49 protein-coding genes and 1 tRNA gene (2 of these 50 running past the window's edge) are annotated in these 55,856 nt (G+C 71.2%); 26 read left to right on the top strand and 24 right to left on the bottom strand.

The annotated features are described in order from the left end of the window. On the bottom strand, positions 1-1,064 hold the 5' portion of the coding sequence (gene prfA, locus HNQ09_RS12455; RefSeq protein ID WP_184029765.1) for a peptide chain release factor 1. It extends 64 nt beyond the left edge of the window; 1,064 of the gene's 1,128 nt are visible here — the first part of the coding sequence; the start codon lies at positions 1,062-1,064; its stop codon lies off the left edge, out of view. 170 nt (positions 1,065-1,234) lie between these two features. On the opposite strand from prfA, the gene HNQ09_RS12450 reads away from it, so the two are divergent. From HNQ09_RS12450 to HNQ09_RS12435, 4 genes are all read left to right on the top strand, one after another. Next, positions 1,235-2,197, top strand: a complete 963-nt coding sequence (locus tag HNQ09_RS12450; protein WP_184029763.1) for a homoserine dehydrogenase — start codon at positions 1,235-1,237, stop codon at positions 2,195-2,197. A 159-nt stretch (positions 2,198-2,356) separates the two neighbouring features. Further along, positions 2,357-3,799 carry an ABC transporter substrate-binding protein gene (locus HNQ09_RS12445; protein ID WP_184029761.1) on the top strand — a complete coding sequence of 481 codons (1,443 nt, stop codon included), beginning with the start codon at positions 2,357-2,359 and terminating at the stop codon, positions 3,797-3,799. Positions 3,800-4,002: 203 nt separating this feature from the next. Next, on the top strand, positions 4,003-4,926 hold the full coding sequence (locus HNQ09_RS12440) for a carbohydrate ABC transporter permease (protein ID WP_184029759.1): 924 nt from the start codon (positions 4,003-4,005) through the stop codon (positions 4,924-4,926). Continuing rightward, positions 4,923-5,762, top strand: coding sequence for an ABC transporter permease subunit (locus tag HNQ09_RS12435; protein WP_184029757.1), 840 nt, complete (start codon positions 4,923-4,925; stop codon positions 5,760-5,762). Before HNQ09_RS12440 ends, HNQ09_RS12435 begins: the two co-directional genes overlap by 4 nt. Positions 5,763-5,818: 56 nt before the next feature. Here the strand turns inward: HNQ09_RS12435 and HNQ09_RS12430 are convergent, their stop codons facing one another. Continuing rightward, the gene (locus HNQ09_RS12430) at positions 5,819-7,267 is read right to left on the bottom strand and encodes a glycoside hydrolase family 13 protein (RefSeq protein ID WP_184029755.1); all 1,449 of its coding nucleotides are present in this window, start codon (positions 7,265-7,267) and stop codon (positions 5,819-5,821) included. Positions 7,268-7,413: 146 nt separating this feature from the next. Here HNQ09_RS12430 and HNQ09_RS12425 point away from each other — a divergent pair, with 146 nt between their 5' ends. After that, complete coding sequence (locus tag HNQ09_RS12425) at positions 7,414-7,812, top strand: ArsR/SmtB family transcription factor (RefSeq protein ID WP_246363335.1); 399 nt, start codon at positions 7,414-7,416, stop codon at positions 7,810-7,812. A gap of 65 nt (positions 7,813-7,877) precedes the next feature. Continuing rightward, positions 7,878-8,339: an SRPBCC domain-containing protein gene (locus tag HNQ09_RS12420; RefSeq protein ID WP_343057783.1), complete on the top strand. Its 462-nt coding sequence runs from the start codon at positions 7,878-7,880 to the stop codon at positions 8,337-8,339. Positions 8,340-8,404: 65 nt separating this feature from the next. Here the strand turns inward: HNQ09_RS12420 and HNQ09_RS12415 are convergent, their stop codons facing one another. Then, on the bottom strand, positions 8,405-9,706 hold the full coding sequence (locus tag HNQ09_RS12415) for a tRNA nucleotidyltransferase/poly(A) polymerase-related protein (RefSeq protein ID WP_184029751.1): 1,302 nt from the start codon (positions 9,704-9,706) through the stop codon (positions 8,405-8,407). 142 nt (positions 9,707-9,848) lie between these two features. Between HNQ09_RS12415 and HNQ09_RS12410 the strand changes: the two genes are divergently transcribed. After that, positions 9,849-9,923: transfer RNA gene (locus HNQ09_RS12410), tRNA-Ala, on the top strand. A 128-nt stretch (positions 9,924-10,051) separates the two neighbouring features. Further along, complete coding sequence (locus tag HNQ09_RS12405) at positions 10,052-10,354, top strand: hypothetical protein (RefSeq protein WP_184029749.1); 303 nt, start codon at positions 10,052-10,054, stop codon at positions 10,352-10,354. 243 nt (positions 10,355-10,597) lie between these two features. On the opposite strand, the gene HNQ09_RS12400 is transcribed toward HNQ09_RS12405, so the two are convergent. Next, positions 10,598-11,191 (bottom strand): FmdE family protein, encoded by a 594-nt coding sequence (locus HNQ09_RS12400; protein ID WP_184029747.1) that lies wholly within the window; start codon positions 11,189-11,191, stop codon positions 10,598-10,600. Between the two features lie 342 nt (positions 11,192-11,533). Then, positions 11,534-12,094: a DUF2231 domain-containing protein gene (locus HNQ09_RS12395; protein WP_184029745.1), complete on the bottom strand. Its 561-nt coding sequence runs from the start codon at positions 12,092-12,094 to the stop codon at positions 11,534-11,536. Positions 12,095-12,248: 154 nt separating this feature from the next. Between HNQ09_RS12395 and HNQ09_RS12390 the strand changes: the two genes are divergently transcribed. The 4 genes from HNQ09_RS12390 to HNQ09_RS12375 all read left to right on the top strand — a co-directional run bounded on the left by HNQ09_RS12390 (position 12,249) and on the right by HNQ09_RS12375 (position 15,735). Beyond that, on the top strand, positions 12,249-12,923 hold the full coding sequence (locus HNQ09_RS12390) for a YczE/YyaS/YitT family protein (RefSeq protein ID WP_343057782.1): 675 nt from the start codon (positions 12,249-12,251) through the stop codon (positions 12,921-12,923). Between the two features lie 94 nt (positions 12,924-13,017). Beyond that, on the top strand, positions 13,018-14,043 hold the full coding sequence (locus HNQ09_RS12385; RefSeq protein WP_184029743.1) for an MBL fold metallo-hydrolase: 1,026 nt from the start codon (positions 13,018-13,020) through the stop codon (positions 14,041-14,043). 102 nt (positions 14,044-14,145) lie between these two features. Then, entirely contained in the window at positions 14,146-14,544 is a 399-nt protein-coding gene (locus HNQ09_RS12380; protein WP_184029741.1) for a globin domain-containing protein, read from the top strand. A gap of 96 nt (positions 14,545-14,640) precedes the next feature. After that, complete coding sequence (locus HNQ09_RS12375) at positions 14,641-15,735, top strand: bifunctional 3-deoxy-7-phosphoheptulonate synthase/chorismate mutase (protein WP_184029738.1); 1,095 nt, start codon at positions 14,641-14,643, stop codon at positions 15,733-15,735. 27 nt (positions 15,736-15,762) lie between these two features. Here the strand turns inward: HNQ09_RS12375 and HNQ09_RS12370 are convergent, their stop codons facing one another. The 4 genes from HNQ09_RS12370 to HNQ09_RS12355 are packed head-to-tail and all read right to left on the bottom strand — an operon-like array spanning position 15,763 to position 19,773. Further along, positions 15,763-16,386 (bottom strand): 2'-5' RNA ligase family protein, encoded by a 624-nt coding sequence (locus tag HNQ09_RS12370; RefSeq protein WP_246363334.1) that lies wholly within the window; start codon positions 16,384-16,386, stop codon positions 15,763-15,765. Further along, positions 16,383-17,060, bottom strand: coding sequence for a helix-turn-helix transcriptional regulator (locus HNQ09_RS12365; protein ID WP_184029735.1), 678 nt, complete (start codon positions 17,058-17,060; stop codon positions 16,383-16,385). Before HNQ09_RS12365 ends, HNQ09_RS12370 begins: the two co-directional genes overlap by 4 nt. Before the next feature lies 1 nt (position 17,061). Further along, positions 17,062-18,111, bottom strand: coding sequence for an Mrp/NBP35 family ATP-binding protein (locus HNQ09_RS12360; protein WP_184029732.1), 1,050 nt, complete (start codon positions 18,109-18,111; stop codon positions 17,062-17,064). Positions 18,112-18,159: 48 nt separating this feature from the next. Further along, the gene (locus HNQ09_RS12355; protein ID WP_184029729.1) at positions 18,160-19,773 is read right to left on the bottom strand and encodes an FAD-dependent monooxygenase; all 1,614 of its coding nucleotides are present in this window, start codon (positions 19,771-19,773) and stop codon (positions 18,160-18,162) included. A gap of 205 nt (positions 19,774-19,978) precedes the next feature. Between HNQ09_RS12355 and rpmH the strand changes: the two genes are divergently transcribed. The 4 genes from rpmH to yidC all read left to right on the top strand — a co-directional run bounded on the left by rpmH (position 19,979) and on the right by yidC (position 22,494). After that, on the top strand, positions 19,979-20,122 hold the full coding sequence (gene rpmH, locus HNQ09_RS12350; RefSeq protein ID WP_019585335.1) for a 50S ribosomal protein L34: 144 nt from the start codon (positions 19,979-19,981) through the stop codon (positions 20,120-20,122). A gap of 91 nt (positions 20,123-20,213) precedes the next feature. Beyond that, a complete protein-coding gene (rnpA, locus tag HNQ09_RS12345) occupies positions 20,214-20,657 on the top strand; it encodes a ribonuclease P protein component (RefSeq protein ID WP_184029727.1) in 444 nt (147 codons plus the stop codon). After that, on the top strand, positions 20,654-20,917 hold the full coding sequence (gene yidD, locus HNQ09_RS12340) for a membrane protein insertion efficiency factor YidD (RefSeq protein WP_184029724.1): 264 nt from the start codon (positions 20,654-20,656) through the stop codon (positions 20,915-20,917). Before rnpA ends, yidD begins: the two co-directional genes overlap by 4 nt. Next, on the top strand, positions 20,917-22,494 hold the full coding sequence (gene yidC, locus HNQ09_RS12335; protein ID WP_184029721.1) for a YidC/Oxa1 family membrane protein insertase: 1,578 nt from the start codon (positions 20,917-20,919) through the stop codon (positions 22,492-22,494). The genes yidD and yidC overlap by 1 nt, the downstream gene beginning before the upstream one ends. A gap of 106 nt (positions 22,495-22,600) precedes the next feature. Here yidC and HNQ09_RS12330 read toward each other — a convergent pair whose 3' ends face one another. The 4 genes from HNQ09_RS12330 to pdhA all read right to left on the bottom strand — a co-directional run bounded on the left by HNQ09_RS12330 (position 22,601) and on the right by pdhA (position 27,274). Next, a complete protein-coding gene (locus HNQ09_RS12330; protein ID WP_184029717.1) occupies positions 22,601-23,554 on the bottom strand; it encodes a hypothetical protein in 954 nt (317 codons plus the stop codon). 56 nt (positions 23,555-23,610) lie between these two features. Beyond that, a complete protein-coding gene (locus HNQ09_RS12325) occupies positions 23,611-24,831 on the bottom strand; it encodes a C39 family peptidase (RefSeq protein ID WP_184029715.1) in 1,221 nt (406 codons plus the stop codon). Between the two features lie 126 nt (positions 24,832-24,957). Next, positions 24,958-25,959, bottom strand: a complete 1,002-nt coding sequence (locus tag HNQ09_RS12320) for an alpha-ketoacid dehydrogenase subunit beta (protein WP_184029712.1) — start codon at positions 25,957-25,959, stop codon at positions 24,958-24,960. A gap of 151 nt (positions 25,960-26,110) precedes the next feature. After that, positions 26,111-27,274 carry a pyruvate dehydrogenase (acetyl-transferring) E1 component subunit alpha gene (gene pdhA, locus HNQ09_RS12315; protein ID WP_184029709.1) on the bottom strand — a complete coding sequence of 388 codons (1,164 nt, stop codon included), beginning with the start codon at positions 27,272-27,274 and terminating at the stop codon, positions 26,111-26,113. Between the two features lie 379 nt (positions 27,275-27,653). Here pdhA and HNQ09_RS12310 point away from each other — a divergent pair, with 379 nt between their 5' ends. Next, a complete protein-coding gene (locus HNQ09_RS12310; RefSeq protein ID WP_184029706.1) occupies positions 27,654-28,151 on the top strand; it encodes a hypothetical protein in 498 nt (165 codons plus the stop codon). A 37-nt stretch (positions 28,152-28,188) separates the two neighbouring features. Here the strand turns inward: HNQ09_RS12310 and HNQ09_RS12305 are convergent, their stop codons facing one another. Both HNQ09_RS12305 and HNQ09_RS12300 read right to left on the bottom strand, forming a co-directional pair. Continuing rightward, positions 28,189-28,917 (bottom strand): ZIP family metal transporter, encoded by a 729-nt coding sequence (locus HNQ09_RS12305; RefSeq protein ID WP_184029703.1) that lies wholly within the window; start codon positions 28,915-28,917, stop codon positions 28,189-28,191. A 140-nt stretch (positions 28,918-29,057) separates the two neighbouring features. Continuing rightward, the gene (locus HNQ09_RS12300) at positions 29,058-30,074 is read right to left on the bottom strand and encodes a DUF4384 domain-containing protein (RefSeq protein WP_380003057.1); all 1,017 of its coding nucleotides are present in this window, start codon (positions 30,072-30,074) and stop codon (positions 29,058-29,060) included. Between the two features lie 101 nt (positions 30,075-30,175). Between HNQ09_RS12300 and HNQ09_RS12295 the strand changes: the two genes are divergently transcribed. Beyond that, complete coding sequence (locus HNQ09_RS12295; protein ID WP_343057780.1) at positions 30,176-30,766, top strand: hypothetical protein; 591 nt, start codon at positions 30,176-30,178, stop codon at positions 30,764-30,766. Continuing rightward, positions 30,763-32,028, top strand: a complete 1,266-nt coding sequence (locus HNQ09_RS12290; RefSeq protein WP_343057779.1) for a sensor histidine kinase — start codon at positions 30,763-30,765, stop codon at positions 32,026-32,028. Before HNQ09_RS12295 ends, HNQ09_RS12290 begins: the two co-directional genes overlap by 4 nt. 64 nt (positions 32,029-32,092) lie before the next feature. On the opposite strand, the gene ppsA is transcribed toward HNQ09_RS12290, so the two are convergent. Beyond that, the gene (ppsA, locus tag HNQ09_RS12285) at positions 32,093-34,462 is read right to left on the bottom strand and encodes a phosphoenolpyruvate synthase (RefSeq protein ID WP_184029700.1); all 2,370 of its coding nucleotides are present in this window, start codon (positions 34,460-34,462) and stop codon (positions 32,093-32,095) included. 179 nt (positions 34,463-34,641) lie between these two features. On the opposite strand from ppsA, the gene HNQ09_RS12280 reads away from it, so the two are divergent. From HNQ09_RS12280 to HNQ09_RS12265, 4 genes are all read left to right on the top strand, one after another. After that, on the top strand, positions 34,642-35,454 hold the full coding sequence (locus HNQ09_RS12280; protein WP_184029697.1) for a pyruvate, water dikinase regulatory protein: 813 nt from the start codon (positions 34,642-34,644) through the stop codon (positions 35,452-35,454). A gap of 88 nt (positions 35,455-35,542) precedes the next feature. Then, positions 35,543-36,820, top strand: a complete 1,278-nt coding sequence (gene glcF, locus HNQ09_RS12275; RefSeq protein WP_343057777.1) for a glycolate oxidase subunit GlcF — start codon at positions 35,543-35,545, stop codon at positions 36,818-36,820. Beyond that, on the top strand, positions 36,817-38,268 hold the full coding sequence (locus HNQ09_RS12270) for an FAD-linked oxidase C-terminal domain-containing protein (RefSeq protein WP_184029694.1): 1,452 nt from the start codon (positions 36,817-36,819) through the stop codon (positions 38,266-38,268). The genes glcF and HNQ09_RS12270 overlap by 4 nt, the downstream gene beginning before the upstream one ends. Beyond that, the gene (locus HNQ09_RS12265) at positions 38,255-38,914 is read left to right on the top strand and encodes a DUF5639 domain-containing protein (protein WP_184029692.1); all 660 of its coding nucleotides are present in this window, start codon (positions 38,255-38,257) and stop codon (positions 38,912-38,914) included. The genes HNQ09_RS12270 and HNQ09_RS12265 overlap by 14 nt, the downstream gene beginning before the upstream one ends. Here the strand turns inward: HNQ09_RS12265 and HNQ09_RS12260 are convergent, their stop codons facing one another. Then, positions 38,915-40,327, bottom strand: a complete 1,413-nt coding sequence (locus HNQ09_RS12260) for an SAM-dependent methyltransferase (RefSeq protein ID WP_246363333.1) — start codon at positions 40,325-40,327, stop codon at positions 38,915-38,917. It lies immediately after the preceding gene. A 120-nt stretch (positions 40,328-40,447) separates the two neighbouring features. Between HNQ09_RS12260 and HNQ09_RS12255 the strand changes: the two genes are divergently transcribed. Both HNQ09_RS12255 and cpdB read left to right on the top strand, forming a co-directional pair. Continuing rightward, on the top strand, positions 40,448-41,752 hold the full coding sequence (locus tag HNQ09_RS12255; RefSeq protein ID WP_184029690.1) for an alpha-hydroxy-acid oxidizing protein: 1,305 nt from the start codon (positions 40,448-40,450) through the stop codon (positions 41,750-41,752). Then, positions 41,709-43,637 carry a 2',3'-cyclic-nucleotide 2'-phosphodiesterase gene (cpdB, locus tag HNQ09_RS12250; protein ID WP_184029687.1) on the top strand — a complete coding sequence of 643 codons (1,929 nt, stop codon included), beginning with the start codon at positions 41,709-41,711 and terminating at the stop codon, positions 43,635-43,637. The genes HNQ09_RS12255 and cpdB overlap by 44 nt, the downstream gene beginning before the upstream one ends. A gap of 218 nt (positions 43,638-43,855) precedes the next feature. Here the strand turns inward: cpdB and HNQ09_RS12245 are convergent, their stop codons facing one another. The 6 genes from HNQ09_RS12245 to rlmN all read right to left on the bottom strand — a co-directional run bounded on the left by HNQ09_RS12245 (position 43,856) and on the right by rlmN (position 51,522). Beyond that, entirely contained in the window at positions 43,856-45,940 is a 2,085-nt protein-coding gene (locus tag HNQ09_RS12245) for a hypothetical protein (RefSeq protein ID WP_184029684.1), read from the bottom strand. A gap of 5 nt (positions 45,941-45,945) precedes the next feature. Then, positions 45,946-46,578: a hypothetical protein gene (locus tag HNQ09_RS12240; RefSeq protein WP_184029681.1), complete on the bottom strand. Its 633-nt coding sequence runs from the start codon at positions 46,576-46,578 to the stop codon at positions 45,946-45,948. Then, a complete protein-coding gene (locus tag HNQ09_RS12235; RefSeq protein WP_184029678.1) occupies positions 46,575-47,267 on the bottom strand; it encodes a redox-sensing transcriptional repressor Rex in 693 nt (230 codons plus the stop codon). The genes HNQ09_RS12240 and HNQ09_RS12235 overlap by 4 nt, the downstream gene beginning before the upstream one ends. 6 nt (positions 47,268-47,273) lie before the next feature. Continuing rightward, positions 47,274-48,599 (bottom strand): SPOR domain-containing protein, encoded by a 1,326-nt coding sequence (locus tag HNQ09_RS12230; protein ID WP_184029675.1) that lies wholly within the window; start codon positions 48,597-48,599, stop codon positions 47,274-47,276. Beyond that, the gene (locus HNQ09_RS12225) at positions 48,596-50,239 is read right to left on the bottom strand and encodes a tetratricopeptide repeat protein (protein WP_184029673.1); all 1,644 of its coding nucleotides are present in this window, start codon (positions 50,237-50,239) and stop codon (positions 48,596-48,598) included. Before HNQ09_RS12225 ends, HNQ09_RS12230 begins: the two co-directional genes overlap by 4 nt. Positions 50,240-50,487: 248 nt before the next feature. Continuing rightward, complete coding sequence (gene rlmN / locus HNQ09_RS12220; RefSeq protein WP_184029670.1) at positions 50,488-51,522, bottom strand: dual-specificity RNA methyltransferase RlmN; 1,035 nt, start codon at positions 51,520-51,522, stop codon at positions 50,488-50,490. A 172-nt stretch (positions 51,523-51,694) separates the two neighbouring features. On the opposite strand from rlmN, the gene HNQ09_RS12215 reads away from it, so the two are divergent. Then, positions 51,695-52,270, top strand: a complete 576-nt coding sequence (locus HNQ09_RS12215; RefSeq protein WP_184029668.1) for a DUF2721 domain-containing protein — start codon at positions 51,695-51,697, stop codon at positions 52,268-52,270. A gap of 25 nt (positions 52,271-52,295) precedes the next feature. On the opposite strand, the gene rpoC is transcribed toward HNQ09_RS12215, so the two are convergent. Continuing rightward, a protein-coding gene (gene rpoC / locus HNQ09_RS12210; RefSeq protein ID WP_184029666.1) for a DNA-directed RNA polymerase subunit beta' crosses the window boundary here: on the bottom strand, positions 52,296-55,856 show its 3' portion. It continues 1,086 nt past the right edge of the window; the window shows 3,561 of its 4,647 coding nt (coding positions 1,087-4,647); its start codon lies off the right edge, out of view; it ends in the stop codon at positions 52,296-52,298.

Here is a 55,856-nt window from a genome sequence, read left to right as displayed (position 1 = left end):
AGCAGTTGCCGCTCGCGCTCGGCGCGGCCCAGCGCCGCCACCACCGGACTCAACCCGCCCGCCATCACCGCGTCGAGGGCGAAATTCTTGGTCTCGCCTTCCAGCCGGTGGTCGGTCACGCGGTTTTGCGGGTAGTTGTAGGTGCGGATCTTCTCGCTGCGTTCGCCGGTCCCGACCTGCGAGGCGCGCTCGGTCCGTTCGCGTTCCTCGCGCGCCGTCCGCTCGCGCTCGGCCAGGCGCGAGGCCAGCACGACCAGCGCCTTTTCGCGGTTCTTGATCTGGCTGCGCCCGTCCTGGCAGACCACCGTGATCTCGTCGGGGGTGCCCGCGCGGTACACGGCGCGCACCGCCGAGTCGGTGGTGTTCACCCCCTGCCCGCCCGCGCCTTGCGAGCGGAACACGTCGATGCGGACCTCCGAGAGGTCGAGCTGCACCTCGCCCTGCTCGGCTTCGGGCAGCACCGCGACCGTCACCGTGCTGGTGTGGATGCGGCCCTGCGACTCGGTGGCCGGAACGCGCTGCACCCGGTGAACGCCGCGCTCCCACTTGAAGGCCCGGAAGGCGAAGTCCCCGCTGACCTCGGCCACGACCTTGCTCGCGCCCCCCAGGTCGCTTTCCGAGGCGTCGAGCACGTTCACTTTCAACCCCGCGCCCTCGGCGTAGCGGGTGTAGAGCCGCAGCAGGTCCATGGCGAACAGTCCGGCTTCCGCGCCCCCGGCTCCGGCACGCAGTTCCAAGATCACGTCCTTGGGGTCGTCGGGGTCGCTGGGAAGCAGCAGCACCTCCAGCTCGGCGTCCAGCTCGGCCAGCCGCGCTCCCAGCGCCGCGACCTCGCCCGAGGCCAGCTCGCGCATATCGGGGTCCGAGAGCAGCTCACGGGCGCCCGCCAGGTCGCGTTCCAGCGCCCCCCGCTCGCGGTAGAGGGTCACGACCGGCGTCAGCTCGCGGTGGCGGCGGGTCAGCCGGGCATAGGCGGGGGGGTCGGCCAGCATCGCCGGATCGCCCAGCGCCCGCTCGACCATCCCGAACTCCGCCGCCAGCTCCTCCAGGCGGCCCCCACTCAAGGGGACACTTCCGGGGGCGGGGCCACGCGCGCCCCCTGAAACTGAAAACCACCAAACACAGGCATCATGCGGGCAGTCTACCTGCCGCCCCCCGGGGCGACCGGAAGGCAGACGACAGGGCCGCCGGGGCCGGGGGCGGGCGCTCCAGCCCAGGCGATAGAGTCACCCCCATGAGAACGGTCACGGTGGGGCTGCTGGGCTGCGGCACGGTGGGGCAGAACGTCTTGCGGTTGCTGGAGAGGCGCCGGGACATCTTCAGCGACCTGGGGGTCGAGATCGAGCTGACCGGCGTGCTGGTCCGCGATCCTGCCAAGGCCCGCGACGTGCCGCCCGGCACGCCCCTGACCAGCGACCCGGCCTTCTTGCAGGAGAGCAGCGTGGTGATCGAGGCGCTGGGCGGCATCCGGGAACCGCTGGCGCTGCTGTTGCCGTACCTCCGAAGCGGGCGGCCCGTCATCACCGCCAACAAGGCCCTGCTGGCCGAGTGCTGGGACGACCTGCGCGGGCACGCCCTGGCCGGGCGGCTGTACTACGAGGCCTCGGTGATGGCCGGAACCCCCGTGATCGGCCCGATGAGCACCGTGCTGCGCGCCAGCACCTTTACCCGGCTCCAGGCGGTCCTGAACGGCACCTGCAACTACGTGCTGACCCAGATGGAAGCCGGGAAGAGCTACGCCGAGGCCCTCGCGCAGGCCCAGGCCCTCGGGTACGCCGAGGACCCGCCCACCCTGGATGTCGGCGGCTTCGACACCGCCCACAAACTGACCGTCCTGGCCCGCTTCTGCGCCGACGGCGACTTCCCCTACTCGGCGGTCGAGGTGCAGGGCATCGAGGGGGTCACGCTGGAGGACGTGCAGGAGGCGGGCAAAGCCGGGGAGCGCTACAAGCTGGTGGCCGAACTGCGGCCGGAAGGGCAGGGCTGGCACGCCCGCGTCTCGCCGCAGCGCCTGCCCGTGACCCACCCGCTGTGCAACGAGGCCGCCAGCCGCAACGCGCTGGTGTACGAGGGCGAGGAATGCGGGGCGCTGATCTTCGCCGGGGGCGGGGCCGGGGGGATGGTCACGGCGTCGGCGATGGTGGGGGACCTGCTCGACCTGCTGATCGGGTTTCCGGGGCACGTGCCGCTGCACTGACCGGCCCGCGCCCCACCCCAGTCCTGCCGGGCGGTCGCCGTCCGGCGGCAATCACGTATGAAATGCACTATTCGGGGCCGAGGGACCTCCCTATGCTGCCTGAATCCGTCTAATCCGTCCCCCCGTGACTCGTCCTGTCCCGTTGCTTCAGGAGGCCCCATGAACCGCCGCACTGCCCTGACCGCCCTGCTGCTGGGTTCCAGCGCCCTGCTTTCCGCCGCGCACGCCGCCCCCGGCACCTGGCGCGGCACCATCACCATGGTCGCGGCCGACTACACGCCGAACTTTCCCGGCGTGAAAAACCAGCTCAAGGTGTTTCAGCAGATCGCCAACGAGTACGAGAAGAAGTACCCCGGCATCAAGATCAAGTTCCACACCGAGCCCATTCCCGACACCAACACCATGATCCGGGTCAAGGCGGCGGCGGGCGAACTGTTCGACGTGTACTGGGCGCAGGCCTACAGCCTGAATTCCACCCTCCCCAAAGGGGTGGCCGCCGACCTCGCCCCCGCCTTCCGGCAGCCCAACCCCTACATTCCCGGCAACAAGGCCTGGCAGGACGTGATGGACAAAGCACAGCTCGCCGAGGGCCGCAACCCCAGCGGGGCCGTCTACACCCTCAGCGGCGACCGGGTGGTCTACACCATCTTCTACAACAAAGACCTCTTCAAGAAAGCCGGGATCAGCAAGGCGCCGACCAGCTGGGCGGAACTGATCGCCGCCTCGAAAAAGCTTCAGGCGGCGGGGGTCTACCCTATGCACGCCGTGCCCGCCTACCCGTGGTGGAGCCGCCACTTCCTCTCGGACCTCTACAGCAAGGACTACGCCAAACTCACCGGCTACGACGGGCTGCCGGGCCAGTCGCCGCTCGACGAGGCCGTCGCGATCCACAAGGGCATCCTGACGCCGAAAGACCCCCGCTTCATGTCGTGGTGGCCGACCATGAAGCAGTTCACCGACACCTGGCCCCGGGACTACCTGACCGCCGACCCCGGCAAGAACTACGACGCCTTTCAGGATTTCGTGGGGCAGAAAGAAGCCATGCTCTACGAGGGCAGCTACAAGACCCGCGAGATGCTGGACGCGGGCGTGAAGTTCCCGGTCGGGGCCTTTAATTTCCCGCGCCTGACCAAAAAAGAAAGCCCCTACGCGACCGGCGTGAACACGGCCAACGCCTACACGGGCACGGGCGGCTTCCAGTACGCCATGAGCACGCCGCTGGCGAACAAGTCCATGCGCGAAAAGGGCAAGACGCAGGCGGTGCTCGACTGGATGCGTTACTTCGGCACGCCGAAAAACCTGCAACGCCTCACCGCCGAGCAGGGCACCTACGTGCCCACCTGGCCGGGCACCACGGCCAAGCTCGCGCTGAGCAACTTCGACGCGGCGGCCATCCAGGCGCAGATCAAGCAGCCCGAGCGCTCCATCGGCGTGGCGAACGCCTCGGCCAACCTGGGCTGGGGCGACATGCAGCGCGTCTTCGGGCTGTACCTCAGCGGCAACATCACGCTCGACCAGGCCAAGCAGCAGGCCCAGACGGTGCTCGACCGCGCCGCCGCCGACTACGCCCGCAAGAACAAGGTCGATCTGTCCAAGTACTGAGCGGCCAAGTGTGGAGCGGCCTAGTCCCGGGCCGCCAGGAGTGCTCTTTCCCATGAGTGACCGTCCTTACCTGCTGACCACCCTCAGCCACACCTGGCCCAGAACCCCCTGGCTGCGCCGCCGGGTCGCCTGACCCCGCCGGGCTGGAAGGAGTGCCGCCGCGCACGCTTCCGGCCCGGTGTCGTTGTTTCCGGAGGACCCCCATGACCGCCCTGCCCGGCTTCCGTTCCGCCCCCGCCTCCCGGCGCAGCCTGCTCGCGCGGCTGCGTGGGGGCTGGCCCGCCTACCTGTTTTTGCTGCCCACCCTGCTGCTGGTGGGGTATTTCTCGTACTTTCCGGCCTACACGGCGATCACGCGGGCCTTTACCGACTGGGACGGGCTGAACGTCCCCACCTTCACCGGGCTGGAGAACTTCCAGCGGGCCGTGACCGACCCGGTGATGGGGCAGGCCACCCTGAACATGGCGATCTGGGTGGGGCTGGGCCTCCTGCTGGCGGTGGTGCCGCCCCTGCTGATCTCGGAGCTGATCTTTCACCTGCGCGGCAAGAAACGGCAGTACGCCTACCGGACGCTGTTCGTGCTGCCCATCGTGATTCCGTCGCTGGTGCTGCTGCTGGTGTGGGGGGCCTTTTACCGCAGTGACGGCCTGCTCAACGCGCTGCTGGGCGCCGTGGGCCTGGAGGGGCTGCGGCACGACTGGCTCAGCGACCCCGACACGGCGCTGCTGAGCCTGATCTTCCTGGGCTTTCCGTACGTGGACGCTTTCAACTTCCTGCTGCTGTACGCCGGACTTCAGAACATCCCCGACGAGGTGTTCGACGCGGCCCGGATCGACGGGGCGACCGGCTGGCGGCGGGTGCTGCGCATCGACCTGCCGCTGCTGCGCCCGCAACTGGGCCTCATCGCGCTGCTGGCGATCATCGGCAACGTGCAGTACTTCATCAGCCCGCTGGTGCTGACCTCGGGCGGCCCCGGCTTCGCGACCACCGTTCCGGCCCTGCTGATGTACCAGACCGCCACCCGCGACGGCGAGTACGGCTACGCGATGGCGATGGCCGTGCTGCTGATGATCGTGGTCGTCGCCCTGACGGGCCTCTCGCGCCTGCTCGGCCGGGGGAACCGGTGAAGCGCGTGGGGCTGACCCCCGGCGAGGTGCTGCGCCAGGCGCTGCTGATCGTCTTCGGGCTGCTGGCGCTGTTTCCGCTGTATTTCAGCGTCGTCAATTCCTTCAAGGACCGGGTGCAGTACGCCGAGAACCTGCTGAACATTCCCACCCGGCTGCACCCCGAGAACTACGCGGTCGCCTGGGCGCAGATTCAGGGACCGCTGGTGAACTCGGTGATCGTGACGGGCGTGAGCGTGCTGGCGACGTTGGTGCTGGCCAGTCTCAGCGCCTACGCCTTCGCGCTGATGGACTTCCCGGGGCGGCACCTGCTGTTCGGACTCACGTTCGCGCTGCTGCTGGTGCCCGAGTTCCTGACCCTGATCCCGCTGTACGTGCAGATTCAGGCCCTGACACTGCCCAGCAACTACCTCGCCATCATCCTGCCGACGGTGGCGGTGGGACAGCCCTTCGCCATCCTGGTGCTGCGGGCGGCTTTTGAGGCGATTCCGCGCGACATGCTCGAAGCCGCGCGGCTCGACGGCGCCGGGCACCTCGCGCTGCTGCGCCGCATCGTGCTGCCCGTCAGCCTGCCGGTCCTGGTCAGTGTGGCGATCATCCGCTTGATCCCGGTGTGGAACGAGTATCTGCTCCCCTCGCTGGTGCTCGACGAGCGCCACCGCACCCTGCCCGTCGCGCTGGTGACTTTCCAGGGGGGCGGGGCGGCGACGGCCATCACCCCGAACTACGGGGCCTTGATGGCCTCCTACGTGCTGGCGGCGGTGCCGCTGGTGCTGCTCTTCGCGTTCCTGATGCGCTCCTACATCCAGGGGGTGACCAGCGGCGGCGTGAAGGGGTAGGGCAGGCAGGGAGAGCGGGCGGGGAGGTTGATGTGCCTCCCCGCCCTTTGCCCCACTCAGGCTGGAATAAGCACCACGGCGCCCCGCGCAGGCACGTCCAGTTCGGTGTCGCCCCCAAGGTCGAAGGTCTGCCCGCTCAGGGCGTCGCGGTACACGCCAGGCCGCACCCCGGTCAGCGGCAGGCGAGTCTGGGTCCGGGCCACGTTGAGGGCGACGTACGCCGCCTGCCCGTCCAGTTCGCGGGCGTAGACCAGCCCCTCGCCCGCCGCGTGCGTGAAGCGCAGCTCGCCCCGGCGCAGGGCGGGGGTGGCGTGGCGGGCGGCCGTGAGCCGTTGCAGCAGTCCCAGCGTCTCGCGGTCCCAGCTCGCCTCGTCCCAGGGAAAGGCGCGGCGGCAGTCGGGGTCGGGGCCGCCGGGGAGGCCGATCTCGTCGCCGTAGTAGATGCAGGGCGCGCCCACGTAGGTCATCTGGAAGACGCTGGCGAGCCGGAAGGCGCTGGCGTCCCCCCCCGCCGCCGTGAGAAAGCGGGCCGTGTCGTGCGACCCCAGCAGGTTGAGCTGCGCCCGCACGATCTCGGGGTGGTACATCCGCGTGACCTCCCCGATGCGGCGGGCGAAGGCGGCGGCGTCCAGGGCTTCGACCCGGCCCATGCCGCTGACCTCGTTCAGCGCGTGGTCGATCGTGCGCCCCCCGAAAAAGCCCAGACAGGGCCGCGTGAAGTGGTAGTTCATCACGGCGTCGAACTGGTCGCCCGCCAGCCAGCGGTGCGCGTCGCCCCAGATTTCGCCCACGATGTAAGCGTCGGGGTTCACGGCCTTGACCCGGCGGCGGAACTCGCGCCAGAACGGATCGTCGTCGATCTCGTTGGGCACGTCGAGCCGCCAGCCGTCCACGCCGAAGCGCATCCAGTACTCGCCCACCGAGAGCAAAAACTCGCGCACGGCGGGGTGATCGGTGTTGAACTTCGGCAGCGCGCGGATGCCCCACCACGCCTGGTAGTTCGCGGGCTGCGCGGCGTCGTAGGCGTGCAGCGGCCACTCCTCGACGTGGAACCAGTCGCGGTAGGCGCTCGCTTCCCCCTGTTCCAGCAGGTCGTTGAACTGAAAAAAGCCCCGGCTGGCGTGGTTGAACACCCCGTCCAGCACGACCCGGATGCCCCGGGCGTGGGCGGCGTCCACCAGCGCCCGCAGCGCCGCGTTGCCGCCCAGCATGGGGTCCACCTGAAAGTAGTCGTGGGTGTGGTAGCGGTGGTTGGAGGCCGACTGAAAGACCGGGCAGAAGTAGATCGCGGTGACGCCCAGCGAGGCGATGTGGTCCAGCCGCTCCAGAACACCCCACAGGTCGCCGCCCTGGTAGCCGTCGGGGGTCGGCGGGCTGCCCCAGGGCTGGAGCCTCAAGCCCCCCACGCGCCCCGAGCGGGCGAAGCGGTCAGGGAAGATCTGGTAGAAGACGGCGTCCGCGACCCACTCGGGGGTGCTGGGGTGAGGCTGTTCGGAGGGCGACATGCAGCCGCAAGCATAGCCCCTGACCCGGCCCGCCGTCCTTGTCCAGCTGGGCGAGCACGTAAGACTCTATATCACTTGACAGGAATATTCCAGATATAGAATAATAGTTCCAGTTCCGGGGACTTCCCTGGAGAAAGGAGGACACGTTGCTGAACGCCGCGACCTTCAGCGCCCTGGCCGAACCGCACCGGTTGCAGATCGTCGAGCTGCTGAGTGGGCAGCCGCTGACGGTCGGGGAGATCGCCGCGCGGCTCCAGCTGCGCCAGCCCCAGGCGTCCAAGCATCTGCGCGTGCTGAGCGAGGCGGGGCTGGTGGCCGTCCAGCCCGCCGCCAACCGGCGCATCTACGCGCTGCGGGCCGAACCCTTTCAGGACCTCGACGGGTGGCTGGAGACCTACCGGGGCCTCTGGGAAGGCCGCTTCGACCGGCTGGAAGGGTATGTCCAGCAGCTTCAGGACGCGGCCGCCCCGGCAGACCCGCCCGCCGACGCCCCCGCCGAGACGCCCAGCCGCCAAGTCTCCCCCTCAACAGAGAGGTTGCCATGACCAGTCACGCCACGTCCCTTACGCGTTCGGCCGTCGAAGGCGGTCAGGTTCTTGTCCTCGAGCGTGTGTTCAAGGCGCCCCGCACGCTGGTCTTCGGCGCCTTTACGAACGCCGAGCACCTGCGCCGCTGGTGGGCGCCCCAGGGCTGGGACGTGCCTTTTTGCACCGTCGACCTCCGGCCGGGCGGCAGATGGCACTACTGCATGAGGTGTACGGACCCCGCCCAGGGCGAGTTCTACGGCCTGGAGTCCTGGGGACTGGGCCTCTACCGGGAGATTGAGGCGCCCGCACGCCTCGTCTACACCGACTATTTCTCGGACGCCGAGGCCAACATCAACCCCGACCTGCCGCCGACCCTGGTGACGCTGACGTTCACGGAGGTGGAGGGAGGCGCGACCCGGGTCACCAACCGCGCCGCCTACGACTCCGCAGAGGCCCTGAAGACCGTGATGGACATGGGCATGGTGCAGGGCGTGACCGAGACCTGGGACCGTCTGGCCGGGCTGCTGGAGGCCGGGCAGCCCTAGTGCGCCCGAGGGAGGCCGCCTGAGTAGGGGGAGGGAGAGCGGCGTGCTTCACGCTCGCCGCCGGGTCAGGCCTGCCGCGAGAGCACGAAGGCGCGGGCCTCCTCGGGGCTGGTCACCTCGCCCAGCGCCTGCGCCTCGGCCACGGCCCGCAGCGCCTCCCCGACCGCTGGGCCGGGGGGCAGGTCCAGCAGCGCCATCACGTCGCGGCCGGTCAGCAGCGGGGGCGGAGGGGCAGGCTGCTCTTCCAGCGCGGCCAGCACGCGGTCTATCGCCTGCATGTAGGCGTGCCGGACGGCGGGGTGGCTGTCCGGCCCGCGCGAGGCTTCCCGGTCGGCCAGCATCAGCCGCAACAGGTCAGGCAGCAGCGGACGGCGGCGGTGGACAAAACGCCGGGCTTCCCGCTCGCCCGCCGGAAGCTGCGCCATGTGCGCCCGCACCAGCGCCGCCGCCCGCTCCACCGTGGCCGAGGGCAGCCGCAGCCGCGTGAGCCGCTCGCGGGTCAGCTCGGTCCCAATCCGGTCATGTCCGTAAAAGGTGGTGCGCCCGGTTGCCGGGTTGACGCCCCGGGCGCGCGGCTTGCCCACGTCGTGCAGCAGGGTGGCCCAGCGCAGGGCGGGGTCGGCGTCGGGGAAACGCGCCAGCAGCTGGTGCAGCGCCTCGACCCCGTGGTGAAACACGTCGAGGTGATGAAAGCCGCCCTGCACCATCCCGATCCCCTCGCGCAGCTCGGGGAGGGTCAGCGCCAGCAGGCCGAGATCTTCCAGCCGCAGCACCCCGCGCGCGGCGTCCGGGTGCGCCAGCAGCGCCTGCATCTCGTCGCGCACCCGCTCGGGCGCGGGGCGGGGCAGCACGCCCGCCGCGAGGTCGTGGGCAGCCTGCCGCGCGGCCCGCCCGGTCGCCTCCTCCAGCCGGAACCCCAGCGTGACCTCGAAGCGGGCGGCCCGCCACGCGCGCAGGGGGTCGGCGCGCAGGTTGGCCTCCGAGACCATCCGCAGCCGCCGCGCCCGCAGGTCGGCCCGCCCGCCGCAGGGGTCGAGCACCCGGCGCTGTGGGGTCAGCGCCAGCGCGTTCACCGTGAAGTCGCGCCGCCGCAGGTCGGCCGTCACGTCCCCCGGCAGCAGCGGCACAAGGTCATGCTGCACGCCGCCCGGGGCGTGGACCCGCCAGTAGCCCCGTTCCTCGTCGAGGGCAAAGGGAGAGCCGCCCAGCTGCGCGGCCAGTCCGCGCGCCGCCGCCGCCGGGTCCGGCACCGCCCAGTCGTAGTCTCGCGGGGCCACCCCGCGCAGCCAGTCGCGCACGGCCCCGCCGACCAGCAGGCCCCCCGCTGGAAAAGGGGGGAGGGGAGGGCGGCGAAACAGGAGAGCCATGCGGGGTGCGTCCAGACTAGCGTTTCGGGATGGGGCAAGAAGGGCGCGCCGTCCCCCCCGGTCGGTTCAGTGCTCAGCAGGGGTGTGCCGGGGCCGGACCCTTGCCCCGGCGGGCGCACTCTGCTACCTTGAGCGGCGCTGAGGGGGCTTAGCTCAGCGGGAGAGCATCCGCTTTGCAAGCGGAGGGTCAAGAGTTCGAATCTCTTAGCCTCCACCAGATGAAACACTGTCTTCGGACGGTGTTTTTCCCTTTGCCTTGGGCGGGCTGTGCCCCCACCCTTCCCGTGTCTGGGGCCACGCGGAGCGCCAGACGAAAGGCAGGCGGGACCGAGCGAGGGTGCGGGCATGCCCACCTCCCCTGTCCTCTCGCTGCGCGTACGGCACACCGCCTACCTGCCGGGGACCGCCCGCGCCGCCCTGCGCGCGCTGCTGGGCGACGACTTCAGCGAGGACGACTGGGACCACGCGCTGGGGGGCCTGCACACCCTCGCCTGGCTGGAGGGCCAGTTGGTCGGGCACGCGGCCCTGGTGCAGAGGACCCTGCTGGTCGGGGACACGCCCCGGCGGGTGGGCTACCTCGAGGCGGTGGGGGGGTGCACCCGGAGGTGCAGCGGCGCGGGATCGGCCGGGCCATCCTGCGGCGGGTGAACCTTCAGGTGGCGCGGGGCCACGACTTCGGGGCGCTTGCGGCCAGCGAGGAGGGCCTCGCACTGCACCGGGCAGCGGGCTGGGACGTGCGGCGGGGGCCGCTCGGCGTGAGGACGCCGGGGGGCATCGTCCCCACGCCAGAGGAGGCGGGCGGCGTCCTGGTCTACGCGCCCGCCGGGGACCTCGACTTCCAGCTGCCGCTGACCTGCGCTGCGACTTTCGCAGGGGGACGTGTGGTGAACCTCAGCCGGGTTCCCAGTAGCGCTCGCCCGCGCAGTCGCGGCACAAGGTCCCCTCCGGCCCGCTGACCTCGCGCCCGTTGACGATCTCCTCGCCGCAGCGGTCGCAGGTCGTCCGCAGGCCCGCCACGCTGATCAACGCCGCGAGGTCGAGGGTGACCCGCACAGGCTGCACGGCAAAGAGCGCCTCGTCGGGCCAGGTCTGGTAGGCAGCCAGGTAGGCGTCCCAGCGCTTCTGCCCGTCCGGGCGAGCTTCCCGCACGCGGGCGCGCAGGTCGGTGCGGGGAGCGATGCGCACCGCCCGCCCCGTCTTGGTGTCCACGAAGGTCGCGGCGACCTTGCCGTGATCGACCAGCCGCAGGGTGCGGCGGCCCAGCCAGCAGCCGCTCGCCACCGACACGCCGTCTGCGAAGCAGCCGTCGGTTTCCACAAAGGTCAGTACCCGCTTGTCGGCCCGTGGAAAGTCCAGCCCCAGCCACTCGCCCGCCAGCAGCCCGGCGCGCGCCCCCAGCACCTGCCGGGGGCAGAGGTGGCGGTGCAGGGCCGCGCTCTGCCGCAGCAGTTCGGGCAGGGTGGGCGAGACTGCGGGCGTGGTCATGGGCCTGACCCGCCTGCCGCGCCAGTCCCGCCGCCGTCGCCGGTCTCGGCGGGACCAGGCTGCGGCGAGGTGCCGCGGGGCCGGTGGTCCGGACCTCCCGGGCCAGGTTCGGAGCCGGGGCGAAAAGTCCGGGTGGGGTGGGCGGGGTCCGTCATGGCGAGGCTCCTTCAGAGGGGGAATCGGCGCCGCCCCCGCTTCTGCGCGGACGGCGACCAAGGGCGGTGCGCGCCAGGCACAGAGGGGCGAAGGGGAGCGTCAGGACCAAGCCTCCTGGGACCACCTCGGCCCGCCTGCTGGCCCGCGCGCAACGTGGAGGGGGAGACGAGCAGGCGGCGTGGCGCCTCAGCCCTGCGGCGTCGCCAGCGTGTGGCCTACGCCCAGCCCGTGGCGGTAGACCAGCTGCCCACCCAGGAAGCCGCCCAGACCTGCCAGCGCCAGCGCGCTGCCCGACAGCGCCTTGCCCAGCCCGCGCTTGCCCCTTTTTCTGGCCCACAGCGAGGCGAGGTTGAGGGTAAAGGCGACCTCGTTGAGCGAGCCGTGAAGCAGGCCGGTGCGCCTCGCCTCGCCCCGGGTGTTCGACCAGTCGGTCCAGCCGGCGGCGATGGCGCCGACCGCGCCCACCGTGCCCAGCAGCAGCGCCCGGTCGGCGGCCTGCTCGGACTCCCGGCCCTGCCCCGGCAGAAAGTCCAGCAGCCCGGCCACGATCCAGCCTCCCAGCGGCAGGTGAATCAGGATGGGGTGGAGGGGATGGCCCAGCGGCTGGCCGTGCAAGAACGCCACCACGCCGGGCGGCAAAAGCGCCAGCGCCTCGCGCAGCCGGGGCTGCGCCGCCGCCGCCGCGTCTTCCAGCCAGTCGTGGCCGCTCAGCGTGTCCTCGAGGGTGTCGTTGATCTGGGATTCCATACCGCCTCCTGGGTGGCCCCGCGTGGGCTAGCCGCCCTGCCTCATGCTGGGGAAGCGGCCTGCCCCCTCCGTGAGCCGCCTCTGCGGGCAGCTTAAGACACGGCCACGGTCAAGGCCGGGCAGGGCCGGGCGGGGGAGTGCTACGCTCGCCCGCGTGACCCGCCGCCCCTGCGCGCCCCTCGCCGCCGTCACGCGCCTGCCGAGGCCGGGAAGGTACGCGCTCCTGGTGTTCGGGCTGGCCCTGTACGGCCTGAGCCTGCGGCTGATGCTCGACGCGCGGGTAGGCGTGGCCCCCTGGGAGGCCTTTCACCTCGGCGTGACCCGTCACCTGCCGCTGAGCATCGGCGGGGTGAGCATCCTGACGGGCGTGCTGATCGTGGCCCTCACCCGGCTGCGGCTGCGCGAACCCCTCGGCCCAGGGACGGTGCTCAACGTCCTCTTGATCGGCCTGTTTCTGGACGTGCTGGGGCCGCTGGTGCCCGACCCCGCCGCGCTGCCCGCGCGCTGGGCGCAGTTCGCGCTGGGGGTGGCGGGGCTGGGCCTCGCTACCGGGACCTACGTGGCGGCGGGGCTGGGCGCCGGGCCGCGCGACGGGCTGATTCTGGGCCTGAGCCGCGTGACCGGCTGGCCGGTGGCGCGCGTCCGCAGCGGCGTCGAACTCGCGGTGCTGGGGCTGGGCTGGGCGCTGGGCGGTCAGGTGGGCTGGGGCACCCTGGCCTTTGCGCTGGCGAGCGGCCCGGCCATGTCGGCTGGGCTGGCCCTGTACGGGCTGCGGCGCGGCAAAGCGCAGGCCGCCGCGCCTGCCGAGGCCGCCCCCCCGCCCCGGTAAACCCGGTTCAAGGAATTCGGCAGGCCAGGCCACACACCGGGGGACCCAGGCCGTTTAATGTCAAAGGACATTCCCCTGTTGGAGGTTTCCTGCTATGAGTGACCCGCGCTCCCCGTCCGACCCCGCCGACGCCGCGTCCGTCCGCCCGCTCAACCGCCGCGACACCCTGCGCCTGCTCGGAGCCGCCGGGCTGGTCACGGCCGCCGCGCCGCTGGCCCGCGCCCAAACCGCACCGGCCCAGACCGCACCGGCCCAGACGGCTCCAGCTCCTGCCGCCCCCAGCGGGCCGCTGAATGGCAACGGCTTTTACCGCCAGCGCCTGGGGGACCTGACCACGGTGATTGTCAGCGACGGCACCGCTCCGCTGGCGGCGCTGCTGCCGACCTGGGGCGCCAACCCCGACCGCCAGGCCGAGTTCGCCGCCACGCTGGCCGAGTACCACGTGCCCGCCACGAACACGGTCAACCACTTCACCCCGGTTGTCCTGGAGACCGGGCGCCACCGGGTGCTGATCGACACCGGGCGCGGCGGCGCGAACGGGCAACTGCTCGCCAATCTGGCCCGCGCCGGTATCGACCCGGCCAGCATCGACACCGTGTTCATCACCCACGGTCACGGGGACCACATCGGGGGCCTGACCACCGGCGGGCAGCCCACCTTTCCGGGCGCGCGGCACGTGATGGGCGCCGCCGAGTTCCAGTTTTGGACCACCCAGGCCAGTCCCAACGCGGCGGTGCAGGCCAACCTGATCGGTCTACGCGACCGCTTCACGCTGATCCAGCCCGGCGCCGAGATCGTGCCGGGGCTGACGGCCGTCGCCACGCCGGGCCACACGCTGGGGCACCTCGCCGTGCGCGCCCAGAGCGGCGACCAGGGGCTGATGGTCTTCGGGGACGCGGCGGGGCACTTCCTGCTAAGCCTCAGGCACCGGGGCGCCTACATCGGCTTCGACACCGACGGGCCGCTGGCCGCCCGCACCCGCCAGCGCATCTTCAACACGGCGGTGGAGGAGGGGCTGTGGGTCACGGGCTACCACTTTCCCTTCCCGGCCATCGGGCACCTGCGCCGCGTGATCGGCGGGGCCTACGAGTACGAACCGGCCGTGTGGCAGTGGAGCTGAGCGGGCGCGGGCGGAGCCGGGGCGGGTAAGCCGGGGGAAAGGGCGCGGGGGCGACGGCCTGCCGCTCCTTTGTCCGGGTGGCCGCCGCGCTAGCCTGGCCGCATGACCGCGCCCATGCAACTGAATCAATCGGGCAGTCTCTACGACCGCATCGGCCCGGACGCGCTCGCCGCGCTGGTGGAGCGCTTCTACGCCCGGGTCGCCCTGGACCCCGACCTCGCCCCCATCTTTCCCGCCGACCTGACCCAGACGGCCGAAAAGCAGCTCGCCTTCCTGACCGGCTTTCTGGGCGGGCCGCCGCTGTACCACCAGCGCTACGGCCACCCCCGGCTGCGTGCCCGCCACCTGCCGCACGCGGTCACGCCTGCGCGGGGCCGGGCGTGGCTGGCCTGCATGAACGCCGCGCTGCGCGAGACGCCCGGAATCGCGCCTGCCGACGCCCGCGAGTTGTACGCGGCGCTCTCCCGGGTCGCGGCGCACATGGTGAATACCCCGGGCTGACCCCCCCCCCCAGCCTGACCCCGGACCTGGACAACTCTTTTCATTTGACTAGCAGTCTGGGGGCGCCCCCCCCGGCCGCCTCCCTACACTGCGGCCATGACCCCAAGTCAACGCAGCATTGACGACCTGCGCTCGGAAGTCGATGCGATCAACCGTGAGCTGCTGACCCTGCTGTCCCGGCGCGGCGAGGTGGTCGCGCAGATCGGCCGCGCCAAGAGCCTCGAAGGCCGCCCGCAGCACTACGACCCCGCCCGCGAGGAGCAGCAGTTCCGCGAGCTGGAGCGCCTCAACCCCGGCCCCTTCACCAACGCCGCCGTCAAGGCCGTGTTCAAGGAAATCTTCAAGGCCAGCCTCGACCTCGAGGAGAGCAACGACAAAAAGCAGCTGCTGGTCTCGCGCAAGGTGCAGCCGCTGGACACCGTGCTCGACATCGACGGCGTGCGGATCGGCGGGGACGCGCCGCCCGTGATCATCGCGGGGCCGTGCTCCATCGAGTCGGCCGAGCAGATGGAGCAGACGGCCGCCTTTCTGGCCGGGCGCGGGGTCAAGATCCTGCGCGGCGGCGCCTACAAACCGCGCACCAGCCCCTACGGCTTTCAGGGGATGGGCGTGGACGGCCTGCTGATCGGCGGGCAGGTCGCGCGCGAGCGGGGCATGCTCTTCGTGACCGAGGTGATGGACACCCGCGACGTGGAGGTCGTGGCCGAGCACGCCGACATGCTGCAAGTCGGGGCCAGGAACATGCATAATTTCGCCCTGCTGCGCGAGGTGGGCCGCGCCCGGCGCCCGGTGCTGCTCAAGCGCGGCCTGAGCGCCACCATCGAGGAATGGCTCTACGCCGCCGAGTACATCCTCTCGGAGGGGAACCCGGAAGTGATCCTTTGCGAGCGCGGCATCCGCACCTTCGAGAAGTGGACCCGCAACACGCTCGACCTCTCGGCGGTGGCCCTCGCCAAGCAGGAAACGCACCTTCCGGTGATCGTGGACGTGACCCACGCCGCCGGGCGCCGCGACCTCCTGATTCCGCTGGCGAAGGCGGCGCTGGCGGTGGGCGCCGACGGCATCCACGTGGAAGTTCATCCCAGCCCCGCCACGGCCCTCAGCGACAACGAGCAGCAGCTCGACTTTGCCGGATACGAGCGCTTCGAGGCTGCGCTCGCGCCGCTGCTGAAGGTGCCCGCCACCGCCTGAAAGCGGGGGGCCTCGCCGGGGGCAGCTTCAGGACTCGGGCGCCGGGTGTTGCTCGGCGCCCGCGCCTGTGGGCGGCACGGCGCGGGGCGCTTCGCCCTCGCCCAGCGGAAAGGTATGCACTTCTTGCACCTCGCCGCGTTCCTCGCGGGTCAGACTCAAGACGCCCACCTCGAAGCGGGAGACGGGCGGCACCAGGGGCTGGACCTCGGCCCACAGTTCGTCCTCGGCGCGCGGCAGGATGCCCAGCCCCAGCGTCAGGTGCGGCGTGTAGCCCTCGCCGTCGTGCGGGGCGCGGGTGGACGGCCCCACCGTCAGCGCGCGGGCGTGCAGCTCCCGCAGGGCGCAGGTGCGCTCGAATTCCAAAAAGAGCAGGTGGGGCAGGCGTTTCCAGCCGCGCACCTGCACCTCAAAGGGTCCCGCGCCGCGCAGCGCCGCCCGGAAGGCCGCGACGAGTTGCGCCGCCGTGAGGTCCGTCTGAAAGGGCGCGCGCAGATTGAGGTGCGGCGCGCCGAACCCCCGCACGCCCAGCCGCTCCTGCGTGCGCCGCAGCCAGGTGTCGAGCGCCTCGGGCGGCCAGGCGACCAAGCTGTAGAGCGGCCCCGGAACCGAGGGGTCGGCCGCGCGGACCGCCGGGGCAGGCCGGGTGCTCAAGGCCCGATCCGGTAGCGGCAGCGGCCCTGCCCGCAGGCGATGCGCGTCTCACGGACGACCCCGGCACCCAGCACCTGCGCCAGCAGGTTGAGTTCGCTCTGGCACAGCTGTGGGTACTGCCGCGCCACCGTCAGGTTGGGGCAGTTGCGCTTGACCAGCACGGGCGGTCCCCCGGTCTCCCCGGTCTCCCCGGCCGGCTCGGTCACGGCGTCGAAGCCCGCGCGGGTCAGCCAGGCGGCCACGCGCTCGACCCGCTCGGCCAGGGTCAGGCCAGGGGGCAGCTCGGCGGCCAGCCGCCCCGCCAGTTCCGCGCTGCGGGCGTCGAGCACCTGCAACACGGCCCCCGCCCCGTACAGGTCCTGGATATGCCGCAGCACGTCCACGCACAGGGTCGAGTAGGTCTTGGGAAAGGTCGCCTCGCCGCGGTCGCTGAGGAGGAAGACGTGCTGCGGCCGTCCGCGCCCGCCGGGCCGCTCGGTGCGGGTCTCGATCAGCCCCTGCTCTTGCAGGTCGCACAGGTGCCGCCGCGCGCCGGGCACGCTGACCCCCAGCCCCGCCGCGAGGTCCTGCACCGTCTGCGGGCCGCCTCTCTTGAGCTGCTCCAGCAACCGCTGCTTGGTGCGCTCGGGCGCGGGCGGCGGGGACGCCGGAACCGGGGCAGGCACGGCCGTCATCTCACAGCACCGGCAGCTGTTCGGGAAGGTCGCTCAGCGCCTGCACGCTCACGCGGCCCGCCAGGTTGCGGGCGACCTGCGTCAGCGCCTGCGCGGCCGTGGATTCGGGGTGCGCCAGCACGGTGGGCAGCCCCGCGTCGGCGTCCTGCCGCGCCGCCACGTCGATGGGCACCTCGCCCAGCATGGGCAGGCTGCCGAGTTTGCGCGACCCGCCGCGCCCGAACAGGTCGTAGGTCAGCCCAGTATCGGGCGCCACGAAATAGCTCATGTTCTCCACCACACCCAGCACCGGCACGCTGGCCTTGCGGAACATGTCGATGGCCCGCGCCGCGTCGATGAGGGCCACGTCCTGCGGGGTGGTCACGATCACGGCGCCCGTGACCTGGATGGTCTGCGTCAGAGAGAGCTGCACGTCCCCGGTGCCCGGCGGCAGGTCCACGATCAGGTAGTCGAGGTCGCCCCAGGCGGCGTCCTTGAGGAACTGCTGAATGGCCGAGTGCAGCATCGGCCCGCGCCACACCAGGGCCTGCCCGGCGGGCGAGAGGTTCGCCATGCTCAGAAACCGCAGGCCGTGCGCCGTGAGCGGCTGCATCTTGCGCTCGGCGTTGGCGGTCACGCGCGCCCCCCCCTCGCCCAGCATGTGCGCCACGCTGGGGCCGTACACGTCGGCGTCCATCAGGCCCACCCGCGCCCCGTCGCGCGCCAGCGCCGCCGCGACGTTGACCGCCACGCTGCTCTTGCCCACCCCGCCCTTGCCGCTGCCCACCAGCAGCACGTGCTTGACGCCGGGCAGGGCGGGCTGCCCCCCGGTGCGCACCATCGCCCCGAAGGTCACCGCCACGTCCTCGATGCCGGGCACCGAGAGCACGGCGGCGCGCACGTCCCCCTCGATCTTGCCCTTGAGGGGGCAGGCGGGCGTGGTCAGGTTGACCTTGACGTGCGCCACCCGGCCCTCGACCTCCGCACGCTCGATCATGCCCAGCGACACCAGATCGCGGTGCAGCTCGGGATCGTTCACGGTCTTCAGGGCAGTCCACAGGGCGTCGCGCATTTCCCGCCATTAGTAGCGCGGCGGGGGGGGAGGCGGCAAGCTCGGGCGTCACAGTGAAGTGGGAATCACAGGCGCGGTCCGGCCGGAAGAGGAGGCCGGGGTCCGCCAATGCCAGCGCGCCCGCAGCACCTCGTCGAGCGCTGCCGGGTCGAAGACCGCCTGCGCCGCACTCACGTACCCGTCGGGGCGTACCAGGTAAGCAGCGTCCTCGGCCAGCCCGGCCCGGCGGGCGGCGCGGGAGGAGGGAAAGACCCGCAGCGCTACGTCCTCCCGCCGCGCGGTCCAGGCCACGGCGGCGGGGGTGGGCACCCCGTAGATGTGCAGCGCGGCGCCGGGCTGCCGCAGGGCTTCGAAGTTGCCGCTGCCCGGCACGTAGGGCAGGCGCTGCCCGCCGCGCACCCGGCCCGCCCGTCCCACGCTGAGCGGACTGTGCAGGTAACTCAGGCGCAGCTGCGCGAGGGTGCCGAAAGCCAGCTCCGCCAGCGGACCGGACGCGCCCAGCACCCGCCCCACAAGGACCGGGAGCAGGCCCCGCAGCAGGCGGGCCGCCGGATGCTCGGCCGAGATCAGGCCGAACATGCGGTCGGTGGTCCGCACCAGCGTGCGGGCGAAGGGCCGCCGCTCGGCCTCGTAGCTCGCCAGCAGGGCGGGGTCCGCCTGCCCCCGCACCACGGCCGCGAGTTTCCAGGCGAGGTTGTGCGCGTCGCCCAGCCCGGTGTTCATGCCCTGTCCGCCCACCGGACTGTGGACGTGCGCCGCGTCCCCCAGCAGGTAGACCCGCCCGGCCCCGAAGCGCCGCGCGACCCGGTGGCTGACCCGGTAACGCGAGAACCAGCGCACCTCGCTCACCGTGACGCCGAAAACGCCCTGCACCAGGGGCCGGACCGCCCCGAAGGTCGGCGCCTCGCCGTCCAGCTCGCGCCCGCGCGCCATGCCGACCAGGCGGTAGTGGCCCGCTCCGGGCAGCGGAAAGGCCAGCAGCAGCGAGGAACGGCTCAGCTTGAGATTGAGGGCGGCGGCGTCCAGCTTCCCGCTCGCGGTCACGTCGGCCACGAAGAGCGTGCGCGGGCTGCGGGTCCCCTCGAAAGGCGTGCCCAGCGCGTGCCGGACCGGGCTGTGGGCGCCGTCCGCCCCGCACAGGTAGGCCACGTCCAGGTCGCGGCGCTCGCCGTCCGGGCCGACCAGCCGTGCGCGCAGAGGCCCGTCTGCGCGCGGCTCCTCGAAGGACTCCAGCCGCCACCCCCACGCCACCTCACCGCCCAGCTCCCGCAGCTTGCGCTCCAGCAGGGCCTCGTTGCGGCTCTGTTCGAGCACCAGCAGGAAGGGATAGGGGGTCTGGCCGCGGCCCAGCGGACCGAAGGGAAAGCCGAAGGTCAGGGCGCCGCGCTCCCGCCCCGCCCTCCACAGCCGCAGGGCGCGGGCCGGACGACCCTCCTGCACGGCCTGCGCCGCCAGACCCAGCTGATCGTAGATTTCCAGGCTGCGTGCCTGCACGACCAAGGCCCGCGACTCGCGCGTCGGGCCGTCTTTGGGGTCCACGATCCGGACTTCGGTGCCCAGGCGCTGCAACTCGCAGGCCAGCAGCAGGCCGGTCGGCCCGGCTCCGGCGATCAGCACGGCTGTCTTTCCCGCCTCTGGTGTCGTTCCTGCCTCTGGCAGCATGGCTCCTCCTGCGGCGCGCCCGGCTTCGCGGGACGGCTCCCTTCGATTCTTCACCCGGGAAGGCTCTGGTTCACCTGGGAAGGCCCTGACCACACCCTTCCCGCCTGCCCCGCCCCCGTGATACACTTCCGGAGTTTGCCCTCCCAGGGGGGCAGTGTCGCGCGGGGGGTCGGCAGGCCGCGCCGCGAAGAAGGAGAGCACAGTCATGAAGCGTACCTACCAGCCGAACGTCCGCAAGAGGGCCAAGACCCACGGCTTCCGCGCCCGCATGAAGACCAAGGCGGGCCGCAACATCCTCGCGCGCCGCCGCGCGAAGGGCCGTCACCAGCTCACCGTCAGCGACGAGTAAGTCTCGCGGCCAGGAGCAGGCCATCACAGATCCCGATCCCTCCAGCGCCACGCAGGAACGGCCCCGCCGCCGTCCGGTGGCGCTGGCTCCATTGACCGGGGACCGCGAGTTCCGGCGGGTGCGCCAGCACGGCTCGGCGCTGCGCGACCCCCTCTTGACCCTGCGGGTCACCGATTACCGTCCCCGCTACGGTGAAGCGTGGCGCCCGCGCGCCATCATCGGGATCGTGGTGCCCAAAAAGACCCTGCGCCGCGCGGTGGACCGCAACCGCGCCCGCCGCCGTGTGCGCGAGGCGCTGCGGACGCTGCCCGGCGGCCTGCCGCCCTGCCGCGCGATCCTGATGCCCAACCCGGCCGTGCTGAGCGCGCCGTTCCCCGACCTTCAGGCGGCGCTGACGCGGGTGCTGGCGCAGGTGCCGGGGCGCGTGAAGCGCCGGGCGGGCGCCCCGGCGGCGGGAACGGGCCGGGGCGGGAACCCGCAGGCCGCCGGGGCCGTACCTGCCCCCATGACGCCGCCCACCCAGGAGCAGCCGTGAGCGCCGCCTCGCGCGGGCTGGTGCGGATCGTCCGGGGGTACCAGCGCCACCTCTCGCCCCGCAAACCGGCCCCGACCTGCCGCTTTACTCCGACCTGCTCGCAGTACGCCGTGGAGGCCGTCGAGCGGCACGGCGCCCTCAAGGGCGGCTGGCTGGCCGCGTGGCGCGTGCTGCGCTGCAACCCGCTGGTGCCGGGCGGGTTCGACCCCGTGCCGGAGCAGTTTCCGCGCACGGCGACCTCCTCCAGAAAGACACCCTGATGAAGACCCGAATCCTGCTTCCCCTCGCGGCCCTGGGCGCGCTGCTGCTGACCGGCTGCGGCACCACCGGCCCCCTTCCCACCTTCGGCAAGGCGATCACGCCCGAATGGATCACGGCCGACTTCGACGGCCGCCCCGGCGACGAGTTCATCGCCACCAGCAACCTCAGTGACGTGGTGTTCAACGCCCGGGGCGAGGTGATCGGCTGGTACGTCAAGAGCTACGCGGGCACGCCCTTTATCAAGCAGCGCCCCGACGGCAGCTACGACTTCAGCGCCCTGCGCGAGCAGCGCGGCATCGTGAACATGGTCGGCGACCGCAAGGCGCTGGCGCTGGAGGGAGGGGGCCTCGACCCCGCCGCGCCCGCCCAGGCCGCCCGGCCCCGCCTGAGCCAGAACCTGGGGCAAAACCGCCAGGACGCCCTGTTCCGCTACACCCAGAACGGCGTGACGGTGACCAAGACGGTCACCCTGCACCCGCGCAACTACAAGGTGGACGTGCGGACGGCGCTGGAGGGCGGGCCGGGCAGCTACACCATGCTCTTTCCGGGGCTGGGCAAGGCCGACAACCCGCGCGTGCAGGCCGTGCCGGTGGGCGGGCAGCCGGCCGCCGTGCAGGGCAGCGGCACCCTGACCGTGGACAACATCCTCTACGCCGCGCTTCAGGAAAACCCCAGCCAGGTCGCGCACGCCCTGATCGTGCGGCCCCAGGGCCAGACCCGCGCCGACGCCAGCCTGACGGGCGGCGAGCAGGGCCTGATTCGCGTGGGCCTCCAGGGGGACAGCAACCTGGAAGTCTACGGCGGGCGCAACGAGCTGATTCACCTGTACCAGAGCGGGTACTCGACGCTGCCGGGGCTGTTCGAGCCGAACTTCTTCGGGCGCATCAGCCTCCAGATCGTCAAGCTGATGGAGTGGCTCTACAGCTTCGTGGGCAACTGGGGGCTGGTGCTGGTGCTGCTCACGGTGCTGCTGCGGCTGATCATGTGGCCGCTGATGCAGGCGCAGGGCCGCACGACCGCCCGGATGCAGGTCATGCAGCCCAAGATCAAGGAGATTCAGGAGAAGTACAAGGACAAGCGCGATCCGGACTCGCAGCGGGCGATGCAGACCGAGATGTCGCAGCTGTACCGCGACCACAACTTCAATCCGGCCGGCTGCTTCTCGACCTTCCTGCCCTTTCCGGTCTTGATCGCGCTGTGGTCCACCATCCGCAACTTCGAGTTCGACAGCGGCTTTTTGTGGCTGCCCGACCTCGCCATCCCCGACCCCTTCTATATCCTGGCGCTGGTCTACCTGATCGTGAACATCGGGCAGCTGTACGTGATGACCCGCAAGAGTCCGGAGATGTTCCGGCAGCAGGCCTTCATCTACCTGATCTTCCTGTACTTCGCGCTGACCTTCCCGGCGGGCGTGACGATCTACATCATCCTGTCCACCTTGATCGGCATCGTGCAGCAGGTTTTGATCAACAAGCAGGTCGAGCGCGAGACCGCTTCAATCGGGCAGACCGTGCAAAAGGCTCCGGCCCGCGCGGGCGGCAAGGCCGTCAAGACCATCGAGGCGCCCAAGAAGTAGACCTCCGGCAACCCGGGCCGCCCCACCGCGCTGGTGGGGCGGCTCCGATTTGGGAGGGGGCGGGTGGGGTAGAGGCGGAGGGAAGGCGCGAGGCCCCTACCCCGGCTTAGTCCCCTTCCAGCCGCCCCCAGGCGCGCAGCGTGAGCAGGGCCTCCAGCGTCAGGCCGCTGCGCCACTCCAGCTCCGCCTGCGGCCACGCGTCCGGAAACTGGCCTCCCCAGTCCCAGTTGGGCGCCCAGGAGCCGTCCTCTCCCTGCGAGGTCAGCAGGTGCGTGAGGGCGGCGGCCAGGGGTTCGGCGAGTGGCGGGGCCAGCGGCGAGGCCGGCGTGGGGGCCACGTGCAGGGCGCTGAGACCGTAGCCGGCCAGGGCGTCCGGGGTGCGGGCCACCCGGCCCGGCAGCACGTCGCGCAGGTATTCCAACACCGGCTGGCGGTGCAGCCCCGGCACCTCGGGCGTCTGGGCGAAGGTGGCCGCGACGCGGTGCCCGTTCACGTCGTCCGGCTCCAGTCCCGCCAGGATCGCGTCGCGCGTTTCCACCGTGAGCAGCGCCAGCAGCCCCCCAGGGAGCCGCTCCGGCCAGCGCCACAGCCGCGCCACGATCCCGGCGCGCGGATTGACCTGAAAGCCGCCGAAGGTCCGGGCGAGTTGCCCGGGGGTCGCCTGACTCCACCAGGGCGCGTGGGGGTGCGCCCCGGCCTCCAGGGGCAGGAAGGGCCAGACCGAGCCGTCTTCTTCCACCTCCAGCCCCGCGCGCAGCCACTCCACCGCGCCCGCCAGCAGCGGCTCAGAAGCGGGGACCCCGAGGCCGTGCAGCACCTCCAGCGCCTGCGAGGTCGCCAGCACGCTGCTCTGGGGCGCGCGCACGTCGGGTTCCAGGGCATGCCCGAACCCGCCGCCGGGGTTCTGGTAGGCGCCCAGGGCCGCCAGCACCTCCCCGGCGGGGGCGTCCTCGAAGGCGTGCCGGAAGCGGGCCGCGTCCAGCGGGCGGCCCCGCTCCAGCAGGAAGGCGCGGGCGCGGGCAAAAGCTTCCGTGGGGAGGCGGGCGTCGGCGGGCGTCATGCGGGGAGCGTAACACTGCCGTCCGGGGGGCCGCCGGGCGTGGGCAACGGCCGCGGTCAGAGGCGGACGAGCGCTTCCCGCGCCGCCGCGTACCCGGGCCGCAGCCGCAGCGCTTCCCGGTAGGCGGCCTGCGCCTCGGCCGCGCGGCCCAGGCCGCTCAGGGCGCGCCCACGCCAGTAGTGCGCTTCCTCGTGGGCGGGGGCGTCACGCAGCACCCCGGCGGTCAGCCGCAGCACGTCCGCATAGCGCCCGGTGCGGGTGTAGGCCTCCAGCGGCCCGAAGGAGTACCACAGCGCCCGCCACGGCAGCCCGCCCACCACCCGCGCCGGGCGGGTCGGATCGAGGCTGGGGTCGGGCGAGGCCGCGAACGCCTGATCAAAGGCCCGCGCCGCCCCCCGCGCGTCTCCCACGCCCAGCTTGGCGTGCCCCAGGTTCAGCCAGCCCACCGCGTCACCGCGCCGCTCGGCCTCGGCCAGGGCGGCCCGCAGCGTGTCCTGCTTGGCCGCCGCCGCGTCCGCGCGGGCACCCAGCAGCTCCGTCACCTCGGACACGCGGGCCGGGGGATGCACCACCAGGAACGTGCGCCCGAAGGACCGCCACAACTCGTCGAACCGGGCGTAGGGCATCTTCAGCGGTCCCAGGTACGAGTCCAGGGCGCCGAAGCTCTGCGCGGCGTCGTCATAGCCGGTCAGCAGGCGGTAGTGGCCCATGCCGCCCGAGTCGTGCGTCACGAACCAGGTTTCCACGATCACCGGGAAACCCGCCGCCAGCAAGCGTTTCAGCAGCGCCCGGTCGCCGTTCACCCCCAGGTGGACCTTCATCCCCTGCGAGCGGGCATACCCGGCGAGTTCGTCGGGGGAGACGTTCACGTCCCCGGCGGTGGGCTTCAGGCGGGGCGCGATGTCGTACTGGTCGAGCGTGCTGCCCCAGCGGCTCAGCGCCATTCCGACCGTGACCGGGCCGCAATTGTTCAGCCGCTGGTACTCGTGCCGGACGTTCCCCACCTTCGCGGAAGCGGGCAGAGGAGCGGGGGTGGCTGCGGCAGGCGGCTGCGGCTGGGGGTCCGGCGCGGGAGGCGTCGGCGCTTCCTCTGGCCCGGTGGTGGGGGGCGGCGCCGGGTCCGGGGAGGCCGCAGGCGGGAGGGCAGGCACCTGCTGCGTGGCGGCCACCGGAGTGGTGCCCCCGCTCTCCTCGCCGGACGAGCGGAAGCGGTCAATGCCAAACACCGCCGTCCCCGCGAGCAGGGCGGCGGTCAGCAGCAGGCCAGGAAGACGCATCGCCTCCTATCCTCACCGCGCTTCATGATCCGGGGCTGAGGCGCAAACGTGCGCTGGGACGCAGTGTGCGGCGCGCGGGACGCGGCCAGAGGCTCCTTTCTCGCCCGCGCGCCGCTGCCCGCGTTCTCAGTAGTTCATGACCTGCCGGATCGCCCGCGCCACCCGCACCGGATGGGGCCGGTACACGTCCTCCACGCTGGTGAAGGGGGGGTACGGCGCGTCGAAGCCGGTCACGCGCACGACCGGCGCGCGCAGGAACTCGATGGCCTCCTCGGCGATAACGGCGCTGATCTCACTGTGAAAGCCGCCCGTGCGCGGCGCCTCGGTCACGATCACGGCGCGGCCCGTCTTCTGGACGCTCGCCAGGAGGGTTTCGGTGTCCAGCGGCACCAGCGTCCGCAGGTCGATGACCTCCACGCCGATCCCGTGCGCCTGCGCGGCGGCGGCGGCCTTCTGGGCGACCTCGACCATGCCGCCGTAGGTGATCACGGTCACGTCGTCGCCCTGGGTCACCACCCGGGCCTGCCCCAGCGGAATGGTGTAGTGCCCCTCCGGCACCTCCTCTTTGACGCTGCGGTAGAGCTTGATGGCCTCGAAGAAGAAGACCGGGTCGGGGTCCTCGATGGCGGCGAGCAGCAGGCCCTTGGCGTCTCTGGGCGTCGAGGGGATCACGACCTTGACGCCGGGGGTGTGGGCCAGGATCGCCTCGGGCGAGTCGGCGTGCTGCTCGGGCGTGTGGACGCCGCCGCCGTAGGGCGCGCGCACCACCATGGGCAGGTGGTAGCGGCTGCGGGTGCGGTGGCGGTAGCGGCCCAGGTGCGACAGGACCTGATCGAGCGCCGGGTACAGGAAGCCCGCGAACTGGATCTCGGCCACCGGCTTCAGCCCCGCCAGCCCCATGCCGATGCCCATACCCACGATGCCGGCCTCGGCCAGCGGGGTGTCGAATACGCGCGCCGCCCCGAAGCGGGCTTGCAGGCCGTCGGTGGCGCGAAAGACGCCGCCCATCACGCCCACGTCCTCCCCGAAGATGTGGACGGCGGGGTCACGTTCCAGCGCGAGCGCCAGGGCGTCGTTGATGGCGGCGACCATCGTCATGGTGCGGAGGGCGGTCACGGTGGCGGTCATGCGGAAACCTCGGAGGACGGGGAGTGGTCAGTGGGGGGTGGGCAGTGGCTCGCTTGCTGGTCCTGAAGAGAGGGGGGGAGGCTGGACCAAGGCAGTGGCCGGGCGCCATTTCCACTTCCCACCCACTTCCCACTCACGGGCGCAGCCCCCCTCACGCCCCCTCCTCCGCCAGAATCTGCGCGCGCTGCCGGGCAAGCTGCGGCGTCGGCTCGGCAAAGACGTGGTCGAGAATCTCGGCGGGGGTCGGCTCGGGGAAGGCGTCGGCCTCGGCCAGCGCGGCCTCGAACTCGGCCTCGATCTCGCGGGTGAGCTGCGCGTCCTCCTCCTCGGTCAGGTGGCCTCCGGCCAGCAGGTGCGCGCGCAGACGGGTCACCGGGTCCTTGGCGTCCCAGCCCGCGTTGTCGGCGTCGGTGCGGTAGCGGCTGGGGTCGTCCGCGAGGGTATGCGGCTTGATGCGGTAGGTCACGGTCTCGATCAGGGTCGGCCCCTCGCCCCGGCGGGCACGCTCCACCGCCTCGCGGGTGACGTGCCACGTCGCCAGCACGTCGTTGCCGTCCACCCGCACGCCGGGAATGCCGTAGCCGTCGGCGCGCCGGGACAGGTTGGTCGCCTTGGTCTGCGCGCGGGTGGGCACGCTGATCGCCCAGCCGTTGTTCTGGAGGATAAAGACGCAGGAGGCGTTCAGCGCGCCTGCGAAGTTCAGCGCCTCGTGAAAGTCGCCCTCCGAGCTGCCGCCGTCCCCGATAAAGGCCATCGCCACGTTGCGGGTGCCCTGCCGCGCCTCGGCCAGGGCAGCGCCGACCGCGTGCGGGTACTGGGTGGCGATGGGGATGTAAAAGGGCAGGATCTTGAGGTTCTGCGGCATCGCCCAGCCGTGCGGGCTGGTGCGCCAGTACGCCAGGGTCTGCGGAATGGGCAGGCCGTAGGCGAGCGCCGCGCCCGTGTCGCGGTAGGTGGGAAAGAGCCAGTCCTGGGGCGTCAGGGCGGCGGCGGTGCCGACCTGGCTGGCTTCCATGCCGCCGTAGGGCGGAAAGACGCCCATGCGCCCGGTGCGGTACAGCACCCAGGCCCGCTCGTCGAAGTGCCGGACCCGGCGCATCTGGCGGTAGAGGGCGAGGCGGGTCGCGGGATCGGGCAGCAGCTCCGGGTGGGTCACCGTGCCGTCCGGCGCGATGAGCTGGAACAGCTCGCCCTGGGCGTCGGCCTGGGCGTAGGCGGCGGCTCCGGCGGCGTGGGGGTCAGGCAGGGCCGGGTCGGGCGCGGCCGAGCTGGCTGCGGGACTGGACGCTTTTTTGGAGGTGCGGGATCTGGTCATGGGGCCTCCACAGGGCCGGGGTGCGGGCACAGAGGTGGGGGAAAAGGCAAAGAGAGGGCCAGGTTCAACAGGACTGGGTTCAGACGCCGCCGGGCAGCGCGCCGCCGCGCCGCGTGGGCGCAGGCCAGGGCGCTTCAGGGGGCGCGGCGCTGGTTGAGCAGTCGCCCCGGACCTCTTCCCCGCAGGGAAGTCCGGCGCAGGGCAAAACGCGGGGACATCGGCATGGCTGGTCAGAGGTGTGCAGGCGGCCCAGCGGAGGCTGCCTGAAGGGAGGAGAGGCCCCAGCCTAGCAGACGGTGACCGGGGAGACCTTCGCGGCGGACCCCGGCGCGCCTCCGCACAGGTCGGCGGCGCTCGCCCCGGCCCGTAGACTGCCGTCATGAACCGTGCCCTGCTCACGCTCGCCGCCCTGGCCGCCCTGCCCAGCACCGCCCACGCGGAGCACCAGCAGGGCAACCTGCGCGGCCTCACCGCCGCCGACCTCTGCCCGCCGATCGCCTACGTGTACGTGGACGAGCAGGAAGACGAGGACCTCGCCGTCGCGGTGGACGAGCGGCTGGCGCGCTACGCCACGCTGTACGGCCTGCCTTTCGGCGACCCCAAGACCTGCACCGTCGCCCAGATTTTCACCGTGACCGCCTCGGAAGCCAGGGACGGCAAGCTGCTGTACACGCTGGACCTCAGCCTCGAGGTGCCAGGCGAGGCCCGCGTCAGCCTGGGCAACCGGACCCTCACCGCCCGCCACCTGCAACTCTGGTCGGTGTCGGGGTACGGCAGCGTGGCAGGCGTAGGCGCGCTGGCCGACCTGGCGACCGAGAGCGTCCGCGACTACTACGAGGAATTTGCCCTTGACTGGAAAGCCGCCCACGCCAGATAGACCGGGCCAGCAGCCCAGCCGACCGGACTCGGCCGACTCAACCCAGGTGGCGGAGGCTGAAGGCCAGCAAGAAGCCCACGGTCGTCGCCAGGCCGATCGCCGGGCCGCCTTCCTCAAAGGCTTCGGGCAGCATGGTCGAGGAAAGCATGGTCAGGATCGCCCCGGCGGCAAAAGCCTGGATGCCGGACGTGAGGTTGGGGTCCGCGCCCCGCAGCAGCGCGAACCCCAGTCCGGCGGCCGCCGCGCTCGCCAGGGCGATGGCGGTCCACAGCAGCAGAATCTGCCGGGGGGCGTGGCCCGCGCGCTTGAGGCCCACGCTGGCGCTGAGGCTCTCGGGGATGTTGCTGAGAAACACCGCCGCCACAAAGACCCAGCCGACCTTCCCCCCGGCCAGCAGGCTGACCCCGATGGCGACCGATTCGGGGATGCCGTCCATCAGGGTGCCCAGCACGATCGCCGGGGCGCTGCCCTGCGCCTGCTGGCCCCCGCTGCGCTTGCGGTGCAGGCCCCCGGCGCGGTTGATCGCCAGGTCGCCCAGAAAAAAAGCGGCGGCGCCCAGCAGCAGCCCGCCCGCCGCCGCGTCCAGCCCTGCGGCGCCGTACGCCTCGTCCATCAGGTCAAAGGCCACGCTGCTCACCAGCACCCCCGACCCCAGGGCCATGATCAGCGCCACCACCCGCCGGCTGGCGGGGGCGTACAGCCCGAGCAGGCCCCCCAGCAGCAGGGATGCCCCCGCCACCAACCCCCAGAACGCCGCTGTCCACATGCCCCGAGTCTGCCACGGCCGGGTACCCGCCGTGAGTGTCAGGGGCGTCCCCGGCCCCCACGGGCCCGCGCGCGCCCTGCTCCCGGCCGGAGAGGGGCGCGTTGCCGTCTGGGCAGGCCGGGGACGCAGCGTGCCGGGCGTCAGCGGCGGCTGAGCGTGACCTCGAAACGGCGGCCCTTTTGCTTGACCTCCAGGGTGGCGCGGCCCTCTCCCTTGCGGAACTCGCCCCGGATGTGGTTGCCGGCCTGCTTGCTGCCGACCTGGCTGTAGCCTTCGGCCTTCAGGCGGGCGGCGTACTCGGCATAGGTGCTGCTCAGGCTGCCCTGGCGCTCGACCGTGGTCCGCCACTCGCGGCCTCCCGGCAGCGGCGCAGGCTGGGGCGCGGCGGGTTTGACGGTGACCGACAGGGCGCTGGCGGTGGGCGTGCCCGGCAGCGGCTGGATCGGGGCGCCGCGCGCCGGGGTGCTGGCCGCCGGGGCGGGCGTCTGGAGCGGCGCCGCCGTGGCCTGCGCTCCGGGCGCGGCGACGTTGTACAGCGCCGTGTCGCTGATCCAGCTTTGCTGATCCACCGGGGTGACCACGATGCTCAGCGCCTGCGCGAGCTGCTGCTGGCCCTTGACCCCCACGGTGGCGAAGCTGTTGGGTTGCGTCTTGAAGGTGGCGATCTCCCCGAGGTCCAGGGGCCTGCGGCTGGCCAGGGCCAGCACCTTGTTCACCCCGTAGGGGGCCGCGATGTCAAAGGTGAAGGGGTCACTCGCGGCGGGAAAGGCGCGGGTGGTGTTCGCCTTCAGGAAGTTGGCCCCGCCCTGGTACTTGTTGGGCAAGACCAGATCGACGCTGCCCTGCGGGTCCACGTTGAAGAGGTAGACGTAGGCGTCCTGATTGACGCTGGTGTAAAGCCGGATGCGCTCGCCGGGCGCGTAGCTCGGCACCTGCCGCCCGCCCAGGTCCCGGTCGGTCCAGACGCGCACGCTCAGGCTGGTGGGCACCGGATTCACGATGATGCTCTGCGCGCTGATCACCGGCGAGGCGCTGGCGCCGCAGGCCAGCAGGGTCCCCAGCAGCAGTGAAGATGTGAAGTATTTCATGCGCCCACTCTCTCTGCCGGGGATGACGGCGGCCTGACGGCCCGTCCAGCGGTCGGGGTGGGGCGCCACATCCCGCTTTCATGAGGGCGGCGCTGCGCCGAGGTGGGGAGGGGCCGGGGCAAGCGAGGCGGTCTCTTGAGGCGCTGGCCTTCCGCGCTCTAGAGTAGGCCGTGTTCCCACCAGTCCGCCTGCCGCTGGCCCTGCTGGTCTGCCTCGCCGCGCTGGGGGCGGCCAGTCCGCTGGGGGGCGCGCGTCCTGCGGCGGGCAGCGGGGCGGCGGCCCGCTCCGTGCCTGCGCCGCAGGGCAGCGCCTTTTCCTACAGCCGTCCGGGACGCCCCTTGCCCGCCGCGCAGCCGGGCGAGCGCGTCTTGCTCACGTTGGAGGGCAAAGCAGGTGCTCAGGCGCTCACGCGCAGCCAGCTGCTGGCGCTGCCCACCGTGCGCTACACCACCCGGCACGCCCAGCTTCAGCGCACCTTCAGCTACGAGGGGGTGCCGCTGCGCGATCTCGCGGCGCTGGGCGGCTTCGCGGGGCGCGACATGCGGCTGTATGCCAGCAACGGGTACGTGACGACCATCCGCGCCCGCGACTATCTGGCCGCTCCCATCATGCTCGCGCACAGCGCGGGGGGCCGCCCGATCCCGGTGCTGGAAAAAGGCCCGCTGACCGTGGTGCTGCCCCCCGATCCGCAGCGCTTTCCGGCGCGGCTGTACGGCTCGGCGTGGGTGTGGTTCGTCGAGCGCGTCACTGCCGCCCCGTGATTCCGGGCAGCGGCGGCCAGACGGCGGCGAAGCTGCACCGGGTGCCGCCGGGCGTGCGCCTGCGCGAGGCGCTGCTGGCCGCGCTGCCCGCGCTGGTCACGGTCGCGCTGCTGCTGGTCGCCACGCAACCCGCCCACCAGTCCCTGCTGGCACGCGGCGACGGCTGGTCGCTGTACGCCTACCAGGGGCTGGCCCAGGACGTGCAGCAGTACCAGGTCGCCCGGCTCGACCCCGCGCTGGACCCCGCCGAGCGGCGCGACATCCGGGACCGGGCGCTGTCGAGCCTGCACACCCCGGCCCAGTTCGCAGAGCTGAAGGCCGTCGAGGGCCAGGGGGACGCGCGGCTGGCCGAGGTCCGCGCGCTGCTGGAGCGCGACACGCCCGCCTCGGTGGCGGCGGCGGCCCGTCAGGCGGTGCAGCTCAACGCACAGGCGGAGAACCTCGCCAACGCGCGGGGTCAGGCGTATCTGGAGGCTTTCAATCAGATGCGCCGGGCCTTGCTGCTCACGGCCCTCGCCACCGGCGTGCTGTCCATGCTGCTGATCTGGCGGGCGCTGCTGCTGTGGCGCTCCGAGCGCGAGCGGCGGGCGCTCCGCGAGGCCCGCCAGCGCGAGGCGCTCAGTCTCGCCAGCCACGAACTGCGCCGTCCCCTCCAGGCGCTGCTGCTCGCCAGCGACCTGCTGCGCCGGGCCGAGACCCCCGAGCAGCGGCAGCACCTGCTGGGCATGGTCGAGGACAGCGCCCTGCAACTCGCCAGCCGCGCCGACCTGTCGCGTCTGGACGACCTCTACCTCGACGTGACGCTGCGGGTGGCGCCCACTGACCTGCGGCGGCTGGCCGAGCGGCTGGCCGGAGGGCGGGTACAGGTCCGGGTGCCCGCGCCCCCGGTGGTCTGGCCGGTAGACCCCGGGCGGGTGCGGCAGATTTTGGAGAACCTGATCGAGAATGCCCTGAAATACAGCGCCGGGCCGGTCGAGGTGGCCGTCGAGCGCGCGGCGGCCCCGGTTCCCGGCGCGCCCCCCCAGATCACGGTGCGCGACCACGGCCCCGGGATTCCCGCCGAGCAGCGGACGCGGCTGTTCTTGCCCTTCGAGCGCGGGCCGCAGGGCCTCACGCCCGGCCAGGGTCTGGGCCTCTCGCTGGCCCGCCGCTACGCCCGCGCGCACGGCGGCGACGTCACCCTGGAGGACGCGCCGGGCGGCGGCACCCTCGCCCGCGTCACCCTGGGCCAGCCGCCCCTGATCGACGAGCGGCGCGGCTGAGCAGGGGCAGTGCTGGCCCGCGAGGCGCGGAGGCTGGCCTGGGAAGTGAAAGGACCGGACGGGGCTAGCTTCGGGCGACCTCCGGCTCCCCCGCCAGAGAGAGCCAGGTGGACAGCACCGAGTCCGGGTTCAGGCTCACCGAGTCGATCCCCTGCTCCATCAACCACTGCGCGAGCGCCGGGTGGTCGCTCGGCCCCTGCCCGCAGATGCCGATGTATTTCCCGGCCCGCTTCGCGGCGGCGATGGACTGACTCATCAGTGCCAGCACTGCCTCGTTCTGCTCGTCGAAGAGGTCCGCCACCAGCCCGGAGTCGCGGTCGAGGGCGAGCGTGAGTTGCGTCAGGTCGTTCGACCCGATGGAAAAGCCGTCGAAGTGTTCGAGGAACTGGTCGGCCAGAATCGCGTTGGAAGGAATCTCGCACATCATGATGACCTTCAGACCGTTCTCGCCCCGGCGCAGGCCGTTGCGCTCCAGCACTTCAATGACCGCCTGCGCCTCGCCCACCGTGCGGACGAAGGGAATCATGACCTGCACGTTGGTCAGGCCCATGCCGTCCCGGACCTCCCGGATTGCCTCGCACTCCAGCGCGAAGGCGGCGGCGAAGTCGGGTGAGCGGTAGCGGGAAGCGCCCCGGAAGCCGATCATCGGGTTTTCCTCGTGCGGCTCGTAGGCGGGGCCGCCGATCAGGTGGGCGTACTCGTTGCTCTTGAAGTCGCTCAGGCGCACGATCACCGGCTTGGGCGCGAAGGCCGCCGCGATGGTCGCCACGCCCTCGGCCAGCTTCTCGCGGAAGAAGTCACGGGGGGAGGCGTATCCGGCGGTCTTCTCCTCGATCTGCGCCCGCACGTCATCGGGCACGTTCGGGTAGTCCAGCAGGGCGCGGGGGTGAATCCCGATCACGTTGGAGATCACGAACTCGACGCGGGCCAGCCCCACGCCCTCGTTGGGGAGCGCCGCGAAGGAAAAGGCGCGGTCGGGCGAGGCCACGTTCATCATGATCTTCATGGCGACGGGGGGCATGGCATCCAGCTCGACGCGGTTGACCCTGAAGGGCAGCTCGCCCGCGTACACGTACCCGGTGTCGCCCTCGGCGCAGGAGACGGTGACCTGGGCGCCGCTTTCCAGCTCGCGGGTCGCGTTCCCGGTGCCCACGACCGCCGGAATCCCCAGCTCCCGCGCGATGATCGCCGCGTGACAGGTGCGCCCGCCCCGGTTGGTCACGATGGCGGAGGCCCGCTTCATCACGGGTTCCCAGTCGGGGTCGGTCATGTCCGCGACGAGGATGTCGCCTTCGCGCACCTGATCCATCTGCGCCACGTCGCGCACCACCCGCACCGTGCCCGCGCCGATGCGGTTGCCGACGGCGCGGCCTTCGACCAGAATCTCGCCCTGGCCGCCCAGCTCGAAGCGCTCCAGCGTGCGCCCGGTGCGGCTCTGCACCGTCTCGGGCCGGGCTTGCAGGATGTAGATCTGCCCGTCGCGCCCGTCCTTGCCCCACTCGATGTCCATCGGGCGGCCGTAGTGTTCCTCGATGGTCACGCACTGCCGGGCGAGTTCGGTGAGGTCCTCGTCGGACAGGCAGAAGCGGCGTTGCTCGGCTTCCGGTACGTCCACCGACGCGACGCCGCCGCCCTCGGCGTAAATCATCTTGCGAGCCTTGCTGCCCAGCGTTCGCCGCAGTACCGCCCGCTTCCCGGCCCTCAGCGCGGGCTTGTACACGAAGTACTCGTCGGGGTTCACGGCCCCCTGCACGACGAGTTCGCCCAGCCCGTACGCCGCCGTCACCAGCACCGCGTCCCGGTAGCCGCTCTCGGTGTCCAGGGTAAAGGCCACGCCCGACACGCCCAGGTCGGTCCGCACCATCCGCTGCACCCCCGCCGAGAGCGCCACGTCCGCGTGTTCAAAGTTGTGGTGAACCCGGTAGGAGATGGCCCGGTCGTTGTACAGGCTGGCGAAGACGAGGCGGACATGGTGCAGCACGCTGTCGATGCCGCGCACATTCAGGAAGGTCTCCTGCTGCCCGGCAAAGGAGGCTTCGGGCAGGTCCTCCGCCGTCGCGCTGGACCGCACGGCCACGTCGGGTTCGGTGCCGCCCGCCTCCGCCGTCATCTGCGCGTAGGCGTCGCGGATGGCCTGCTCCAGCTCGGCGGGCAACTCGCCCCCCTCCACCCAGCCGCGAATCTCGCGCCCGGCGTCCGAGAGGGCGACCACGTCGTTCACGTCGAGCGCCGCGAGGCGGGCATTGATGCGCTGCTCAATCCCGTTCTGGCTTAGGAACGCGCGGAAGGCGTCGGCGGTGGTGGCAAAGCCGCCGGGGACCCGGACCCCGGCGCCCGCGAGGCCCTGGATCATCTCGCCGATGGAGGCGTTCTTGCCGCCCACGACCTCTACGTCGGTCATCTTTAGTGTCTGGAACCAGCGAATCATGTCCATGCGCGTTCTCCGTTCTGGCGAGGCTTCCCGGCGTGGAAGCGGCGGGGGTTGGTGTTGGATGGCGCGCTCAGCTTACCCCGTGGGTGGCTCTGGCGCTGTCCTGGCGGCGGGGACAGGGCCTTCATGGTTCTGGGGAGGGGGCCGCTGGGTAGGGCGCGCGGCGTGTCACCCTGACCCCTATGACCCGGCCCGCCCGCACCGTCTTGATCGTCTCGGACCACACCGGCCTGACGGCCGAGAACACCGCCCGCGCGCTGCTGGCGCACTTTCCGGGGCAACCGCTGAAATACCTCCAGCGCTCCTTTATCGCCTCGGTGCCCGCCGCGCAGGGGGTGGCGCGCGAGGTCGCGGCCCTGGCCGAGCGGGGCGAGCGTCCGCTGATCTTCACGACCATCACCGAAGCCGCCGTGCTGCGCGAGCTGGAGGCCGCGCCTGCCCGCCTGTTCGACCTGCTCGGTCCCGGGCTGAGCGCGTTGGAGGAGGAGTTCGGTGAGGCCGCCGCCCGCAGCGTGGGCCGCTACCACGACATGCACGACCAGACCGGCTACCTGGCCCGCATGGACGCCCTGGATTTTGCCCTCGCCACCGACGACGGCCTGGGCGACCGCCAGTACGGTCTGGCCGACGTGATCCTGGTGGGCGTGTCGCGGGCGGGCAAGACCCCCACCAGCCTCTTTCTGGCCCTCCAGCACGGGGTCCGTGCCAGCAACTACCCGCTTGCGGAGGACGATTTCGAGCGCGAGGCGCTGCCCATCCCGCTCGAAGCGCACCGCGCCAAGCTGCACGGCCTGACCATCGACCCCCGGCGCCTCCACGCCATCCGCACCCAGCGCAAGGCCGGGAGCCGCTACGCCAGCCTGGAGCAGTGCGAGCACGAGGTCCGCCGCGCCGAGCGTCTCTTCTCGCGTGCGGGCATTCCGGTGCGCGACACCACCTCGGCCAGCGTCGAGGAGATCGCGGCGGGGATTCTGGCGCAGGTGCGGCGGGGGTAAGGGACGGCGCGCTCAGGCGCAATCTCCTACATATCTCCCTGTGCGCCTCAGCGCAGGCGCCTATCCTGCCTCCCATGAGGGCCAGCCCGTGAACCACGACATCCCCGTCCCCGCCCTGGGGCCGCAGGGCGAGGTGATGGCGCACGCGGTCGACGCCTGCGTGCACTGCGGCTTCTGCCTGCCCGCCTGCCCGACCTACGCGCTGCTGGGCGACGAGATGGATTCCCCGCGCGGGCGCATCGTGCTGATGAAGGAGGTGCTGGAAGGCGCTCTGCCCCTCGCGGACGCCGCCCCTCACCTCGACCGCTGCCTGGGGTGCCAGGCCTGCGTGACCGCCTGCCCCAGCGGAGTGCCCTACGGGGAACTCATCACCAGCTTTCGCGGCTGGAGCGAAGCCCAGCGGGAGCGTTCACCGCTCGACCGGGCGAAGAGGGCAGGCATCTTGAAGATTCTCCCGGCGCCGAAGGTGTTCAGCGTCGCCGCGAGGGTCGGTCAGTACGCCAAGCCCCTCGCGCCACTGCTGCCCACCGCCCTGCGTGCCCCACTGGACCTCCTGCCGGAACGGGTGCCCGCGATGCAGCCTCAGCCGCCCGTCACCCTGGCCAGGGGCAGGCGGCGGGGCCGGGTGGCCTTTCTCGCCGGATGTGCTCAGCAGGCGCTGACCCCCAACTTCAACGCCGCGACCCTGCGCGTGCTGGCCCGCAACGGGATAGAGGTCGTCCTCCCCGAAGGCCAGGGCTGCTGCGGGGCCGCTGCCCTGCACACCGGGGCGCGGGAGGAGGCGTTGCGGCTGGTCCGTCAGAACCTCGCCGCCTTCGACCCCGAGCAGTACGACGCCATCCTTTCCAACGCGGCGGGGTGTGGGGCGGGCCTCAAGGAGTACCCGGTGGTGCTGCACGGCCTCCCGGACGAGGAGCAGGCGCGGGCTTTCGCGGCGAAGGTACAGGACATTTCCGAATTTCTGGCGGGGCTGTTGCACGCCGGGGAGCTGGAGCCGTTCCTCCCCACGTCCCGACCCCTCTCGGTGGCCTACCACGACGCCTGCCACCTCGCCCATGCGCAGGGCGTCCGCGCCGCGCCCCGCGAGCTGCTGCGGGCCATTCCCGGCGTGACGGTCGTGGAGGTGCCCGAAGGCGACCTGTGCTGCGGCTCGGCAGGGACGTATAACCTGGAGCAGCCGGAATTGGCGAACGAACTCGGCGTCCGCAAGGCGCGGAACATCCTGTCCACCACGCCCGACCTGATCGCCAGCGGGAATATCGGCTGCCACACGCAGATTGGGAGTCACACCCGGCGGCAGGGGAGCCGGGTGCCCGTGCTGCACACGGTGGAAGTGCTGGACCTGGCTTATCGGGGGGAGCTGTGAGCTTCTCGCCCCGCAAAACCGCCCTCACCCCTGGCTCCGGCGCTCCCAAACCGCGCTCCAAGGGGACGCCGGACAATCCGCTGGCCGCCGAGCTGACCCGCAGCCTCGGCCCCCGGAAAGTCCTCTCCAACCCCTCCGAGCGCCGGAACTATCGCTACGACGCGATTCAGTTCGGGGCGACGCCGCTGGCCGTCGTGCTGCCTGAGAACACGGCGGATGTGGTGACGGCGGTGCGGGCGGCGCGGGCGGCGGGCGTTCCGGTCGTGGGGCGCGGGGCGGCGAGCGGCCTGTCCGGAGGGGCGGCTCCCGCGTTGCCGGGCCTCGTCCTGTCCTTCACCCGCATGACCCGCCTGGAGGTCTTTCCCCAGCGGCGCGAGGCACGGGCGCAGGCGGGCGTGGTGACGCTGAGCGTGACCGAGGCCGCGCGGCCCCACGGCCTGATCTACCCTCCCGACCCCGCCAGCTTCCGCACGAGTACCATCGGCGGCAACCTCGGTGAGAACGCGGGCGGGCCGCTGTGCTTCAAGTACGGGGTGACGGGCGACTATGTGAAGGGCTTGCAGTTCGTGGACGCGGACGGCGACGTGTATGAACTCACCCGCGACGCCTACGACCTCGCCGGGCTGCTGATCGGCTCGGAGGGCACGCTGGGATTGATTACTGAGGCCACCCTACGCCTCACCCCGCCGCCAAAGTACACCCGCACCCTGCTGGCGAGCTTCGCGGAGGTGGGCGAGTGCGCTGAGGCCGTGAGTCGGGCCATCGCCACCGGAGCCGTGCCCGCCAAGCTGGAATTCATGGACGCGGCCTGCACGAATGCGGTGGAGGATTACCTCGCCCTGGGGCTGCCGCGTGACGCCGGGGCCGTGCTCCTGGTAGACACCGACGGCGACGACCTGGAGACGGTGGAGGAGGAGCGGGCACTGGTGGAGGCCGCCTGCCGGGAGGCCGGGGGGACCGTGCGCCGCGCCGCCACCGACGCCGAGGCCGCCGCCCTGTGGCAGGCCCGCCGCAGCGTCAGCCCCGCGCTGGGCCGTATTCGCCCGCAGCGCATGAACGAGGACATCGTGGTGCCCCGCTCGGCCCTGCCGGAGGTCGTGCGCGAGATCCGGGCGCTGGGGGACGCCTCCGGGCTGCCCGTCGTGCAGTTCGGGCACATCGGGGACGGGAACCTGCACCCTAACATCCTCTTCGACCCGCGCCGCGAGTCCTCGGAGGCGGTGCACGACCTCGCCCACCGCATCGCCCTCGTCGCCATCCGGCACGGCGGCGTGCTGAGCGGCGAGCACGGCATCGGCACCATGAAACGGCCCTTCATGCGCGAGGCGGTGGACCCGGTGACGCTGGCGGCCCTGTGGGATGTGAAGCGGGCACTGGACCCGGCAGGCCGTCTCAACCCCGGCAAGATTCTCCCCGACGAGGACGTGGAAGCCCATGCCCATCCTTGACCTCTCGCCCAACGACCAGACGGTCACGGTGAGCGGCGACACCGCGCTGCTGGAGGTCTACGCGGCGCTGCCTCCCGGCCTCTTTCCTCCCTTTCCACGCGTCGAGTTGCCCGGCGGCGTGGGCGGGCTGGTGTCACGCGGGGGCTTTGGACAGACCTTCCCCTTTGCCTCCGACGTGCTGGGGGTAACCTTCCGTGCTCCATCGGGCCGGGTGGTGCGGGCAGGTGGGCGTACCGTCAAGAACGTGCAGGGCTACGACCTGACCCGCCCCTTCGTGGGGAGTTTCGGGGCACTGGGCGAGGCGTTGGAGGTCACGCTGCGCCTGCGGCCCGGCTTGGTCGCCCGCTGCGTGACGGCTCCCACCTCGCTGGACGCGCTGGGCCAACTGACCGCCCGCTTCGCCTGGCAGGACGGCGGCGAGGTCCATCTCTTCCACTTCGGCCACGCGCGGGAGGTGGAGCGGGCGCTCGCGGTGCTGCCCGGTGCCCGCAAGCTCCAGGCCCCCACAGACCTCCGCCCCCGTTTTCCCGACGGCATGGGGGTGGGAGAGGGGGCTACCCTGCGCGACCGCCGCTTCGGGTGGGTGAATGGGGGCAGCGTGCCGCCGATGCCTGCCCTGTTCGCCCGGCTGGTGGCGGCGCTGTAGCTATATCCGCCCATCCGCGTAAATATCCCCCCGGCTCGGCGGAATCGGCACATGCCGCCGCTCATCCGGCTTGGCGAGCAGCGTCTGGAAGATGCTGAGGTGGCCGTGGGCGAAGTAGTACCCGCAGGCGTTGAGGTAGATGCGCCACAGCCGGTAACGTTCCTCCCCCAGCGCAGCCAGGGCCTCGTCCTCCCGCGCCTCCAGCCGCCGCGCCCAGTGTGCGGTCGTGCGGGCGTAGTGCTCGCGCAGGTTTTCCACGTCGCGCACCTCAAAGAGAGCGGCGTCGGCATATTTCAGCGTCTCCCAGATCGGCAGCAGCTCGCCATCGGGAAACACGTAGCGCCGGGCGAAATTGCCCGACTGGATCACCATCGGCACCCGCGCCTGCCCCAGACCGTCTGCAATGGCGTGGTTCATCATGAGTCCGCCCGGCTTCAGCACCCGGTAGGCGGTGGCGAAGTACTCGGCCATGTTGCGGCGGCCCACGTGCTCGGCCATGCCGACGCTGGAAATCTTGTCGAATTCGCCCGTCACGTCCCGGTAGTCGTGCAGCTCCAGCGTGACGAGGTGCTCCAGCCCGGCGGCCTTCACCCGCGCCCGCCCCTCGTACAACTGCGCTTCGGAGAGGGTCACCCCCAGCACCGAGACGCCGTACCGCTGCGCCGCGTAGATCGCCAGCCCGCCCCACCCGCAGCCGATATCTAGCAGCCGCTCGCCTTCTTTCAGTCTCAGCTTGCGGCAGATCAGCTCCAGCTTGGCCTCCTGTCCCTCGTCCAGCGTCTCCATGCCCGTGGGGAAGTAGGCGCAGGAATAGACCATCCGCTCGTCCAGCCACAGCTTGTAGAAGTCGTTGGATACGTCGTAGTGGGCCTGCACCGCTTGTTTATCCCGCTCGCGGCTGTGCGCCTCCCCGTGCAATTGGGCGAGCGGCTTGGGCGGCCTCGCCCCCACCCCCCGGCGCAGCAGGGCCACATCGCGCAGCAGCCCGGCCACCTGCGCGGGCGTGAACTGTGGATTCAGCGTGTCTGCCAGCCCCACGATGGCCCCGAAATCGCCCTCGATGTCGAAGTCGCCGCGCAGATAAGACTCGCCCAGCGCCACATCTAGCGGGAGGTTCAGCATCCGCCCCAGCGATTCGGGCGAGTTCAGGATCAGGCGGGCCGTCGGCTCCGGTAGGCTGGCGGGCAATTCCTCCCCACTCCAGAACTGCACAGAGAAGAGACGCTCTGCAGGCAGAACGGCGGTCAGCACACGCCGGGCCGCGTCCAGCAACTGCTCCTCGCTGGGGCGGACGCGTGAGCGGGCCACGACAACCGCGCCGAGCATGGTCAGCACAGCCGCGAGGCCCATCGTCTGCACGGAGGTCGCGGGGGAGGGGTCGGGGCGGCGGGCAGTTTGCTGTTTCGGGGACATGGGTACTCCTGGGATGAAAAACGGGGTTCCGGCCCAGCATAGGCAGTCCGTGCGTCTCCACCTCTGCTGTTTCCTTCACACGGGCTATGCTTTCCGGCACACCACAGCGGGAGGCAGACCATGACCGACATCGGACCAGGACCGGGGCGCACCCGGCAGACGCGCATCTATGTCCGGGGCCTCGGCGGCGAGCGCCCCGCCGTCCCCGTGATTCCCGAACGCCTTCAGGCGGCGGCCAAGGTCAAGATGAGTCCCGCCGACTTCGCTTACGTCGCGGGGGGGGCCGGGGCCGAGCGCACGATGCGGGCCAACCTCGCCGCCTTCGAGCGCGTGCGCCTGATGCCCCGCCGCCTCAGCGGAACCCGCGAACGCGACCTCGGGGTGGAGTTGCTGGGCCTCTCCCTGCCCTCCCCCCTGCTGCTCGCCCCCATCGGCGTACTGGAGGCCGCGCACCCGCAGGCGGACCTCGCCGTGGCCCGCGCCGCCGCCGCCGAGCGCGTGCCCTTCATCTTCTCTTCGCAGGCGTCGGTGCCGATGGAGACGTGCGCGAAGGCGATGGGCGACTCTCCCCGACTCTTCCAGCTCTACTGGGGCACCGACGACGAGGTGACGCGCTCCTTCGTGCGCCGCGCGGAGGCGTGTGGGACGGCGGCCATCGTCCTCACGCTGGACACGACGCTGCTGGGCTGGCGGCCCCGCGATCTGGACCTCGGCAGCCTGCCCTTTCTGCGGGGGCGCGGCCTGGCGCAGTACCTCAGTGATCCGGTGTTCCGCTCGCGGCTGAGCACGCCACTTCCGGCCCCCGACGTGCAGCCCCCGCGCACGCCCGCCCTGATCCGCACTGGGGCCGACCTCGCCGCGAAGGGCCGTGCCTTCGGCCTCAGCGCCGGGCAGATGCGCTCGGCCGCCGCCCGCTTCACCGCGACCTACACCCGCCCCGACCTGTCGTGGGACGACGTGAGCCGTCTACGCGAGTGGACCCGGCTGCCCATCCTCCTCAAGGGCATCCTCCACCCCGACGACGCGCGGGAGGCCGTTCGGCGCGGGGTGGACGGCCTGATCGTGTCCAACCACGGCGGGCGGCAGATTGACGGTGAGGTCGCGGCCCTGGACGCCCTGCCCGGCGTGGTCGCGGCGGCGGGGGGCCTCCCGGTGCTCCTCGACAGCGGCGTCCGCACCGGGTCGGACGTGGCAAAGGCCCTCGCGCTGGGGGCACGGGCGGTGCTGCTGGGGCGGCCCTACGTGTACGGCCTCGCCATCGCGGGGGAGGCGGGCGTGCGCGAGGTCGTGGGGAACGTGCTGGCCGAGTTCGATCTGACCCTGGGCCTGCTCGGACTGGGGGCGGCCCGCGATCTTGGACCGGGGGCGCTGGCCCCTTCACATGGTCTTGACCTTTCGCCCTATTCTGGAGGGCGTGAGAACTAAATTTGCCCTGACTGCCGCCCTGCTGCTCGGTGCGGCGGGCGCCCAGACCGTCGAACTGCGGATCCTCGAAACGACCGACCTCCACACTGCCGCGCGCGGCTACGACTACTACCAGGACAAGCCCACCGGCGAGTTCGGGCTGGAGTACACCGCCACTCTGATCAAGCAGGCCCGCGAGGAGAAGCGCAACACGCTGCTCTTTGACAATGGCGACCTGATTCAGGGCAACCCGCTGGGCGACTTCGCGGCCCGCGTGCAGCCCCTGAAAGACGGCCAGATGCACCCCATGCACCAGGCGATGCGCACCTTGCGCTACGACGGCGCGACCCTGGGGAACCACGAGTTCAACTACGGCCTCGACTACCTCGACCGCGTGCTGGCCTCGGCCCCGATGCCCTATGTAAACGCCAACGTGCTGAACACGGACGGGACCAACAAGTACACGCCCTTCGTCGTGCAGCGCAAGATCGTGTACTCCACCGACGGCCGCCCCTACGTCCTGAACGTCGGCGTGATTGGCTTTACCCCGCCCCAGATCCTGAACTGGGATAGGGCGCACCTCGAGGGCAAGGTGCAGGCCCTGGACATCGTGGAGGCCGCCCGCAAGTTCATCCCGCAGATGAAGGCCCAGGGCGCCGACATCGTGGTCGCGCTCGCGCACACCGGCATCAACCAGGGCGCCTACACCCCCGGCGGCGAGCAGGCGGGTGCGGCCCTGACCGGCGTGGAGGGCATTGACGTGGTGCTCACCGGGCACAGCCACCTGGAGTTCCCCGGCACGGCGTACAAGGACGTGGCAGGCGTGGACCTGAAAAAGGGCACCATCAACGGCAAGGTCGTGCTGATGCCCGGCTTCTGGGGCAACAACCTCGGAATGGCCGACCTGAAGCTCAACTACAACCGCGCCACCCAGAAATGGACGATTGCGGACGCCCAGGGCAGCATCCGCCCGATCTGGGACAAGGCGGCCAAGAAGAACCTCGTCGAGCCGGACCCCGTGATCGCCGCCGCCGTGAAAAAGGCCCACGAGGGCACCCTCGCCTACGTGCGCGGCAAGGTGGCCGACCTGACGGCCCCGGTGACCTCCTACTGGGCGCTGGTGCAGGATGATCCCAGCGTGCAGCTCGTCTCGAACGCGCAGGCCGCCTACGTCAAGGCCGCGCTCGCCGGGGGCCAGTACAAGGACCTGCCCGTCCTGTCCGCCGCCGCGCCCTTCAAGGCCGGGGGCCGCGCGGGAGCCAGCTACTACACCGACATTCCGGCCGGGACGCTCGCCATCAAGAACGTCGCGGACCTCTACGTCTACCCCAACACCGTGCAGGCCGTGCTCGTCACGGGGGCGCAGGTGCAGGAGTGGCTGGAGCGCAGCGCGGGGCAGTTCAACCGCATCGACCCCAGCAAGACCGAGCCGCAGGCCCTCGTCGACGAGAGCTTCCCCACCTACAACTTCGACGTGCTGGACGGCGTGACCTACGAGATCGACGTGAGCCAGCCCTCGCGCTACGACCGCTCCGGCAAGCTGGTCAACGCGGACGCCCGCCGCATCAAGAACCTCCAGTACCAGGGCAAGCCCATCGACCCCGCGGGGCAGTTCGTGATCGCCACCAACAACTACCGCGCCTCGGGCGGCGGCTCCTTCCCCGGCCTGGACGGCAAGAACATCGTCCTCCAGGCCCCCGACGAGACCCGTGAAGCGCTGGTCAAGTACTTCAACGAGCAGAAGACGGTGAACCCCACCGCCGACGGCAACTGGAAGCTCACGCCCATCCCCGGCGCGACCCTGCTGTACGTGAGCAGCCCCAACGCGCAGAAGAACCTGCCCGCCGGTGCGGCGCTGCTGCGCACGCGGGAAGACGGGTTCGCGGAGTATTCGATCAAGTTCTGACAGCGGTGGCCGGATCAGTCGTGGAAGTCGCCCGTAACTGATCCGGCCCAGCGGAGCGAGAAACCGCGATGGGAGCGGTCGGAGTGGAGGGGAGGGGGATGCTCTCCTCCCCAGGGCGTAACGGAGCACCGCGATGAACCGGTAGCCAAGGAGAGGCCGCCCCATTTGGAGGCGGCCTTTGCTCTTGTCAGGGCCAGGTGAGCAGTTGCCCCGGCAGATCAGCTCGCGTTCTTCTTCACGACGATGATCCCGCCCTGGTAGTAGCGCGTGACACCGGTGACCAGATCTTCCACGATGTAGTCGATGCGGTAGCTGCCCGGCTCGCTGAATCCCTGGGTCACCTGAATGCTGGTTCCTGCCGGAAGCACCGGATCAATTCGCTGCCGGGAAGGAATTAGGACGTTCAGGGTGTTGTCGTAGGCCAGGGTGGCCACACGCACCGGATTGGCTGTTGTTCCAGGAACGATCCAGCGGGCCGACACGATGTTCAGCTCACCGGGACGAGAGTCATAGATGACATTGTCCACGGTGGATTGACTCGCCAGGTTGGCGATGTCGCTGTCCACCGCGGCCCGCGATACCCGCACCGGGAACTCCTGAATGTTGGCGTTCCTGCCGTCGTAGGCCGTCACGCGCAGGGTGTAGTTGCCGTTTTGCACGTAAGGCTGGGCGTCGAGCAGCGCACCGATCTCGAACACGCGGAAGAAGATGCCCGCCTCGCCGACGGGGACGTTATAGCTGTACGGCGCGCGCGGGCACTCCTGCCCCGCCAGCTTGGTGGCGTCGTCGCACACGAAATCGACCCGCAGGCTGCTCACGCCGTTGTCGTCGCTGGCTTGCAGCATCATCGCCGAGTTGCGCGACAGGATGCCGCGCACGTTGGCGTTGGTATAGGGATCCACGATATAGGCGGGCATCAGGACGCTCAGGGCAGGCGGCTTGTTGTCGCTGACCTGGGTGCTGATCTGCACGGCGCTGCCGAGCGTGCGGGCAGAACCGTCCGACAGGGTCGCCGCCGCGCTGACTTCCAGCGTGTAGGCGTTGCTGGAAAAGTCGGGGCCGATCAGGTCCAGCGGCAAGTAAGCCTCGTAGACGCCGTCGCTGACCTTCTGGGCCTTGCCGAGTACCGTCTTGACGATCTGCCCCCGGAAGTCGCGGACGCTGAGGCGCACGTCGCTGCCAGCACTGTCGAGCGGTTGCAGCGTGAAGGGGGTGTTGCCCTGGCGCAGCTGTACCCGCACCGTGGCCGGTCCTGTCAGCGTCGCATTGGTGTCTGGGCTGAGAATGGTCAGCGTCGGAGCCGAGACGTTGCGAATCTGGACGGTCCGGGTCACCGTCTCACCGCGCAGGCCCTCTTTGGTGAGGGCGATGGCCCGCAGCGTCAGGTTGCCGTCGACATATTTGGAGGTGTCCACGCTGAAAGTCGCGGTGGGAGCGTTGGAGACGTAGGTCGTGTTGTCGACGTTGCCATTCGCGTCCGTGACTTCCAAGATGATGCGGTCCACAGTGCTGGTCGCGTCGTAGTTGCCTGCCACCGTCACGCTCAGGCTGCCGCTGTAGGGAGGGGTGTTCGCCGTGTTGATGGTCAGGACCGGGGTGGGGGCCGGGGTTTTCCCGGAGGTGGTGGCCCGGTAGTTCACCGTGAAGGTGCGGACGGCCGTATTTCCGACAGCGTCCACCGCCACCACCTTGTACTCCACGTTGCCCGCTGCGCTCGCCGCTAGATCGGTCGTGACGCTGCCGCTTCCCTGCGCGAGCACCTCGGTGCCCCGCAGGACATACACCGTGGCCCCACTGAGGTCGTCCGCAGCGGTGACGGCCAGGGTGGCCGCGGCACCGACCGCCAAGTCGGCCGTGCCTCCCTCGGCCACTGCCGTGCCATTGAGGGTCAGGGCGGTAAATCCGGGCACCACGGCGTCCACCGTAAAGGCGTAGGTCTGGGTGGTCGTCTGCCCGGCGCTGTCCGTCACGGTGACCTTGAGGGTATGTGCCCCCCCCGCGAGGCCACCCAGGGAAAGCGTCAGGTCGCTCTTGATCTGGCCCTCGCCAAACTCTCCGCTCCGGAGCCTGGCGGTGCCCTCGTCCAGGCTCCACTGAACGCGGGTGACCCGGTCGTCGTCGGAAACCTTGAGCTTGACTTCCACGTCGGGAGCGAGCAAGGCGTCTTTGGGCAGCGTGGTGCTGACCTGCGGCCTGCTGTCGCGCCCACCCCCCGCCGTGTCAGTGGGCGTCGGCACACTGCTACAGGCGGCCAGCAGCAGGGGCAAGGTCAGGGCGAGTGTCCGAAGGGCAGCGTGGGGCATGGACTTCACTCCTGAACCGTGTTGCATGTCTCGCTGACGGCCGCCCTGGGAATCACCAGCGGCTCGATCGGGCGGTTGAGGTCGTCGAAGCCGAACAGCCGCACCCGGAGCGACAGGTCCGGGCAGGACGTGGCATCGGTGTAGCGCCGCGCGAAATCGTCGGCGACCTGCTGGGTGGTCGTGGCGTCGATCACGGGCAGGCTCGCCACGTCCACGGTTTGGGCATACGGCGTCTTCAGTGCGGGCGCACATTGATCCGTCACGGGCAGGGCGGGTTGCGTGGCCTCGGGGGTCGCCTTGCAGGCGTAGCCGCTGGGCACACGCTCGGCGAAAGACTGCTTGACGACATTGCTGTAGATGATTCCGGCGGCATCGACCACCGTCACCTCGATCTCGCTGACCGTGATCCCTAGGCTGGCAGGCGCCACCACGACCCGCAGGGTGGGTGAGGTGGAGGTCTGGCGAATGCTCAGGCCCGTCACCTGACCTGTAGCGGCATCCCTCTTGACCGTCAGGTTGCTGGTGATGCCGGCGCCCACCAGATTGGCCGTCATCCCGACCTGCGCGGTAAGGGGGCCGCCCGTCCCGCCGCAGGCGGCGAGCAGCAGGGGCAGCACAACCAGTCCGAGTCTCTTCATTCAGTCTCCTCCGGAACGGCGTTCAGGTGCGGGTTCAGGATGTAAAAGGCGAGCCGTTTCATCCCGGCCAGAAAGTCGACGTTCTCGACTATCACAGCACGCCATTCATCACTGATTTCTTGCTGCCCGCTTCTCTCCAGCGTGCGCGGCTGGATCACCGTCGGAGCGAAGTTGAGAATGCCGCGCACGCCCGCGTCGGCGAGGCTCTGCGCGGCGTCCTGGGCGCGTTCCGGGGGCACGGCCAAAAAGCCCATGTCCACCCGGGTGGTGCGGGTAAAGTTGCGCAGGTCCTCGACGTGCCGCACCGGCAGGCCGCGCACCTGGGTGCCGACCAGCTCGGGACTGACGTCGAACAGGCCCACGTACTGAAACTGGTAGTCGCTGGCGCCGGGATAGTTGGCGATGGCCTGTCCCAGCCTGCCCACGCCCACGATCACGACGTTCCAGGTCTGGTTCAGGCCCAGCACCCGCATCAGTTCGCGTTTGAGAATGGGCACGGTGTAACCCATGCCGCGCGTGCCGAAACGCCCGAAGTAGGCGAGGTCCTTGCGCACCTGAAAGGCGGTGACCCCGGCCCGCTCGGCGAGGTCGCTGCTGCTGGTGCGGCTGACCTCCTGCGCTTCCAGGCCCTCCAGAATGCGCAGGTAGGTCACCAGACGGCTGATGGTGGCGGTCGGAATGCCGGTCATCGCCGCTCACCGGACCCGGAAGTGGTCGAAGCCGCCCGCGTCGAGGTTGTCCTCGGCCCGCGTCAGGGCGTCTCCCGTGAAGGGGCCGATCAACACGGTCACCTTGCGGCCCTCGGGGGCGTTGACGGTGGGCGCGTACCCCTGCTCGCGCAGCAGGCCGACCAGCCGCTGGGCGCTTTCCGTGCGGTCGAAGGCGCCGACTTGCAGGTAAACCGGGCCGCTGGGGGCCGGGGCACGCTCGGTCGCCGCCTCCGGCTCGGGAGTGCTGGCGGGAGGGTCGGCGGCGGGGGGCGCTTCGGGTTCGGCGGGCGCGGCTTGCGGCGGCGGGGTGGTGGCGGCTGGGGGGGCCGCGCCGGCGCTCTCGCTCACGCCGCCGCCCGTCAGGTTGCGGCCACGCGGCGGGTACAGCACGGCGCGCGGGTAGGCCCCCTGGATGTCGGCCAGCGCCCGGCGGGCCGTGGCCTCGTCGGCAAAGGGGCCGATCTGCGCCACGACCTGCTCGCCCAGGTCGATGGTGTACACGGTGTAGCCCAGCGAACGCACTCCCTGCGCGGCCTGCTGCGCCCCGCTCTCGCCGCCGAAGGTGCCCAGGCTGATGCGGTAGTCGCTGCGCAGCGGCGTGCGCTGCTCGCTGGTGGCGACGGCCCCACCGGAGCGGGGCGGGGCGGCGGGGCGGGCGGTCTGGTCCGGCGCCGCCGTGTTCGGGGCCGCGCCGGGGGGCGCCGCCGGGGGCCGGGGCAGCGTGACCGCTGGGGCGGGCGGAGGGGGGGGCGCCGCCGGGATCGGGTCGGCCGCCACCACGGCCGCCGCGTCCGGGGCCGCACTCGGCCGCGCCGGGGTGCTGGGGGCCGGGGACGGCGTCTCGGCCTGGGGCGTGGCGGCCGGAGCCTGCGTGGTCGGGGCCGCTGCCCTGGGCGGCTCGGCTGCCGGGGGCTGACTTGCCGGGGCCTGCGCCGCTGGGGTCCGCGCTTCTGGGGCTTGCGCCGCCGGAGCTTCTGCGGTCGGGGACTGGGGCGCCGCTGCCCCGGGATCCGGGGTCTGGGCCGGGGGCCTCGCGGTCTCGGGGTCAGGGGCCTGGGCCGCCTCGGGCGAGGAGGTGCTCTCGGGCGCCGGGGCAGGCGCCACGGCAGGGTCCTCCCCAGAGCCGAGGTCGGTGCCGGGCGCGCTGGGAATCACGACAGTGGGGGGCGCCTCGGTGACGGGCGGCGTCTGGGCCACCGGATCGGGGCGCTGGCTCAGCAGGAGCGCCGCGAAGCCTGCCAGCAGCAGCAGCACCAGCAGGCCGATCAATAGGTCGGGCCAGCGGGGGGCACGCGGCTGGGCGCGGCTCATTTCAACGCCGCCTTGGCCCGGCTGTGGCCCAGGTTGGAGGCGGTCTTCAGCGCCTGACGGGCTTCTCCCTCACGCGACTGGGCGCGCTGGGTCAGGCCCAGCAGGTACCAGGCTTCCCCGTTTTTGGCATTCTCGCCGACCAGCCCGCGCAGCACGGCCTCGGCTTCGGGGTAGCGGGCAGCGGCCAGCAGCGCCGAGGCGAGGTTCTGGCGCGCGGTGGGGGTGGGGTCGAGCTTGACGCTGGTGCCCAGCGCCCCGGCGGCGCCCGCGTAGTCCTTCATCGCGTAGGCGCTCAGGCCCAGCCACAGGTAGGTCTCGGCGCTGGGGCGGGCCGCCGCGCTGGAACGCAGGGCGGCGCGGGCCTGCGGGTACTGGCCCTGGCGGTAGGCCGCCACCCCCTGCACGAACTGCGCGCGGGCCAGGGTCGCGGGGTCGGGCGTCAGGCGCAGGGCCTGCGCGGCGTCCCGGCCCGCCTGCGCCGTCTGCCCCAGCGTGAGGCGCACGGCGGCCAGCGCGGTCCGGTAGCCCGCGTCGCGGGGCGCGAGCCGCGCCGCCTGCCCGTAGGCGTTCAGCGCGCCGGGGTGGTCGCCCCGCAGCACGCGCAACTCGCCCAGCCGCGCGAAGGCGGCGGCGTTGCGGGGGTCTTGCTGCGCCGCGCTCTGGGCCGCCAGGACCGCCGCACGCGCGTCGCCCGACGCGGCCAGCACGTCCGCTTTCCGCAGCAGCAGCGTGGCCCGGTCGGCCCCGGTCTTCACCCGCCCGGCGGCGGCGTCGAGTTCACGCACCGCCCGGTCGGGGAGCCGCTGGCCCAGGTAGATGTCGGCCAGCAGCAGCGCGGCGTCTACCCGGGCAGGCTGACGCTGAAGCACCGCGTACACGCCCGGCAGCGCCGAGACGCCCTGCCCCGCCAGCACCTGGGCCTGCGCCAGCCGGAAGGCGGCGTCCGGGTCGCCTGGGTCGAGCGCCACGACCTGGGTCAGCGTGGCGCTGAGGCCCGCAAAGTCGCGCGCGCGGGTCTGCTCGGCGGCCAGGGCCTCCAGAATCTGCCGCTCGGTGGCGGGTCCCGCCTGTCCCCGCGCCAGCGCCGCTGCCTGACCGTACAGCTTCAGCGCATCGGCGTACTGGCCCTCGCGCCCGGCAATCACGCCCAGGTTGTAGGGCGCCTCGAAGCGGGTGGGGGCCAGCGCGGCGAGCTGCGAGAACTCGAAGGCCGCCCCCCGCAGGTTCCCCTGCGCGAGCAGCGTCAGCCCCAGCCCGAAGTGCGGTTCCGGCTGCGCGTAGTTCTGGGCGACCAGTCCCTCGAACAGGGCGCGGGCCTGCGAAAGGTTGCCGGCCCCCAGCGCCTCCTGGGCCTGCCGCAGCGCGCCCTGCTGCGCGGGGGTCAGCGGCGTGACCGGGGGCAGGCTGGCCGCCGGAGTCGCGGACGCCGGGGCGGCAGCGGGGGCGGCGGAGGCTGGGGCCGCCTCCGGGGCGGCGGGCGGGGTGAGGCGCGGGGGCCGGGCCGGGATGCCCGTGCCCGGCTGGGCCAGCGTGTTCTGAATCGAGATCGCTGCGGACGTGTCGACCAGCGTCTGTGCCGAGGCGGCGGGCGCCGCGGCCAGCAACAGGCCGAGCAGCACCTTGAGGTTACGTTGAGTCACCAGGGGCCTCCTGAGGGGGAACGTGAAAAGGGTAGGCGGCAGGCTCTTTCTCAACCCTTACGCGGTTGTGGGTGCGCTGGGCGCCGTAATTCTCTCACGCGGCAGCGGCCGGGGTGACGCGGATGGATTTACTTTTCCTCACCCGGCTCATCCCCGGGCGGCCAGCGAGGGAGCTGGACGACCAGAAAAAAGCCTCCCTGGCAGGGGAGACCTGGGTGAGGCCGCCGGCAGCGGTCAGGCGGGCGGGGTCAGGCCGGGACGCCGCTGACCGCTCCGGGCCGTTTGAGGGCGAGCTGTCCGCAGGCCGCGCCCGCGTCCTTCCCGCGCGAGCGCCGCACGCTCACGTCCACCCCGCGCGCTTCCAGCGTGTCGTAAAAGGCCTGAATCTGCTCCTCAGTGCTCGACTCGAAGCCCGAGCCGTCCCAAGGATTCATCGGAATCAGGTTGACGTGGCTCACCAGCCCGCGCAGGCGCTCGGCCAACAGCTCGGCCTGCCAGAGATGGTCGTTCACGCCGCGCAGCAGGGTGTATTCCAGGGTCACCCGGCGCCCGGTCACCGCCTGATAGTCGCGGGCAGCGGCCATGATCTCCTCGATGGAGTTCGCCGCACCCGTCGGGATGATCCTCTGCCGCGTTTCCTCGTCGGGGGCGTGCAGGCTGATCGCCAGCTTGATGCCCAGATCGTCTTCCGCCGCCAGCTGCCGGATGCCCTTGGCGATCCCCACCGTCGAGAGGGTGACCCGGCGCTTGCTCATGCCCAGCGCCTGCGGGTGCAGCAGCAGGCGCGCGGCCGCCATGGTGGGCGCGTAATTCAGCATCGCCTCGCCCATGCCCATAAAGACCAAATTGCGAATCTCGCGTGGGCTGATCCCCTCGCCCCCCGCCACCGCCAGCACCTGCCCCACGATCTCGCCGGGGGTCAGGTTGCGCCCGAAGCCCATCGCCCCGGTCGCGCAAAAGGCGCAGCGGGCCGGGCAGCCCACCATCGTGGACACGCAGATCGTCTTGCGGTCGAGGTACGGCATATAGACCGCTTCCATCTGGCGCCCGTCTTGCAGGGTAAAGAGGTACTTCACCGACCCGTCCGCACTGCGAACCGTCTCGATCTCCCGGAAGGGGTTGAGGGTATAGCGGGCGGCGAGGTCGGCGCGCACCTCGGCGGGCAAGGTGGTCATGGCCCCGAAGGTCCCCACCCCCTGGACAAAGACCCACTCCAGCAGTTGCCGCCGCCGGAAGCCCTCCAGCGGGTACTCGTCGGGATGAAGGTCGAGGAGAAGCTGCATCAGGAAAGTCTAGCGGGTCGGGGGAGGGCCGGGTGGGAGGGAGGCACGGTTGAGCGGCCCCCCCGTCGTCCGTCCCCAGGCTTCGCCTCCTCACCCGCGCCGTGCTTGAGGGCGACGGGCCGAGGCGGCTCGCGCTGGCCCGACCCGTTCCCCCACGGCCTACCCTGTTGCCATGGCCGACCCCACCCTCAGCGTCCTCACGGCCATGATCACGCCCGCCGTGCTGATCTCGGGCGCGGGCACCCTGCTGCTGAGCACCAGCAACCGCCTGGGCCGCAGCACCGACCGGGTGCGGGTCCTGACCGCCCGCTTCAAGGTCCTGGTGGGCGAGGAGGGCCAGCGCGAACCCCTCGCCCGCGAGGAGAAACGCATGATCGTCGAGCAGCTCCCGCGCCTGACCCGCCGCACCCGTTACCTCCAGCGGGCGCTGCGGGCCTTTTACGTGGCGGTGGCCCTGCTGGTGGGGACCAGCATCCTGATCGGGGCAGGCGAGCTGGGCGGTTGGTCGGGCGGTCCCCTGCCGGTGCTGCTCGCCCTGCTGGGGGCGGGGAGCCTCGCCTACGGGGCGCTGCTGCTGAGTTTCGAGGCGACCCTCAGCGGCATCACCACCCGTGAGGAGATGCGCTTTCTGGTGAGCCTGGGCGAGCACTACGCCACGCTCTATCAGGAGGGCGCGGAGGACGCTGAGCATACCGCAGCGGGCCGCGTCTCTCCCCAACCGAAAAGACCCCCACCCGGCGAGGGGTGAGGGTCGGGAAGAAGGCGGAGAGCGGTCAGTTGGTGTATGTCACCGTGTCGGTCGGCGTGCTGCCGGGCCGGGTGTCGTCGTAGCGCTGGGTGCCCGTCACCGAGTCGGGGCTGGTGCTGCCCTCGCCGTACTTCTCCAGCGTGCGGTCGTCGGCGACCTGCATCTCGCGCACGGAGGTCAGCCCCGTTCCGGCGGGAATCAGTTTGCCGAGAATCACGTTTTCCTTCAGGCCGATCAGGTCGTCCACCTGACCGCGCATGGAGGCTTCGGTGAGCACGTGCGTCGTGTGCTGGAAGCTCGCCGCCGAGAGCCAGCTCTTGGTGGTCAGGCTGCTCTTGGTGATGCCCAGCAGCACCGGCTTCCACGAGGAGGGCGTCTGGCCGTCCGCGAGCGCCTCGTTGGCCTGGTCGACCTCCCAGCGCTCGACCGTCTGGCCTTCCAACAAGTCGGTGTCGCCGCCGTCGGTGATCTCCACGTAGCGCAGCATCTGCCGCACGATGACCTCGATGTGCTTGTCGTGGACCTTCACGCCCTGCGAGCGGTACACGCGCTGCACCTCTTCGACCAGGTAACGCTGCGCCGCGTCGGTGTCCTTGTACAGCAGCAGGTCGTGAGGGTTGACGGCCCCGCGCGTGAGCGGCTGCCCGGCTTCCACGTGGTCGCCGTCGCGCACGATCATGCGCAGCGCCTTGCCGATCTTGGTCGCGGTCTTGGAGGAGTACTGCTCGTCTTCGGCCTCGATGCGGACGAGGTAACGCTCCTCCTCCTCCTCGATGCGGACCACGCCGTCACGGTCGGCGACCACGGCCTGGGTCTTGGGCTTGCGGGCCTCGAACAGCTCGATCACGCGCGGCAGACCCATGGTGATGTCGCCGCCGCCCGCCACACCGCCGGTGTGGAAGGTGCGCATCGTGAGCTGCGTGCCGGGTTCCCCGATGGACTCGGCCGCCACCACGCCGACCGCCTCACCCATCGAGACGGGCTTGGCCTGCGAGAGGTCGTAGCCGTAGCACTTCTGGCAGACGCCCGCCTTCACGCGGCAGTTCAACGGCGTGCGGACGAACACCTCGCCGATGGCCTTGGCGTCCCGGGTGATCGCCTTCACGTCCTCCAGGCCGAGCATGGTGTCGGCGGCCAGGGTGCGGCCATCCGACAGCTCCACGTCGGCGGTCAGGGTGCGGCCGTAGATCGAGGTCTCGATCTCGCTGCCCTTGCGGCTGCGCCACTCGCCAGTGCGCTCGTCGGTCGCGCCCAGCGGCATGACCGTGTAGTCGGTGGTGCCGCAGTCCACGTCGCGCACGACGACCTCGTGGGCCACGTCCACCAGCTTGCGGGTCAGGTAGCCCGAGTCGGCGGTGCGGAGCGCCGTGTCCGCGCCACCCTTGCGCGCGCCGTGGGTGGAGATGAAGTACTCCAGCACCGTCAGGCCCTCGCGGAAGGACGCCTTGATGGGCACCTCGATGGTCGAGCCGTCGGGGCGGGCCATCAGGCCGCGCATCCCCGCGAGCTGGCGGATCTGCTGCGGGTTCCCACGGGCACCGGACTGCGACATGATCCACAGCGGGTTGAAGGGGTAGTTCTGCGAGAAGTTCTCGAACACCGCATTCTTCACGGCGTCGGTGGTGTCGTTCCACAGCTGCACGACCTGCTTGTAGCGCTCTTCTTCGGTCATGAAGCCGAACTCATAGTTCTGCTCGATTTCGGCCAGCTTGCCGTCGGCCTCGGCCAGCAGCTCGGGCTTGTTGGGCGGCAGCACGATGTCGTCGATGCCGATGGTGATGCCCGAGGTGGTCGAGAGCTTGAAGCCGCTGTCCTTGAGCGCATCGAGCAGCCCGGCCGTCGCCTCGATGCCCAGGTGCTTGAAGCAGGCCATGATCATGTCCTTGAGATGGTCTTTCTCGTAGGCCGTCTCCAGGTTGACCAGGGTATCCACCAGGTGGGCCTGGGTGCCCAGCGCTTCCTGCACCAGGCGGCGGAACATCACGCGCCCGGCGGAGGTGTCGTGCAGGGTGCCGTTCAGGCGGATGCGCACATAGTCCTGGTGGTCGATCTCGCCGCGCTCGACGGCCATGATCGCCTCGTCGGGGCTGGAAAAGACGTACTTCAGGCGCCCGGGGCTGGTTTCCGTGCCGTTCACGGTGATCGGCGTGTTCAGCGCCACGCGGCCTTCGGCCAGCGCCGCCAGCGCGTCCTGCTCGCTGCCGAATTCGGTTCCGGCACCGAGGTTGTCGCGCCGCAGCTGGGTCAGCGTAAAGATGCCGAGGATGATGTCGCGGCTGGGCTTGACGTTCGGCTCACCGTTGGCGGGCGAGAGCAGGTTGTGCGACGCCAGCATCTGGATGCGGGCCTCGGCCTGCGCCTGCGCGCTCAGCGGGACGTGAATCGCCATCTGGTCGCCGTCGAAGTCGGCGTTGAAGGCCTCACAGACCAGCGGGTGCAGCTGGATGGACTGCCCCTCGACCAGCACCGGCTCGAACGCCTGGATGCCCAGTCGGTGCAGGGTCGGGGCGCGGTTGAGCAGCACGACCTTGTCCTCGATGACCTCTTCCAGGGCGTCCCACACGGAGTCGCGGGTGTCGCGGTAGCGCTCCAGCATCTTGCGGGCCTGCTTGATGTTGGTGACCTCGCCCTTTTCTTCCAGCACCTTGAACAAGAAGGGCTTGAAGAGTTCCAGCGCCATGCGCTTGGGCACGCCGCACTGGTGCAGCTTGAGCTGCGGGCCGACCACGATCACGCTTCGGCCCGAGTAATCCACGCGCTTGCCCAGCAGGTTCTGCCGGAAGCGGCCCTGCTTGCCGCCCAGCAGGTCGGTCAGCGAGCGCAGCGAGCGGTCGGAGCCGGGGTTGGTGACCGGGGAGCCGCGCCGCCCGTTGTCGATCAGGGCGTCGACGGCTTCTTGCAGCATCCGCTTCTCGTTGCGGATGATCATGTCGGGCGCGCCCTGACCGATCAGCTTCTTGAGGCGGTTGTTGCGGTTGATCAATCGGCGGTACAGGTCGTTGAGGTCGGAGGTGGCAAAGCGCCCGCCGTCCACCTGCACCATCGGGCGCAGGTCGGGCGGCATCACCGGCACCGTCTCCATAATCATCCAGGAGGGGTGGTTGCCGCTGCGCTTGAAGGCGCGGGTGACTTCCAGCCGCTTGCGGGCCTTGGCGCGCTTGTGGCGGCTGTTGTCCTTCATGGTCTCGCCGAGTTCGGCTTCCAGCACGTCGAGGTCCATGTCGTCGAGCAGTTCCTTGACCGCCTCGGCGCCCATCTTGGCCTCGAAGTCGTAGGACTCGATCACGCGGACCTGCTTGCGCACGAGGTCGATCTCGATGCGGCCCGAGATCTCGCTTCTCAGGTTGCCCGAGTCGGCCAGCTCGTCGCCCGGCTCCACGCGGTCGCCGATCACGACCAGCGGCTCGTCCGAGTAGGCGTAGACCTTGGCCTTGCTCACGATGATGCTGGCGGGCGCGTGCAGCGTGATGACGCCGTCGGCTTCCGCCGTGATCTGCTCGTCCACGTCAATGGCCCCGACGACCTTCTGGCCCTTGCGGACCTCACTGCCGTCGCCGACCAGCACGTGCATGGTGGGGTTGATGGG

It is taken from the genome of Deinococcus budaensis (assembly GCF_014201885.1).
Classification (GTDB): domain Bacteria; phylum Deinococcota; class Deinococci; order Deinococcales; family Deinococcaceae; genus Deinococcus; species Deinococcus budaensis.
Note: the sequence above shows the minus strand (reverse complement) of the source record. Positions and strands in the feature narration are given on the sequence as shown.

Coding starts and splice junctions, on each gene's coding strand:
- HNQ09_RS12450 (WP_184029763.1), top strand. CDS start 1,235: ATGAGAACGGTCACGGTGGGGCTGCTGGGCTGCGGCACGGTGGGGCAG.
- HNQ09_RS12445 (WP_184029761.1), top strand. CDS start 2,357: ATGAACCGCCGCACTGCCCTGACCGCCCTGCTGCTGGGTTCCAGCGCC.
- HNQ09_RS12440 (WP_184029759.1), top strand. CDS start 4,003: ATGACCGCCCTGCCCGGCTTCCGTTCCGCCCCCGCCTCCCGGCGCAGC.
- HNQ09_RS12430 (WP_184029755.1), bottom strand. CDS start 7,267: ATGTCGCCCTCCGAACAGCCTCACCCCAGCACCCCCGAGTGGGTCGCG.
- HNQ09_RS12415 (WP_184029751.1), bottom strand. CDS start 9,706: ATGGCTCTCCTGTTTCGCCGCCCTCCCCTCCCCCCTTTTCCAGCGGGG.
- HNQ09_RS12405 (WP_184029749.1), top strand. CDS start 10,052: ATGCCCACCTCCCCTGTCCTCTCGCTGCGCGTACGGCACACCGCCTAC.
- HNQ09_RS12400 (WP_184029747.1), bottom strand. CDS start 11,191: ATGACCACGCCCGCAGTCTCGCCCACCCTGCCCGAACTGCTGCGGCAG.
- HNQ09_RS12395 (WP_184029745.1), bottom strand. CDS start 12,094: ATGGAATCCCAGATCAACGACACCCTCGAGGACACGCTGAGCGGCCAC.
- HNQ09_RS12385 (WP_184029743.1), top strand. CDS start 13,018: ATGAGTGACCCGCGCTCCCCGTCCGACCCCGCCGACGCCGCGTCCGTC.
- HNQ09_RS12380 (WP_184029741.1), top strand. CDS start 14,146: ATGACCGCGCCCATGCAACTGAATCAATCGGGCAGTCTCTACGACCGC.
- HNQ09_RS12375 (WP_184029738.1), top strand. CDS start 14,641: ATGACCCCAAGTCAACGCAGCATTGACGACCTGCGCTCGGAAGTCGAT.
- HNQ09_RS12365 (WP_184029735.1), bottom strand. CDS start 17,060: ATGACGGCCGTGCCTGCCCCGGTTCCGGCGTCCCCGCCGCCCGCGCCC.
- HNQ09_RS12360 (WP_184029732.1), bottom strand. CDS start 18,111: ATGCGCGACGCCCTGTGGACTGCCCTGAAGACCGTGAACGATCCCGAG.
- HNQ09_RS12355 (WP_184029729.1), bottom strand. CDS start 19,773: ATGCTGCCAGAGGCAGGAACGACACCAGAGGCGGGAAAGACAGCCGTG.
- rpmH (WP_019585335.1), top strand. CDS start 19,979: ATGAAGCGTACCTACCAGCCGAACGTCCGCAAGAGGGCCAAGACCCAC.
- yidC (WP_184029721.1), top strand. CDS start 20,917: ATGAAGACCCGAATCCTGCTTCCCCTCGCGGCCCTGGGCGCGCTGCTG.
- HNQ09_RS12330 (WP_184029717.1), bottom strand. CDS start 23,554: ATGACGCCCGCCGACGCCCGCCTCCCCACGGAAGCTTTTGCCCGCGCC.
- HNQ09_RS12325 (WP_184029715.1), bottom strand. CDS start 24,831: ATGCGTCTTCCTGGCCTGCTGCTGACCGCCGCCCTGCTCGCGGGGACG.
- HNQ09_RS12320 (WP_184029712.1), bottom strand. CDS start 25,959: ATGACCGCCACCGTGACCGCCCTCCGCACCATGACGATGGTCGCCGCC.
- pdhA (WP_184029709.1), bottom strand. CDS start 27,274: ATGACCAGATCCCGCACCTCCAAAAAAGCGTCCAGTCCCGCAGCCAGC.
- HNQ09_RS12310 (WP_184029706.1), top strand. CDS start 27,654: ATGAACCGTGCCCTGCTCACGCTCGCCGCCCTGGCCGCCCTGCCCAGC.
- HNQ09_RS12305 (WP_184029703.1), bottom strand. CDS start 28,917: ATGTGGACAGCGGCGTTCTGGGGGTTGGTGGCGGGGGCATCCCTGCTG.
- ppsA (WP_184029700.1), bottom strand. CDS start 34,462: ATGGACATGATTCGCTGGTTCCAGACACTAAAGATGACCGACGTAGAG.
- HNQ09_RS12280 (WP_184029697.1), top strand. CDS start 34,642: ATGACCCGGCCCGCCCGCACCGTCTTGATCGTCTCGGACCACACCGGC.
- HNQ09_RS12265 (WP_184029692.1), top strand. CDS start 38,255: ATGCCCATCCTTGACCTCTCGCCCAACGACCAGACGGTCACGGTGAGC.
- HNQ09_RS12260 (WP_246363333.1), bottom strand. CDS start 40,327: ATGTCCCCGAAACAGCAAACTGCCCGCCGCCCCGACCCCTCCCCCGCG.
- HNQ09_RS12255 (WP_184029690.1), top strand. CDS start 40,448: ATGACCGACATCGGACCAGGACCGGGGCGCACCCGGCAGACGCGCATC.
- cpdB (WP_184029687.1), top strand. CDS start 41,709: ATGGTCTTGACCTTTCGCCCTATTCTGGAGGGCGTGAGAACTAAATTT.
- HNQ09_RS12245 (WP_184029684.1), bottom strand. CDS start 45,940: ATGCCCCACGCTGCCCTTCGGACACTCGCCCTGACCTTGCCCCTGCTG.
- HNQ09_RS12240 (WP_184029681.1), bottom strand. CDS start 46,578: ATGAAGAGACTCGGACTGGTTGTGCTGCCCCTGCTGCTCGCCGCCTGC.
- HNQ09_RS12235 (WP_184029678.1), bottom strand. CDS start 47,267: ATGACCGGCATTCCGACCGCCACCATCAGCCGTCTGGTGACCTACCTG.
- HNQ09_RS12230 (WP_184029675.1), bottom strand. CDS start 48,599: ATGAGCCGCGCCCAGCCGCGTGCCCCCCGCTGGCCCGACCTATTGATC.
- rlmN (WP_184029670.1), bottom strand. CDS start 51,522: ATGCAGCTTCTCCTCGACCTTCATCCCGACGAGTACCCGCTGGAGGGC.
- HNQ09_RS12215 (WP_184029668.1), top strand. CDS start 51,695: ATGGCCGACCCCACCCTCAGCGTCCTCACGGCCATGATCACGCCCGCC.